Raw genomic sequence first — 56825 nt, forward strand, 5'->3', positions numbered from 1 at the left:
CCGGAAGCGACCCTCGCCTCAGCTCAGGCCTTCCTCTACGCCGCCGCCATCATGATCCTCGTCCGAAGGCTGGGCCGAGCGTCATGACTTATCGGACGGACTCTTAGACGCTTCCTGCCTGAAAGCCCGCCAAGGGCGCCGCGAGGCGGCACACCAGACCGGCGGGTTCGTAGTCGAGGCTGACGGTTCCGCCGACGGCCCCCACGAGACCACGCTCGATCAGCCGCGAACCGAACCCTTTTCGCGATGGTACCACCACCCGCGGGCCGCCGGACTCGCGCCAGGTCATCCGCACCGTGGGCTCCCCCGCCTCGAGGGCGACGTCCCACGCCACGGTCACCCGCCCGGCGGGGACCGACAGGGCGCCGTACTTCACCGCGTTGGTGGCCAGCTCATGCAGCGTCAGGGCGAGCGACAAGGCCGCCTTGGCACCGAGCTCGATGGCCGGGCCGGAGATGCGGAAACGGTCGGGCTGACGATCGTCGTGGATGGCCAGCGCACTCGCGAGGACCGCTTCGAAATCCGCTCCCTCGCTCTCTCCGGAGAGCAGGATGTCGTGGGCCTTGCCGAGGGCGATCAGCCGCGCCGCCAGGGCCTCCTTGGCCGCCTCGACGTCGGTGACGTTGCGCAGGGTCTGCGACGCGATGGCCTGGACCACCGCGAGGGTGTTCTTGAGACGGTGGCTGAGTTCGCGGTTGAGGATGCGCTGCTGCTCGTCGGCCTCGATCCGGGTCAGGCCACCCCAGGCGCGCTCGGCGACCTCCCGGGCGAAGGCGATCTCCTCCGGCGTCCAGTCGTGGGGAACCGCGTCGAGGACGTAGAGGATGCCGACGAGGCGCCCGCGCTGGAGAATCGGCACCTTGACCACGGCCCGCATGCCGATGCGGGCATAGCCGGCCGCATCGTCGACGCGTTCGGGGGTCGCGGCGATGTCGGCCACTGCCAGGGCTTCGCCGCGCCGCAGGCGGGCGACGCTCGCCGCCACGGTCGCCAGGGTCTGCGCCCCGGCCTCGGCTCCGAGACCGGCGGCGATCCAGTCCGGCGCAACGGAGGAGAGGCCGCCGGCGGGATCGACGAGGGCGTAGCCGGCCCGGGCCACGCCCAGGGTCCGCCCAAGGCTCGCGGCCGTGGCCTCCACCACGGCCGCGTTGGTCTGCAGGTCACGCAGGCGGTCGCCCAGCGCGATGAGAGCCTCGCGCCGGGCATCGGCGCGCTTCTCCTCGGTGATGTCCTCGATCATCGCCGTGGCGTGGACGCTGTCGCCCAACGTCTGCGACACGAGGTTGACGCGGGCCCAGATGATGCGGCCGTCGAGGCGGCGGTAGCGCTTCTCGAGGCGCTCCTGCATGGTCTCGCCCTTGGCGAGACGGCGGTGCAGTTCGGCCCGCTCGGCATCGTCCTCCGGCGGCGTCCAGCGCGCCAGGGAATGGCCGAGGATCTCGGATTCCGGCGCGCCCCAGATCTCGCAGAGCTTGGCGTTCACGGCGAGCGCCCGGACGCTGCGCGGATCGAACTGGACGATGCCGATATTGGCGCCCTGGAACACCGCGCGGAATTGGGCGCCGGTGCGGTTGCGCTCGGTCACGTCGAGCATGGCGCCGATCATCCGCTGGGGCGTGCCGTCGGCGGCTCGGACCATGTAGCCGCGGTCGAACACTTCGGCGTAGGTGCCGTCGGCGCGCAGGAAGCGGTACTCGTGGCCCCACTCGTCGGCTCCGCCGGCGATCACCGCACCGATATCGGCCTCAACGGCGGCCCGGTCGTCCGGATGGACATGCGCGATCCACCACGCCCCGTCCGGCACGACGCGGTCGGGCGTCCAGCCGTAGGCGGTGGCCAGGGCCTCGTTCCACAGGACGGTGTCGGTGGTGAGGTCCCAATCCCAGATGGCATCGTTGGTGGCGCGTGCGACGAGGCGGTAGCGCTCCTCAGTTGCCCGAAGGGCGATCTCGGCTAGTTTGGCCGCGGTGACGTCGCGCACGGTGCCGACCATCCGAACCGGGCGGCCCTCGCTGACGATGAGCTGGCCCCGTGCCGCGATCCAGCGCGGGACGCCGCCATCCGCCGGGACGACACGGTATTCACTGTCGAACTGACCGGTCCCGGCTGGATCGAGGGCGGCCTGCAAGGCGGCATCGACCCGCTCGCGATCTTCCGGGTGCAGGCCTTGCAGGAAGGTCTCCGCATAGGTGACGGGCACGTCCGGGGCCACGCCGAACAGGCTGCGGGTGCGGGCGTCCCAGCGCAGGATCGTGGTGGCGAGGTCGTAGTCGAAGATGCCGATGCCCGTAGCCTCGACGGCCAGCCGCAGGAGCACGGCGCTCTCGGCCGGGTCCACCACGTCGGGCGCCGCGCCGTCCGGGACCGGCGCCCTCGAGACAGACGTTTCGGCCACGGGCGTTTCGGCGGAGCCGGTCCGAGGTCCGGTCGCGCGCGGCACGGGAGGGGCGGCGTGGTTCGTCATCGGCGGGGTGGCGGCGTCCGGCTCGGATCGGGTGTTGTGGCGGGGATTCTATCCTGGGCGGGAAACCGCGGGATCTCAGGCCGTCTCCCGCTGGGCGTAGGGCCGCTCGGTGGGAACCGTTTCGTCGGGAGGCTCGACGCGGACGAGTCGGCCGAGACGATCGTAGCCCGCGCCGAGCACCGTCTCGTAATGATGCCGGACCACACCGTGGCACTCGCAGGCCGCGGCCTCGACCTTAGCGCGGTCCCGGACCGTGATGCGGCCACGGCCGACCTCGATCAATCCCTGCTGCTGCAGGGTACGCAAGATCCGGGTCAGGTAGGTGCGCTGAACGCCGAGCATCGCCGCGAGCAGCTCCTGGGTGACCGGCAAAGTGTCGCTGGCGATCCGGTCCTGCAGCGTCATCAACCAACGCAGGCAGCGTGCCTCGATGGGATGCAGGGCGTTGCAGGCAACCGATTGCAGCACCTGGGCAAGGAGGCAATCCCCGTAACGGGCGAAGAGGTTGCGCAGGCTTTCCGAACGGCGCTTGGCTTCCTGGAAGCGCACCGCGTCCATGCGCAGGACCGGGCCGCCGATCTGGATCACGGCGTGCGTGGAGGCGGGAAGATAGCCCTGGCTGACTACACCGCCGACGGCGCCCTCGCGGCCGATGGTGGCGGTCTCGGCGCTGCGCCCATCCCGCATGGCGATGATCAGGGTCGCCACCGTCTGGCCACACGGAAACGCGATGGTGGTCACCTCGGCGCCGGCTGCGAACAAGATTTCTCCGCGCTGATGCACCGACCACTCGAGATGCGGCGCCAGCAAGGCGCGATCCTCGGTCCTCAGGACCTTCAGAAGCAGATTGCCCTGGAAGAGTGGATCGGCGGCCGAAGGCATGGCGTGCGCTGCGTTCACGGTCTGTCTTCCCGCCACTAGCGCACGAAGCTCTGGCACGTCTGTCTAATAGTATACAGAAGCCGAACGATTTTGTCGTTTTGATGGGATGCGGCGGAACTTCTCATCACTTGGCAGCTGAAACTCGTCCGCATGAACGAATCGGTGATGCCGGACCCGTGCCGCAAGCTCCCCCATCGGAGTTCGGCAGAATCAGACAAATTCGATCAGGCTTGGGGTGAATTCGATCAGGCTTGGCCGGCTTCGTCGCCTTCGCCGACGCAGTCGAGGGCGCGCTCCACTGCCGTCACGGCATCGAGGAGGTTCCGCACGGTGCTGTCGACTTCGCGCCGGGGGCGGTTCATGGCCGCCGCGCGGGCGCCCACGGCCTGGAGATGCTCGAGGACCGCGAAGAGGTCGTCGGCGACGGCCACCACGTCGTGCACCGCCGGAGCGGGCGGGGAGGGGCGGCGACGGAAGGAAATGACGTTACTCATGACCACGATGTTTCGCGTGGTTCGGGGCCGGGCGCCAGGAGGCCGGGGGGTGATTTCGTGCGATCGGAGGGGTTGTCCGGGTCTCAAAGCGCGGCGTGGTGAGCGCTTCCGTGGCGATGCCCCATCACTCTGCGACGTGGCGGCGACGGTTCGTTATCCTTTCCCGGTTTGCCCCGGCGGCGCTTGACGCGGGACGCCCGGCGGGCCCACCTCCGCCGATCCATCTTGCAGGACAGACCCCCAGGACAGCCCCGATGCGCCTTCTTCCTCTCGCCCTCTCCACCCTCGCAATGGCTGGCCTGTGCGCCTGCAACAGCGCCGAGGGCCCGAATTCCCGCAGTGGGATCGCCGAGACCTTCGACACCAGCAACTACCGTCGCTCGTCCGACACCAACGGAACCCAGACCCGCCGCGACGTGAACCGCCTCTACACCCAGCCCTCGCTGCCCTCGATCTCCAGCCGCGGCAACTGACCTCGAACCTCATGGATCCCGCTCCGGTCGGGTTCCATGAGGTCAGGGAACCCTCAGGCGTAGGTCGCCTCGGGCTCCTCGACGCCCTCGTCCGAATCGAGCCCGTCGTCGAAACGTCCGTCGCCCGGCGGGGCGACCGGCACCAGGAAGGCGGCATGCAGGTGTCCGTCGATCAGGCCATCGTGGTTCAAGTCCACGCGTGCCCAGTCCCCATTCGGGCCGTCGAATGATTGAACCGTCAGTTCGCTCCCAGGGCCGATCGTCCGCAGCCGATCGAAGGTCAGCCCCGGCCCTGCCCGCAGGCGTAGACCGTCCCGGGCCGCCACCATGAAGCGGCCCACGGTCCCGGCCAGCGGCAGGGCGTCCGCCAGCCTGCGGCCCGACGCCACCGGATTGGCCCAACCCTTTTGCGCGGCATTCTGAAGCCATATCGGTGCATTCGCGACGTGCCCGCCTGCGCCCCAAACCAACTCGGACCGATCCCGCGGGGATGTGCCGAATCCAATGTGAAGCGTCGTCTTGCCCATGTAGTCGACGCCCGCCCCGATCCCGTTGGCGCCGAGGGCCGCGGCGGCGGTGACGAAAGCCTCGACGATGGGCAGATCATCGGGATCGGTGAAATCGAGGGCGCAACTGCCGTCGACGAGGAGTTGTAGGTCGGCGGCTCGGCCGTGATCATGACGCGTCGAGCCGGTGCGCTTGCCACCGGACCCTTTGGGCGCCTGCCCCCCGGAGGTGACCCGCACCAGGGCGACGCCCGCCACATCGGCCGCCCGGCTGAGGAGCTGCTTCAGCTCCGCCGAAATGGCCCGACACCGAATCTGCATTCGAGTGTCCTCACGAACCGTCGCCATGATCCAAGCCTCCTGATTCCACGAGAAATGTCGCGAAATCCCGGCAATAAATCAACCTCAGGTTTACTTCAGTTCTTGGCGAGGGCGTCCGCGAAGGCGGTCATGCGGTTGCGTGCGTAGGTGGGCAGGCCGGCGCTGATGGAGGTGCCGGTGTTGAACGACGAGTTGCCCATGAGCACCTGGGCCGGCAGCAGGTTCTTGAGCACGGGCACGCGGGCGTATTCCTGCTTGCGGTCGAGGACGTCGGCCTTGATGGCCAACGCCATATAGGTGGTGACCACGGTCTTTGCGGGATCGCCCGGCATCGGCTGAAACACGGCGAGGAACTTGCCGAAGCGCAGGATCTGGTTGACCCAGAAGATGGTCTGTTCGAGCCCCCCCGTCACCGGCGCGTCGATCTTGGTGAGCCCGGCGAGCGGCGCGGTCTCGGCGGGGGGAAGGGTGCGCAGCTCGCTCTGAAACGAGACGAACTCGGCGACCTTCTTCGACGCCCCGTCCTCGAGCTTGTTGGCGAGCTTCACGCCCAGCGGCAGCTTGCCCTCGAGGTCGTAGCGCGATTCGATGCAGACGGTGCCGAGATCGCACCACGGCCGGTCGGGGCGCTTGGCGAAGGCGGCGGCCGGGTCCTTGGTCGGCGTCACGTCGGCGGGGTTCAGGGTCTTGTGCTTGATGACCGGGTCCATCTTCGCCACGAAGCCGAGGGTGGCGTAGGAGGCGAGATCGATGGAGTCGGCGGGCCTCGGCACCACGAAGCGCCCCTGCGCCACGTAGACCTTGAGGGTCTCGTGCCGGCGTTTCGACACGCCGTTGAGGGTCTGCAGATAATCGGGCTCGGCGTAGCCCGGGTAGGGCGCCAGCGCCGCCCGCTCGGCCGGCCGGACCTGGCCCCAGTCGAGGTAGGGCACGAGGCCGTTCTCGGGCTTGGCCGGGGCGTCGCGATGGTCCGTGAACAGGATGGTGCCGGGCTTGAGGCCGGAAAGACCCACCGCCTCGATGGATGGCACATCCTTCACCCGGTCGGAGGCTGCGGGCTGTTGTTTCATGCCCTCCTGCGCGTGCGCGGGGAGGGACAGGGCCAACAGGGCGGCGAGACGGAGAAACGCGGAAGAGTGCATCGGCACGTCGAAGCCTTTGGTCGTTCGGGATAGGGGAGGTGGGGGTTGCCGGCCCGCGCTCGGCGCAGGCCGACGCCCCCTGGTCCCTCTCCACGGGGGAGGGAGACCCGCTCGTCGCCGGTCGGGCGAAGCGGGTCGGAATGACGGGTCAGTAGCGCGGGTCGTCCCCGAACAGGTAGTCGGGATCGCGGCGGCGCGGACGGGCATAGACCTCCTCGTCGCCGAAAGGCGAGCGCTGGGTGCCGGGCCAGACCGGATCGGGGTCGCGCTGCGCCCGGCGGCTCGGGGTCCGGCTCCGGGATTCGCCGAACGGGTCGAGGACATCGGGCTCCGCGCGCCGGCCCGGCAGGGAGCCGAAGAGGTCGCCGGCCACATCCGCCCCGTCCTCCGCTCCGCCGAGGTCGCCATCCTCCGCGTCGGGCCGCATGGCGGTCCGGGTCTCGCGCGGCAGGAGCTTGTACTGGGTGTCGGCCATGCGCCCGTTGGCGAGGCGGAAATGCTCGAGGAAGCCGCCGCCCGACACCTGTTCGCCGCTGCGGGCGTCGATGGGCAGGTCGGCCAGATACGGCCGGGCCTCGGCCGAGGGCGGCGCGAGGTTGGTGCGCGGCACGCCGTTGGCCCAGGCCGCCTGAAGGATCGACCCGGCGATGGGCACGGCGAGATGCCCACCGGTCTGACCACGCCCGAGGGTTTTTCGCGTGCCGTCGGCGTTGTCGTAGCCGACCCAGACCACGATGGTGATCTCGTTGGTGAAGCCGGCGAACCACGCGTCGTTCTCGTTCTCCGAGGTGCCGGTCTTGCCGGCGATGGCGGACGAGAACCGGCTCAGCGCCGCGGCCGTGCCGTGCTGGGTCACGCCCTGGAGCATGGTCTTCAGCTGGTAGAACGCCACCCGGTCGGCCGAGGCGATGCGCACGGGCTCGCGGGGGCTGCGGGTGTAGAGAACCCTGCCGTCCCGCTCCACGGATTCGAGGGCGTAGGGGGCCGGGCGCGCGCCCTCGTTGGCGATGGCCGCGTAGAAGGCCGCGAGATCCACCATCCGCACGGGCTGGGAGCCGAGCACGAAGGGGTAGTAGCGCTCGCACTCGGCGTAGAGCTGGGCTTCGAGGGCGAGGTCGCAGACCTTCTGCAGGCTCGCCGGCGCCTTGTCGGCGATGCCGCCCTGCAGCAGGCGCGCGGTGACGAGGTTCTTCGAGAATTCGAGGCCGCGCCGCAGGGTCGTGGCCCCGGCTCCACCCCCGTCGTAGTTCTTCGGCGACCAGGAATCGCCCACCCCGCCGATGGGCGGGAGCGTCACGGCGGCATCCATCACCAGGGTGTTGGGCTGCAGGCCGGCATTGAGGGCGGCGAGATAGGTCACGGGCTTCAGGGTCGAGCCCGGCTGGCGCACGGTCTGGGTCACCCGGTTAAGCTGGCTCACGGGGTAGGAGAAGCCGCCCGCCATGGCGAGGATGCGCCCCGTGCGGTTCTCCAGCACCAGGGCGGCGCCCTGGACGCTCGGGCGCACCCGCAGGTCGGCGCGCGGGGTCTTGGCTGAGGGATCGCGCAGCTTCACCCGCACCACGTCGTAGGGGGCGAGCCGACCGCGCGCCGGACCGGGCTCCAGGCTGATCGTGCGCCCGTCGGCCAGACCCGCCTTCGCCGGACCGCCGCGGCCGGGATCGAGCACCACGGCCAGCGGCCAATGCACATCGTAGAGGACGGGCCGCGCGTTCTCCAGGGCGCGCTGCCAGGTGGGCTTGGGACCAGCCGGCTTCGGGGACGTCACCTTGGCGGCGGCCGCAGCCGCGGCCCGTGCCGCCTTGCGCTCGGCCTTCGTGCCCGTGGGCACGGATTTGGAGGCCTCGGAGGGTTTGGTCTCGCCGCCGACGAGGAGCGGCACGGAGAGCGTCGAGCCCTCGGGGGCGGGGGCGGCCCCGTCGAGCTTGCGCACCGCCTCGGCGAGGTTGAGTTCCGGCCCCTCGTAGCGCTGGCGCCCGGTGGCGCGCTCGTAGCTGGCGAGTCCGTCCTGGAGGGCGGTCTCGGTGGCGGTCTGGAGGCCGGCGTTGAGGGTGGAGCGCACGGTGTGCGAAGCCGAAGTCAGGGAGTCGATCCCCGCGAAGGTCCGGGTCTCCCGGGTGAGGTGATCGACGAAGTAGAAACCGGAATCGCGCCGTGCCGCCTCCATGGAGGCGAGGCCGAGGGGCGCATTGGCGGCCTGGACGAGCTGGGCCTCGGTGATGACGCCCTCCTCTTTCATCCGGGCCAGCACGTAGGCGCGGCGCTCCCGGGCGCGATCGGGGTACTTGTCGGGATTGTAGAAGTTCGGCCCCTTGGGCATGCCGGCCAGAAGGGCGGCCTCCGGCACCGTGAGCTGGCCAACCGATTTGCCGAAATAGCTGCGCGCGGCCATCTCGATGCCGTAGGCGCCGCGCCCGAGATAGATGCCGTTGAGGTAGAGTTCGAGGATGCCGGCTTTCGGCAAGATGCGCTCGAGCCGGGATGCCACGATCATCTCGCGGATCTTGCGCTCGTAGGTGACGTCGTCGCCCACCGACAGGTTCTTCACCACCTGCTGGGTGATGGTCGAGCCGCCGGCCGGCCGGCCCGGGGAGGCGAGGTTGCCGATGAAGGCGCGGATCACCCCGCGCTCGTCGATGCCGTGGTGGGTCTCGAAGCGCTTGTCCTCCGCCGCCACGAAGGCCTTTTGCACCATCGCCGGCACCTCCGCGATGGGCACGCTGAGGCGCCGTCCGTTGGCCTCGAAGGCCTCGGCGTAGCGCTTACCCGCCCCGTCGAGGATGAGGCTGGCGCCCGGCAGCTTGCGCTCCTTCAGGGCCTCGGCCGAGGGCAGGTCGAGGACGGCCTTGTTGTAGAAGGCGATGACCTCGCCCGCATCGAAGGGGGAATCCTTGGGGTTCTCGCCCTTGCAGAACTGGCGGTAGCTGACGTTGAGCTCACCGATGTCGAGGCCGTGCAGGAGCTTCGGCGCGCTCGCGCCCGCGATAGCGGTCGGATCTTCCATCGCCGTGGAGATGAGCTCGTCGAGGTTGATGTCCTCGATGTCGAAGGCCTTGCGCATGTGGGCGCAGCCGTCGCGCAGGATCTGCACGACCTGCCCCTTGTCGGCCACCGGATCGAACTGGGTCTTCACCGCATCTGGCCGCGTCGTGACCTGACTCAGCGTCAGGGCCGTCGCAAACAGCTTGATCAGAATGATGTTCATGAAAGCCGAGCAGGGGATCTTCGGGGCGCGGCGGGTCGGCGCGCGACTGCGGCCAAGACTGCGCCGCACAACGCGGCTGATTTAAGGTGGCGCTTGGGCCGACCCGGCCTCCGGGAAATCCAGTTCGGTTCAGCGGTTTTCGCCTACTTGTTGCGCCCGAGCAGCACCAGCCAACCGATCCCGATCACGCACACCATCGCCCCCACGGTGACGAAGGCCGGGGTGCCGAGATCCATGAACCGGGGCGCCAGCTGCGTCGCGAAGGCCGCGACGATGAGGGCGACGGCTATGCGGGCGGCGGCGCGCTCGATGCCGCGGGTGAGCTTCTCGATGCCCTTCAGCTCGATCTCGACGGTGACGCGGCCCTGCTTCAGGCGCACCAGCATGAGGTGAATCAGGGTCGGCAGTTCGGAGGCCGCGCCGAACAGGCCGGCACCCACCGCCTCCACCTTGCGGGTCAGGCCCTTGATGGAGAACTGCGAGGCGAGTTTGCGCTTCACCGTGGGGCCGGCGGCCGAGAACAGGTCAAAATTCGGGTCGAGCTGGCGCATCACCCCGTCGGCGGTCACCAGCCCCTTGAACAGAATGGCGAGGTCGGTGGGCATGGCGAGGTCGTTCTCGCGAGCCATGGTCATGAAGTCGGTGAGCAGGGCGCCGAAATCGAGGGATGCCCCGGTGTGGCGGGCGATGAAGGCCTGCGACGAGGCTTCGAGCTTGGTCAGATCCGGGTTGCTCGATCCGGTCCAGTCGAGGAGCACGGCCATAAGCCCGTCGGCATCCTCCTTCAGCATCGAGCCGATGAGCATGAGGAGCTGGGTGCGGCGGCGCTCCGACAGGCGGCCGATGATGCCGAAATCAATGAAGCCGATCCGGTCGCCGGTCATGATCAGCATGTTGCCCGGATGCGGATCGGCGTGGAACACGCCCTCGATCAGGGCCATCTGCAGGAAGGCGTCGGTGCCCTTCTGGGCGAGCACCACCTTGTCGATGCCAGCGGCGTCGAGGCGGGCGTGGTCGTTGGGCGGAATGCCGTGGATGAACTCCTGGACGAGGACGCGCTCGGAGGTCCATTCCCAGTGGATCTTCGGCACCACGATGTCCTCGCGGTCGGCAAAGATCGCCGCGATGGTCTCGCAGTTGCGTGCCTCGTTGATGAGATCGAGCTCACCGTAGAGGCCGCTGGCCAGGTGCCGCATCTGCTCCTGGGGCTGGTAGCGCCCGAATTCCGGCCACTCGGTGACGACGACGCGGGTGGCATGGGCCAGGAGCCGCAGGTCGGCCTCGATGATCTTGCGCAAGCCCGGGCGCAGAACCTTCACCACCACCTCCTCGCCGGTGTGGAGCCGTGCCCGGTAGACCTGAGCGATGGAGGCGGCGGCAAGCGGCACCTTATCGAACTCGGCGAAGACCTCGTCGGCCGGCGCCCCGAGGTCCTCCTCCAGCTGCGGCTGGATTCGCTCCCACGGGATCGGCGCGACCTGGCTGTGGAGCTTCTCTAGTTCCTCGGTCCATTCCGGGGTCAGGAGGTCGGGGCGGCTCGCGAGGATCTGCCCGAGCTTGACGAAGGTGGGCCCGAGGGCCTCGATGGCCCGGCGCACGCGCTGCGGCTGCGACAGGCGGGCGATATCGACACGGGGCGTGCGGCGCTTGGCGAAACGCGCCACGTGGGCGATGCCGAGGCGCTCGACCACCTTGGTAACCCCGTAGCCGATGAGCACGGAGGCAATCTCGCCGAGGCGTTGCCGGTCGCGCGCGGCGACGAAGGCTGTTTTCAGCATGTGCGCTTGGGACTCGACTGGGGAGGAGGCGGCGCCCTGACAACGAGCCTGGGCGTGGTACGGTTCGGCTAGGCCCTTGGCGAGGCCGAAGTTTGACGGCGATGATCACGCGGCAGATTCGCCCAACCCGTCATCTCGCGCTAGACAGGCCGCCATCTGCGCCCTTCCGGCGCAGGTGGAAGTTTTCCGCGCCTCTCGGGGCGCATGTGCAGTTTCCGCGCCCTCGAGGCGCATGTGCGAGAGACGCGATGCCAGGCACGCCCCGCGCCGGAATCATCCCGGTGACGCCCTTCCAGCAGAACTGCACCCTGATCTGGTCCGACGAGACCAAGATCGGCGCCGTGGTCGATCCAGGCGGCGACCTCGACCGGATCGAGGCGGCGATCCAGGCCCAGGGCATCACCATCGAGAAGATCCTGCTCACCCATGGCCACATCGACCACGCCGGCGGCGCGGACGAACTGCGCGAGCGCCTCGGGGTGCCGATCGAAGGTCCGCACGAAGCCGACCGCTACCTGCTCGACAGCCTACCGGAGACGGGCGCCAATTACGGGATCGACGGGGCGCGGGCCGTGACGCCCGACCGCTGGCTGGTGGAGGGGGACGCCGTCACGGTGGGGGGCCTCGCCTTCGACATCCTCCACGCGCCGGGCCATTCGCCGGGCAGCGTGGTGTTCGTGAGCCGGGACGCGCGCTTCGCGCTAGTGGGCGACGTTGTGTTCAAGGGGTCGGTCGGCCGCACGGACCTGCCGGGCGGGAGCCACGACCAGCTCATCCGCGCCATCAAGGAGAAGGTCCTGCCACTCGGCGACGACATCGCCTTCATCCCCGGCCACGGCCCGACGAGCACGCTCGGCGAGGAGCGTCTCACGAACCCGTTCCTGCAGGATTGACCCGACGCTACGACACCGTGGACGGGGCACCCGTCAGCCCCCGCCACGCACAGCGAAAGCAATGCTTTTTCAAGGCGGAAGGCTTATAAAGGCCGTTGACGCATTGCAGGCGTGTCCGGGGCTCGCGCCGGGGCACGAAGGATCACGCCCGGACCCGCCTGCCCGAGGAACTTCATGTCCGACACGACTCACAACAGCTCAGACGCCACCCACAACAGCGCGGCCGCGGCCTACGGCGCGGAATCCATCCGGGTCCTCAAGGGCCTCGATGCCGTGCGCAAGCGACCGGGCATGTATATCGGCAACACCGACGACGGCTCGGGCCTGCACCACATGGTCTACGAGGTGGTGGACAACGCCATCGACGAGGCGCTCGCGGGCCACGCGGACCTCGTCTCCGTCACGCTCAACGCCGACGGCTCGGTGACCGTCTCGGATAACGGCCGCGGCATCCCCACCGACATCCACAAGGAGGAGGGGATCTCGGCGGCCGAGGTCATCATGACCCAGCTCCATGCGGGCGGTAAGTTCGACCAGAACTCCTACAAGGTCTCCGGCGGCCTTCACGGCGTCGGCGTCTCCGTGGTCAACGCCCTGTCGCAATGGCTGCGCCTGCGCATCTGGCGCAATGGCAAGGAACACGCCATGGAGTTCCGCCACGGCGACGCGGTGTCGCCGCTGGTGGTGGTCGGCGACGGCAACGGGCGGCGCGGCACCGAGGTGTCGTTCCTCGCATCCACCGAGACCTTCACGAGCATCGAGTTCGACTACGCCACCCTGGAGAAGCGCCTGCGCGAGCTCGCCTTCCTCAATTCCGGCGTGCGGATCGTCCTCACCGACGCGCGCCATGCCGAGCACAAGCGCGAGGAGCTGTACTACGAGGGCGGCGTCGAGGCGTTCGTGCGCTACCTCGACCGCTCGCGCAAACCCATCGACGGGATGGCCAAGCCCATCATGGTGCGGTCCGAACGCGACGGCATCCGCGTCGAGGTGGCGTTCTGGTGGAACGACTCGTTCAACGAGACCGTGCTGCCGTTCACCAACAACATCCCCCAGCGCGAGGGCGGCACCCACATGGCGGGCTTCCGCGCCGCGCTGACCCGCCAGGTGACGGGCTACGCGGAATCGTCGGGCATCGCCAAGCGCGAGAAGGTGACGCTCACGGGCGAGGATTGCCGCGAGGGCCTCACGGCCGTGATCTCCGTGCAGGTGCCGGAACCGAGTTTCTCCTCGCAGACGAAGGACAAGCTCGTCACGGCAGCCGTACGGCCAGCGGTGGAGAACGTCCTCAACGAGGGCCTGTCGAACTGGCTCGAGGAGAACCCCGCCCAGGCGAAATCCGTCATGGGCAAGGTGATCCTGGCGGCCTCGGCCCGCGAGGCGGCGCGCAAGGCCCGCGAGACGGTGACGCGCAAAGGCGTCCTCGACATCGCCTCCCTGCCGGGCAAGCTCGCCGATTGCCAGGAGCGCGACCCATCGAAGTGCGAGATCCTCCTGGTGGAGGGCGATTCCGCCGGCGGTTCGGCCAAGCAGGGTCGCGACCGCACCTTCCAGGCGGTTCTCCCCTTGCGCGGAAAGATCCTCAACGTCGAGCGGGTGCGCGCCGACCGGATGCTGTCGTCGGATCAGATCGGCACGTTGATCACGGCGCTCGGCGCCGGCATCGGCCGCTCGTCCACGGACCGCGAGGGCTTCAACCCGGAGAAGCTGCGCTACCACCGCATCATCATCATGACCGACGCGGATGTCGACGGCTCGCACATCCGCACCCTGCTGCTGACGTTCTTCTACCGGCAGATGCCGGAGGTGATCGAGCGCGGGCACCTCTACATCGCCCAGCCGCCCCTCTACAAAGCCTCGAAGGGCAAGCGGGAAATCTACCTCAAGGACGAGCGCGCGCTCGAGGACTACCTCATCGACGCGGGCGTCGACGGGGCGGTGCTGCGCCTGGCCTCCGGCACCGAGTTCGGCGGCCAGCAACTGAAGGCCCTCGTCGAGGAGGCGCGCCAGTTCCGCGGCCTGATGCAGGCGCTCCACACCCGCTACGACCGCGCCGTGGTCGAGCAGGCGATGATCGCCGGCGCCTTCCGGGTCAATGTCGACGAGAACGCGGCGGAGGCCGAGGTTCTGGCCGACCGGGTGGCCCGACGCCTCGACCGGATCGCCGACGACATCGAGCAGGGCTGGGAAGGCTCCGTCAGCGAGGGCGGCTACGTCATGAGCCGGACCTTGCGCGGGGTGCGTCAGGTCGCGACCCTTGATGCCGGGCTCATCGCCTCGCAGGAAGCGACGCGGCTCGCCGACCGGGCCGAGGCCCTGCGCGAGATCTATCACGAGCCCGTCACCTACGCCCGCAAGGGCGACGAGACGACCCTGCACGGCCCCGTCGGCCTGTTCGAGGCGGTGATGGCGTTCGGCCGCAAGGGTCTCCAGCTCCAGCGCTACAAGGGTCTGGGCGAGATGACCGCCCAGCAGCTCTGGGAGACCACCCTCGACCGCGACGTGCGCTCGCTCCTCCAGGTGAAGGTCAAGGACACCCAGGACGCCGACGACCTGTTCGTGAAGCTCATGGGCGACGTGGTCGAGCCCCGCCGCGAGTTCATCCAGGACAACGCGCTCAGCGTCGCCAACCTCGACGTGTGAGGCGCGTCATCGAGACGGCGCGGGGCGGCGCAGACGCCGCCAGCCGAGCACGATCCCCGTGAGAGCGATGCCGGCGCCGAGCCCGTTCAGGGTCCACAGGACGAGGTCCCAGGCCGGGCGGTGGCGCGTCAGGATCGCGAAATCGAAGCGGTGGGGGGCGGAGAACAGCCAGCGGTTGGCCCGGCCGCTTCGGTCGAGACGCATCAGGATCTCGCCCGTTTCCGGGTCGAGATAGGCCGAGGTCTCCGCCGGATCGTCGAACCGGACGCGCAACACCGGCAGCACCCGTGTCTCGTGGTGCGGGTACCAATAGGCGTCGTAGGCCGTCAGGGTCTCGGCCGCGACGACCTGCGCGCCCGGCAGGATGCGCGCCGCCGCCGTGCTCAAGGATTGCGGCGCCACAGGCGGTTCGACATGGCGTCGCCCGTCCGCATCGGTGGCGACCGCGTGGACCTGTCCGGCGATGCCGGTGAACCGAATCTCGACGGGACCGGACACGGCGACGGTGCGCAGGGCGTCGAGGCCGGGGAGGGGCGCTTCTCCCATGACGGCGCTCCGCATGGCGGGTGTTGGGCTCGGCCCGGAAAACCAGCGGTTCGGGTTCATCGACAGCCAACCGCTCGCGACCCAGCCGAGGAGCGCCACGCCGCCGACGATCCCGAACAGGTGGTGCCAACGCATAACGCCGCGATAGGGCGAGACTCCCATAGCGTAGGGCCGGCGCAGGCGCAGGCGCCAGACCCCGAGGACGAGGCCGCTCAGGACACCGGCCACGGCGATGCCGGAGATCCACAGCACCACGTCGCGCCACAGCTCGGCCCGGGCGCGCAAGGGCGTGAGGTAGATCCAGTGCGGGATCGACCCGAGCCAGTTCCAGCCGCGCACGAACCGCGTCGTCTCTAAAACGACGGCGCCGGTGACCTGCGAGACGTAGCGCTCGGTGCCGGCGGAATCGTCGTGGGCGACGACGTGGAACGGGCGGAACGGATCGTAGCGCGCCGTCACGGTCCACTGGTCGCGCTGGATCGTCGTCACGCTGGGGTTCGGACCGGTCCCGCCCCGGGCCCGAACCAGGGCCAGAGCTTCCGCCCCCGACAGGGGTCCCAGCACCGCGCCGGTCTCGGCCGAGACCGTCCCGAGTTCGCCCGTCGGGAGGATGGTCCGGTAGACCGGCGCATCGCCGCGCATGCCGAGCGACAGGGCGAGGGGCAGGCGCGTCAGGCCGAGGGGCTTCAGCGCCGCGTCGGGGCCGAGCCGCACCCGATCCCAGGCGATGGGGGGCAGGCCGGCGAGCCGCGCCGCCTCCGTCAGGTTGGGGAAGGGGACGTACATCATCACCAGGCCCGATAGGACCCAGGTGGCGAGGAACATCCCCGTGGCGATGCCGAGCCAGCGGTGGCCGAGGATCAGCCACCGCTTCATTGGTTTCAGGAGGCGGCGCACGGCGCGTCAGAAGCTGACGCTGTAGGCGACCTCGAACGAGCGCGGCCGGCCGAGGAGCCAGTTTGTGCCAACCCCGTTCACGGCGTTGCCGCTGATGGCGTAGACCGTGTCGGCGAGGTTGTAGGCCCGCACCGACAGGCGCGAGGCCGGCCCGACCTGATAGTCGAGCCCGGCATTGAGCAGGGCGTAGTCCGGGCGCCGGGCCATGTTGCCGAAATCGCTGAAGGTCTCGCCGACATACTGCACGCCGATGCGCGCCTCCCAGGCCGGGGCGAAGGCCCAGTTCACCCAGAGGTTGGCGACGCGCTCCGGCACGTCGATGGGCTGACGACCGGCATAGGACACCACCGCACCAGCCACCGCCTGATTGAAATCGTCGTACTGGGCGTGGAGGAGGGCGACGTTGGCATCCACCCGCCAGGCATCGAAAAGGTGAAGGGACACGGCCGCCTCGACGCCCTGCGAGGATTGCCGGCCGACCTGGGTCGAGACGGTGGGCTGGCCCGGCACGGTGGAGACGAGGTTGTCCTTGACGATGCGGTAGCCGGCGAGCGTCCACTCGGCCAGCCCCCCGAAGGCGATGCCCTTGGCGCCGACCTCGACCTGCTGGCCGGTGGAGAGGCGGAAGTTCGCCAGACTCTGCGACAGGGTGATGAGGCTCCCCACCGGATCGGTGGCGGTGGCGTATTGGGCGTAGAGGGAGAGGTCGGGCGTCGGGGCGTAGACGGCACCGAAGCGGTAGCTCAGGGCCTGGAAGTCGCGCTGGAAGGTGGCGCCGGAGACGAGGTTCCGGCGGTTCAGGGTCGGGGCGTCGAAGCGCACGCCCGTCAGCAGCGAGAGCTGATCCGACAGGATCAGGCGGTTCTCGGCGAAGACCGAGGCCTGGTTGGTCGACGTGGCATAGGCGGGCGAGGCGCGGCCGTTGGCCGGGAACAGGCCGGGATCGTAGGCGAACGGATCGACGCTCGTGGTGAGGCCGCCGCCCTCGGACTGGAAGTTGTTAGTGTGCCGGAAGGCGATGTGATTGACGTCGAACCCGGCCAGAAATTCGTTGCGGAACCCGAACAGGGTGCCCCGGACCGTCGCGTCGAGGCGATTCCCGACCTGTTCCTGCTGGTGGTAGATCTCAAGGTAGTCCGAGCGGTCGATGCGGCCGGTGCCTCGGTTGAAGGCGTATTGCTCGACGTCGAGCCACTGGCGCCGGCTCTGGAGCCGGTAGGCGGTGTTGCGCACGGTGATGTCGGCGCTCGGGCTCCACTCGGTCCTGAGCTGGGTCCAGTTGTCCGTCCAAAAAATCTTGGCGTCGCGGACGTTGTAGTTGTTGAACCGGATGGAATCGAGGATCCGCCCGTTGACCAGCGGCGTACCCCAGTAGCGGGCGGGCTCCTGGTAGCCGAAGTCGTGGCTGAGTGTGAAGGCGAGGTCGGGGGCCGCCTGCAAGGTCAGCGCGCCGGAGACCGCGAGGTTGCGAAAATCTCCGTCGGGCTGCATCCAGCCGCCGGACCGGTTGCCGCTGATGTTGAAGCGGTAGGCCAGGGCCTCGCCGATGGGGCCGCCGGAATCGAGGGCGAGTCGGGCGAGACCGTCCGAGCCCAGGGCCGCGCGGGCCTCGTTGATGGGCGTGAACACCGGCTTCTTCGTCACCACGTTGACGACGCCGCCGATGGCCCCGTCGCCGTAGAGTACCGAGGCCGGGCCGCGCAGGACCTCGATGCGCTCGACGTTCCAGGTGTCGAACGGGAAGGTGACGGTGCCGGCGCCCACGTAGAGGCGCGTGCCGTCGTAGAGCTGCTGGATCGAGTTCGGGCCGGCGAATCCGCGCGCCGTGAAGGCCCCATTGCCGTTGCCGGGGGCCGCCACGGTGGTGATGCCGGTGGCGTTCTCTGTCACGGCCTCCGCGACGGTGTTCTGGCCACGCCGGCGCGCGGTCTCGCCCGCGATCACGTCGACGCTGGCCGGCGTCTCCAGGGGCGTCAGACCGAGGCGGCTGGCGCCGCGATCCACCGTGCGCAGGTTGAGCCCGGCGGGCGCGACGCCGGAACCGGCCACCGACAGGGTGTCGAGGGTGACGGCCGGCTCCTGCGCCGAGGCCGCGATGGGAGCGAGGACAAGGAGAAGACATCCTCCGACGATCCCGGGACCGGGGCCGGGATGATGCGCGAGGCAGGAACGTGGAAACAGCATGGCGATGCGAATTGTCCGAGGGCGCGCGACGTACGCGACGACGCTTCCACTACGCCTAAAACGAATGTTATAACGTTACAATCGTTCAGTCCTGGCCAAGCCTTTTCGTGCGACGACGCATGAGCTCGACGGCCGCACGGGTGCGGTACGCGATCACGATCGATAGGCAATGAAGGCAGTGGTTCGGGCGGGCGCATGCGGAAACGGCGGGCGCGCACGGGGCGCGGTGTGGCACGTCACCGCGAACGAGGCCGATCCGTTCGCGGCATGCGAACGCCCCGACACCCATCAGGACACCCCGCCCGATGCGTTTCGCGTGTGACCACGACTGACGGCAGGTCTCCTGGCTCGCGGGTCACCGCCCTCTCATCGTCTTCCCAGGCCGGGATCTTGGCAGATCCGGAAGACCCAGTGACGTGTTGATGATGGGCTCGCCGCTTACAGTTGCGGGGGCAGCCGCGGCATCGAGCCGAAGCCCTCACCGCGTTCCCTTTTGATCCTCCGGAGAGGAACCGTCACGGTCACGCTAGGGCTTCGCCGAGCACCCCGTCAAGCCGAAGCGCGGATCGTGACGGTCGATCCAGCGGCAAAGCGGAATTCCAGGCACACCAACGGACCGACGACGACCAAGCGCCGAAAACCACGTTGACGCCTGATTGGAGTTATTCTAATTAAGAACGGCGCGGGCGGAGCGACTGCCCATCCGACCGAGAGAGACACAATGACCAGCAACCACAGCATCGCCTGCGAGAGCTGCCGCTTCTTCGACGATCACAAGCTCAACGGCGGCGCGGCAGCCGGCGATGCGGGCCTGTGCCGCTTCAATCCGCCCGTGAGCCAGCCGGAGCCGAAGTCCCCGGGCCTTTGGCCGGTGGTGGCGTCCAAGGATTGGTGCGGTCACTTCACGGCCGAGATGACCGCTGCCGAATAAGCGCACCCCCATCACGAAGCTCTACGAGCCGGCGCGAAAGCCCCGGCTTTTTGCGTTCGGGTCCGGACCGACGACCTGCGAACCGGATTCCAGCGACGGCGGGGCGTCGTGGTCATGATCCGGTCACCTTCGCGTCCGAAGGCGGGGCATCACCGCACGGGGCGACGACCGCGTGTGGCCCGGTGACGGTCGTCCGGCGCGGCTCCGGCGGGCCGACACGACACGGCTGATGGCGCCGCCCGGCAGGTTTTCGAAGTTTGAGGATGTCCAACCCATGATCGACCGATCGACCCTCGCCGCTCTGGCCGGCCTGACCCTGGCCGCGCTGCCCGGGTCCGCCCTGGCCGCCACGCCCAACGACGCGACCGGGACCTACCTCACCGAGGATGGCCGCGCGCGAATCCGCGTCGAGAAATGCGGTCCGCAGAACACCAACCTGTGCGGCTACGTCGTCTGGCTGAAGGTGCCGTTGAACGACAAGGGCCAGCCCCGCGTCGACTTCAAGAATCCCGACACCAAGAAGCAGGCGCGCCCGTCGCTGGGGCACCAGCTCATCATGGGTCTGAAGCCGGATGCCGACGCCCGTTACGCCGGGAAGATCTACAACGCCGACGAGGGCAAGTTCTACGACGTGACCATGTGGGCCGATCAGCCCACCGAATTGTCCGTGCGGGGCTGCATGCTCGGGTTCCTGTGCGGATCGCAGACCTGGAGCAAGGTCAACGACGTGGTTCCGGGCCAGCTCACCGCGGCGACGAACCAGCCCGGCGGCCCGCGTTCCGACGCCGAATGGGCGCCCAAGCCCGCGGCCCCGAAGCCCGGCGCGAAGCCGGCCGCTCCCGGAACCGCACCCGCCGCCCCCGCGGCGGAGTAGGATCGCGGGTCGCCCGCATCGAGCCGCTCGACTCATCGGGAAAATTTCGAGCCGGCTTCGCCCAGCGGAGCCGGCTTTTTGTAGCTCTGGATCAGTCCACCAGGGCGGCGTAGGTCAGCACCCGCAACTCCCGGCGGATCGGCAGGGCCGAGGACGGGATGAGCTGGGCGAGGAGCACCACCGCGAGATCCTCGGCCGGGTCGACCCAGAAGGCGGTGCTGGCGAGCCCGCCCCAGGCGGCCTCGCCGGGCGTTCCGACGATCTGCGCACGGGCCGGATCGAGCATCACCGAGAAGCCGAGCCCGAAACCGATGCCCGTATAGGCCGTCTCGGAGAAGCGCGGCTGGCCCATGGCGGCCAGATCGCCGTCGAGGTGGTTCGTGAGCATGAGATCGACGGTCTTGCGCCCCAGCAGCCGCACGCCGTCGAGTTCTCCGCGCGCCAGGAGGAAGCGGCAGAAGCGCATGTAGTCCCCCGCCGTGGAGACGAGGCCGCCGCCGCCGGAGGCCACCACCGGCGGACGCGCGAACCGGCTCCCGACGCAATCGTCGTAGACCTTCAGGCTGCGCTCGCGAAACAGACTGTAATTCGCCGCGAACCGCTCGACCTTGTCGGGTGGAACGAAGAAATCCGTGTCGAGCATGCCGAGCGGCGCCAGGACGCGCTCCCGCATGAACTCCGCGAAGTCCTTGCCGGACACGACCGCGACGAGGTAACCGAGGACGTCCGTGGCGACGCTGTAGTTCCACTCGGCCCCGGGCTGGGCCAGCAGGGGCTGGCGGGCAAGGCGCTCCACCACGGTGGCGAGGCTGTCGGTCTGCGCCTCGCCGAAATCGACGCCGTTCTGGCGGTAGAGGCCATCGACGAGGGTGGCCTCCATGAAGCCGTAGGTCAGGCCGGAGGTATGGGTGAGGAGGTCGCGGATGGTGATGGCGCGCTGCGCCGGCTCGCTGTCGAACTTCACCCGGTTGCCGCCGGTGAGCACCCGCATGTCGGAGAATTCCGGCAGGAAACGGGTGATGGGATCGTCGAGCTGGAAGCGCCCCTCTTCGTAGAGCATCATCACCGCCACCGAGGTGAGCGGCTTCGTCATCGAATAGATGCGCGCGATGGTGTCGGGGGCGAACGGCTTCTCCCGGGCGATGTCGGCGAGACCGTGGGTGCGGAAATACGCGGTCTTGCCCGCCCGCGCCACCATCACCGAGAGGCCGGCGAGCTTCCCGTCGGCCACCAGCCGCTCCATCCAGCCGTCGATTCGCCCCAGGCGATCCGGGCACAGCCCCACCGCCCGCGCCTCGACGTCGATCTCACCGTGCATGCCATCGCTCCATCACACCGTGACGGCATGTAGCCGGGCCTGACGGGGACGCAACCCCGGCGCCATGGTCCTACCAACCCATGGAGCCGGGACCACCCTTGAACGGGCCGACGAGGCCCGGCGTGATCCAACCGCCGTAGAACCCGCCGGGCTGCGGCGTGGCGCGGACGTCGCCGACGAAGCAGCCGTCCATCGGTCCGGCATAGAAGGCGAGGTATCCGGCGATGGCGCGAAAATCCGGCGTGGGATCGGGATAGGCCCAGGCCGCCCCCTCGGCGCGGCGCCCGCCGGCCGAGACGTCGTGGAGCACGGCGCGGCCCTTCCACTCGCAGAGGCCGGCCCGGCGCGGCGGGCCGAGCACGCCCGGGGCCACGTCGGCGGGCGGGATGTAGTAGGTCGGCGGATGGCTGGTCTCGAGGACGCGCCAGCCCGCCACCGTGCTGGCGATGGTCTCGCCCGAGAACACCACCCGCAGGCGCCGGGCGACGCGCTCCAGGCGGGGCGGCCGCGGGTAATCCCAGACGCTCTCCTCGTCGGGACCGGGGTGAATCGGTGTCGGCCACATGCGCAGCGGGCTCCTGGCGTCGGGATACGGATGCGTGAGTTAGGGCACGGCGTGGGCCGCGCCCCGTTTTCCACTGGCGCGCGTCATGCTAGCGCAGGCCGGTCTTGGATGGAGGGACGCGAAGCGTGACCGAGAGCGTGACCGAGCCGACCGACTTCGCCCTCTACCTCGACTTCGACGGGACCCTCGTGGAAATCGCCCCCCGGCCCGATCTGGTCCGGGTCGATCCGGCCCTGCCGGGCGCCCTGGAGCGGCTGCGCACCCGCCTCGGCGGCGCGCTCGCCGTCGTCACCGGTCGGCCCATCGGGGTGATCGACGATTTCCTGGCGCCGGCCCGGTTCGATATCGCCGGCCTGCATGGGGTCGAGCGGCGGGTCGACGGCGTCGTGAGCGGGGGAGGCGCCGAGAACCATCCGGAACTGCGTGCCCGCATGGCCGGCCTGACCGCGGCCGTCGCCGGGCTCGATGCCGTTCTGATCGAAGACAAGGGCGCGTCGGTGGCGGTGCATTGGCGCCTCGCCAGTCCGGCCGACGCGGCGCTCGCGGAAGCGGCGGTCAAGATCACCGCCGATGCCCTGGGTGCCGCCTACCGGCTCCAGCTCGGCAAGGCGGTGGGCGAGATCGTGCCCGCCTCGGCCACCAAGGGCCAGGCCATCCGGGTGTTCGCGCAAGCCCCGCCCTATGCCGGCCGCCGGGCGATCTTCCTCGGCGACGACCTCACCGACGAGAAGGCCTTCGCGGTGGTCAACGCGAGCGGGGGCGTCAGCGTCCGCATCGGCGCGGCCGAAACCATCGCCACACGGCGCCTCGCCACCCCGGAGGACGTGCGCCGGCTGCTCTACGCCTGGGCCGACGGGGCCCCCATCGATCCCGACGCCCTGCCGCCGGCCTGACCCGGCCGCGCCCAGAACGGCCACACCCGCGTCAGCCACACCTGAGAACCCGGCCTTTTTCGAAAAGGAGCGCGCATGTTCGAATTTCCGGTCCTCGTCGGCGATATCGGCGGCACCAACGCCCGCTTCGCCGTGGTGCCGAAGTCCGGTGCACAGCCGCGCCTTCTCGCCCATGTCGAGACGGCCGGCCATCCAGACCCGAGCGCCGCGATCCGGGCGGCGCTCGCCGAAGGTGGCGGTCCGCCGCCGCGCTCGGCCATCCTGGCCGTCGCCGCGCGCGTCGATGGCCCGGCGGTACAGCTTACCAACGCCCATTGGGTGATCGAGGGCGCGCGGATCGGCCGGGATTTCGGCCTGTCGCGGGCGGTGATCGTCAACGACTACGTGCCGGTGGCGGCGGGCGCGGCCGAGATCAGTCCCGGCGAATTGACCCCGGTGGGTCCCCATCGCGAGGGTGGGATCAAGGGTGATCAGGGCGCCCGCCTCGTCCTCGGCCCCGGCACGGGTTTCGGCGCGGCGGCCCTGCTGCCCGTGGGGGATCGCCTCGCCATCGTCTCGACGGAGAGCGGGCACGTGGATTTCGGCCCGAGCGACACCGAGGAGCACGCCCTGTGGCCGCACCTGGAGCGGATCGAGGGACGGATCACCGTCGAGGCGTTGCTCTCCGGGCCAGGCCTGTCGCGCCTGCACGCCGGTCTGCATCGTCTGCGCACTGGAGAGGACGGCCCCAGGCTCGATCCCGCCGCGGTCACCGAGGCAGGACTCGGCGGCACGGACCCGGATGCGGCGGCCGCCCTCGCGCTCTTCGCCAAGCTGCTCGGCCGGGTCTGCGGCGACCTCGCCCTGACGTTCCTCGCCACCGGCGGGGTCTATATCGGCGGCGGCATCGCCCCTCGGATCATCGATGTGCTGCACCAGGGTGGCTTCCGCGCCGCCTTCGAGCACAAGCCGCCCTTCGTGGCGCAGATGGAGGCGATTCCAACCAGCGTGATCGCCCTCCACGACCCGGCCTTTTCGGGCCTCGCCGCCCTGGCGAGCCGGCCGGACGTGTTCGTGTATCACGGTCAGACCTGGACGGCGGACTGAGCGCGGGGATGCAGCTGCATCACCCCATCGTCGTACCCGATCTGGTCGAGGCCTGGATCCTCGACCGGCTGTCCGTGGCCCCGACAGGAGACGGCGACCGGCCGAGCCTGCGCTTCTTCCGGGATCGCACCGTGGCAGGCCTCGTCGCCCAGGCGATGCAGGACCGCCGGGACGACGGTGCGGCGGGGCTCACCGCCCGCGATGTTCGGCAGGGTGCCGTCCTGGCGTTCGACCGTACCACCCTGTCCTCCGCGACCCAGCTGATCTCCGTGCGGGAGGCCCGCGACGACCTGCGCGAGGACGAGGTCGAATTGCGCGCACGCACCGATCTGCTTCGCCTCCGCCAGCGAATCCGGACGATCCACCTCGGCGACGAGGAGATCGACTTCTGGATCGAGGCCTATGCCAGCGGGCATCCCGGCGACGACGGGACCGGACGCTGGACCAAGGCGGTCCTCGGGGCGCTCGACGACCTCTACGGCGACCCGCGTCGGATTCCCGGCGACCTGGCGCCACCCGAGCGGGAACACTGAGCGAAGAGTCCAAGGCGATTTTACACAGGCGTAAACGCTCGCCTAAGATGCGGGGCATGCGCACCGGACGGACACGATCACGGGCGAGCGGACGCCCCTTCAGCGCGGCGCTTCTCGGAGGCGTGTGCACCGTCTTGTGCGCAGCCGCCCTGGCCCAGGGTCCGTCACCCATCAACAACTGGATGGATCTTCGCACCGCTCTGGCCGCGTGCTGGTCGGTGCCGCCGGGGACGGAGGGATCGTTGATCGCGTTCCGCTTCGGCCTCGACAAGACGGGCGCCCTGCGAGGGCCGCCCCTCGTCACCGCCCGGCGGCTGAACGGCGACGGGGAAGCCCGCAAACGCTACGAGGACGCTGCCACTGACGCCCTGTCACGGTGCCTTCCGATCTCCGTCACACCGGCCTTCGGAGCGATCCTCGGCGAAAGTCCTATCCGCCTGCGGTTCGTCAACACGCCGCCCGCCCCCGCCTATCAACTCAACAGCAACATCACGGTGTTCGCGCCGCGCTGAGGCTCACGCGATCACCCGGGCCATTCGGGCAAATCCTAAAAAAGCGACCCTATCGGGGAACCGAATGGCAAACCCTGCGTTATCGCCTCCACTCAAATAATTAATGTAAACACAAAGTAAAGGACTGGTCTTTTCCATTGATGATGCGATCTAATCTCGGTGTTGCCGAAATACACTAGAAGCGTCGTGCCAAGCCTTGCTAAGCCCAGGTCACGCCGCACCGAGAGTGCGCCTCAGCTTTTCTGGCAGTCACACAATGTTCAAGACGCTCTTCCTCGCCAGCACCGCCGCCGCCCTCCTCGTGGGCGCTGCCTCGGCCGCTGACCTTCCGCGCCGTGCGGCTCCGCCGGTGTTCGTGCCGGTGCCGGTGTTCACCTGGACGGGCTTCTACGCCGGTTTCAACGCCGGTTACGGCTTCGATCTACAACAACGTGTTCCCGAACCTGGTCCGCGGCGGCGCCGCTGGTCTCGCCGGCGCCGGTGGCCCCTCGCAGGTCGCCTACTCCGACCGTTCGAACGAAGGTTTCACCGGCGGTGGTCAGATCGGCTACAACTACCAGTTCACCCCGGGCTCGGGCGTGGTCGTCGGTATCGAAGCCGACGCCCAGTACGTCGACTTCGGCCGTAGCCGGAACAACTTCGTCCTGACCCCCGGCTTCGCTCCCGTCGCCGGCGTCACCTTCGTCGATCCCCGCGGCACCGCCAGCCTCGACTACTTCGGCACCGTCCGCGGCCGCCTCGGCTACGCCTTCGACCGCACCCTCGTGTACGGCACCGGCGGCTTCGCCTACGGCGCCGGCAGCGAGGAGCGCTCCTTCGGCGGCTTCCGCGGCAACGACAGCTTCCGCACCGGCTGGGCCGCCGGCGGTGGCATCGAGTACGCCCTCCCCACCGACTCGTTCTTCAACTTCTTCAAGTCCTCGGCCGTGACGTTCAAGGTCGAAGGCCTGTACGTCAACCTCGACCAGAACAACCGCAACGCCGGCGTCTACGCCGTCGACACCAACAACGTCGTCTACCGTCAGCCCGGCTTCGCCGGCCGCAACTCCGGCACCGAGTTCGCCGTCGTCCGCGCCGGCCTGAACTACAAGTTCGGCTCGTACTAGGACCTGCGGGACCTTCAGGTTCGGCCTGAGCGTCCCCAGCCCCGATCATCTGGCCGCTTTCGTCGAGGCGACACCCCGAGGAGAAATCCTCGGGGTGTCGCTGTTTGGGGGTCGCGAAACGCGTTATTCGTTCACGGCGGGCGCCCCGTCGGCCATCGCGTAAACATGGTCGGCGATGGCACCGGCGGTGGTGAGCCAGACCGCGTCCCGGTGCGCCGCGATGTGCTCCAGGGCCGCACGCAAGGGCTTCAGGCGGTGTGGTTGGCCGACGATGTAGGGATGCAATGCGATCCCCATGACCAGGGGGGCATCCCGAGACTGGACCAGCATCTCGTCGAAGCCATCGACGAGGGCTTCCGCGAACTGACGGCCGGTGTCCTTACGGGCGACGATGGCCGGGATATCGTTCAGTTCCTGCGGATAAGGCACCGAGAGGATGCGCCGCCCTCCGCGCGTCGCGAACCACACCGGCTGATCGTCATGCGCCCAGTCGAGAAGGTAGCGGTACCCGGCCTCGGCCAGGAGATCCGGCGTCACCCGCGATTGCGAGATCCAGGGGCCGAGCCAACCAGCCGGCGGCTCGCCCTCGTGCCGGGCGAGGATCTCCGTCGCCTCGGCGATGAGGCGCCGCTCGGCGGCCTCGTCTAGGGTGCCCTGACGCTCGGCATTGGTGCGGCCGTGGCCGACGATCTCGTCGCCACGGGCCCGGAACGCTTCGATGAGTCCCGGGCAATCCGCATAGAGCCGACTGTTGACGAGCACGCTCGCCGGCAGGGCGAGACTGTCGAGCATCGCCTTCATCCGCCACGCGCCGACGCGGTTGCCCCAATCGCGCCAAGCGTAGTTCAGCACGTCCGGTTGGGGGCCTCCGGGCGCGAGCTCGGCGCCGAGCCCAGATCCGAAATCGAAGGTTTCGAGGTTGAGGGCGACGTACACGGCCAAGCGCTTGCCCCCCGGCCAGTCGTAGACCGGCCGATCGGGCAGCGCGCTGTAGCCGTATCGGCCATGGCCTGCCGATGTATCCATGCTGATGCCTTTGCGCTCGAGGTCGGGGCTCCGTGCCTCCCGAGATAGGTCACCGCCGAGCCTTTGGCCTCCCCGGCCCGAATCGGATGGCTACGCTCCGCGAGGCGAATGCCAGAGCATCGCCCCGAAATGCTGAGACCGGCCTTCGGCGAAAGTCGCGACAACGACGGGAATTTGGAGCGTTGCCCTCAAACGGACGAAGGACAGCGCTTCAGATCCCCCCGCCGGCGACCTCGCGGGCCACGGCGCGGCGGCCGATGTCCCGGCGGCAGAACCCTTCCGGCCAGTCGATCCGGGCGATGGCCGTGTAAGCGCGGGCCTGGGCTTCCATCATACTGGCCCCCAGGGCCGTCACGGTGAGCACGCGTCCGCCATCGGCGAGCAGCTGCCCGTTCTCGATGCGGGTGCCGGCCTGGAACACGATGACGTCGTCGCTCGCATCCGCCGCGTCGACCCCCCGGATCACCGAGCCGCGCATCACCGCGCCGGGATAACCGGCCGCCGCCATCACCACGGTCAGCGCCGCGCGACTTTCGTCGAACGGGAGATCGACGCCGGACACGTTGCCGTCGCAGGCCGCGATCAGGGCCGGGAGGAGGTCTCCGGCGAGGCGCGGCATCAGCACCTGCGCCTCGGGATCGCCGAAGCGGGTGTTGTACTCGATGAGTTTCGGCCCATCGACCGTGAGCATGAGGCCGGCATAGAGGATGCCGGTGAACGGCGTTCCACGGGCGCGCATGCCGGCGAGGGTCGGCGCGATGATGGTCTCCATCACCGTCCGTTCCAGGGCGGGGGTGAGGATGGTGGCGGGCGAGTACGCGCCCATGCCGCCGGTGTTGGGACCGCGATCCCCGTCGAACACCCGCTTGTGGTCCTGGGCCGTACCGATGGGGACGGCGCGCGTTCCGTCGCACAGGGCGAAGAAGCTTGCCTCCTCGCCGAACAGGCACTCCTCGATGACGATTTCGGCGCCGGGCTCGGTCAGCATGGCCCGCACGGCGGCCTCGGCCTGATCGAGGGTCTCGGCCACCACGACGCCCTTGCCGGCGGCGAGGCCATCGGCCTTCACCACGATGGGCGCACCGCGCTCGGCAAGGTAGGCGAGGGCGGCATCACGATTCGTGAAGCGCGCGAAGGCAGCGGTGGGAATGCCGTACGCGGCGCACAGATCCTTGGTGAAGCCCTTCGAGCCCTCGAGTTGGGCGGCAGCCTTCGTCGGACCGAACGCGCGGATGCCGGCCGCGGCGAGGTCGTCCACGAGGCCGGCCACGAGGGGCACCTCGGGTCCGATCACCACGAGGCCGATGGTGTTCTGCGCGCAGAACGCCTGGACGGCGGAGTGGTCGGCGACGTCGAGGTCCGGTCGATTCTGACCGAACGCCGCGGTTCCGGGATTGCCCGGCGCGGAAAACAGACGCTCGCAGAGCGGGCTCTTGGTCAGCGCGTAGGCGAGGGCATGCTCGCGCCCCCCGGAGCCGATGAGGAGGATGTTCATGGGCCAAGCTCTTCCCCAAAAGAGCGCCCTTGAAAAGGCGGATTCGGACAGTCCGCGCGGCTTTGCACGGGATGGAGCCCCAACGCACGCCCAACCCGATCTTCTCGACAGGACATCGGGAACCCGGTGCCCGTTCCCGAGTTCTAGATGGATCATGCCAGGATGTCGCAAATCCGTCTCTTATTCGATGGCTTCGCCCAGATCCCAGGGCGTCAATGCCGCGCGGTATGTGATCAGCGGGCGGATGCCGATGCGGGCGTGTAACGACAATCGCCGCTCACACAGCGCACCGAGCTGGTACTGGGCCTTGGCCGTCGGCGCTTTCCCCACCGCCTGCGTCGCCCTGCTTCTCTCCATCTTACTATAGTCGACCTCAGAGCGGCCTGACGCTAGAACGCCCTCAGGGTGCCGCCCTTTACCTGCACGGCGCCCCACACTAGCGTTCGCCGCCATGGCTGTTCCTCCCCCGCCTTCCGCCGTTCCGAGATCCGGCGTGCCCGTCTCGAACGTCCCCGAATGGTCTGTCGGCGACCTTGCCTCGGCCCTGAAGCGGACCTTGGAAGACGCCTTCGGCCATGTCCGCCTACGAGGTGAGATATCGGGCTTTCGCGGCCAGCACGGCTCGGGCCACGCCTATTTCTCGCTGAAGGATGGCACCGCCCGCATCGATGCGGTGGTGTGGAAGGGCACGTTCGCCCGCCTTCGCCAGAAGCCGCAGGAGGGGTTGGAGGTCGTCGCCACGGGCCGGATCACGACGTTTCCGGGCAAATCCTCGTACCAGATCGTCATCGAGACCCTGGAGCCCGCGGGCATCGGCGCCTGGATGGCGTTGCTGGAGGAGCGCAAGCGCGTGCTCGCCGCCGAGGGTCTGTTCGCGGCCGAGCGCAAACGGCCGATTCCCTACCTGCCGCGCGTCGTCGGCGTGGTGACTTCGCCCACGGGGGCGGTCATCCGCGATATCCTCCACCGCCTCGCCGACCGCTTCCCCCGTCCAGTCCTCGTCTGGCCCGTGCGGGTGCAGGGGGAGGGGGCGGCCGACGAGATCGCCACCGCAATCCGGGGCTTCAACGCGCTGCTCCCCGGTGGGGCGATCCCACGCCCCGACGTGCTCATCGTGGCACGCGGCGGCGGCTCCATCGAGGATCTGTGGGCCTTCAACGAGGAAGTGGTGGTGCGTGCCGCCGCGGACTCGACCATTCCGCTGATCTCCGCGGTGGGCCACGAGACCGACACCACCCTCATCGACTTCGTCTCCGACCGGCGGGCGCCGACTCCCACGGGAGCCGCCGAGATGGCGGTGCCGGTGCGCGCGGACCTCATGGCCGAGGTGACCGACCTCGCTCGGCGACAGCGCGAGGCCGTCGAGCGCAAGCTCGACCGGGATGGCAGCGATCTGCGCGCCCTCGTCCGGGCGATGCCTGGGGTCGACACCTTCCTGGCGGGCAAGCGCCAGCGCCTCGACCTCGCCGAGGCCCGTCTGGGGCCGGCGCTGGCCGGCAATGCCCGCGTGCATCGTTTGAGAGTGTCACGCCTCGTCGAGCGCTTCGTACGGCATCCGCCGACCCTCGCGCTCGCCACCGCACGGGGACGTCTGGCCCGCATCGGTGACCGGCCGGGCGCGGCGCTCCGCCATGGCACCCGCCACAGGGGCGAAGCCCTGGCCTATCTCGGCCGCCGTCTCGTCGTGGCGCGCGACGCCACTTTAGCCCGAGCCGATGCCGAGGGCGCGCGGCGCCGCGACCGGCTCGATGCCCTCCAGGGCCGCCTCGACCGGGCCGGCGGCCGACTCACGGAGCGCCGCCGCGACCGCCTCGGGACCCTGGCGAGCCTCCTCGCTTCTCTGAGCTACCGCGCCGTCCTGGCGCGCGGCTTCGCCCTGGTTCGCGACGGGTCGGGCGCGGCCCTGCGCAGCACCGTGGCCGCGTCGGCGGCCGAGCGCTTCACCCTGGAATTCGCCGATGGCACCCTGGCGGCGCGGGCCGAGACCGCCGCCGCATCGAGCGGGGAGGGCGTTCCGGCACCGGCACGTCCCAAGCGCGCCCCACGGAAAGCGGCGGCCAAGGCCCTCGTCCAGGGCTCCCTGTTCGAAGGCTGAAAGCTCGGCCTCGCGAACGGCCCCGGCTGTGCCGCGCACGCCTGCCCACCCGTGGGTTGACGAACGGGGCCGCGTTTGCGAACCGCGGCACAGCGCATGCCTGAGCCAGCCCCCAAGGCAGGCCGCACGATACGAAGGAGCCGCGATGACAACCACGATCGACAGCGCCCAGAAACTGCACCTGGTCTTCGGTGGGCAACTGGAAAGCCTCGACGGCGTGAACTTTCGCGACGTGAAGGACCTCGATATCGTCGGCATCTATCCCGACTATGCGTCCGCCCAGAGCGCCTGGAAGGCCAAGGCGCAATCCACGGTCGACAGCGCCGAGACGCGCTACTTCATCGTGCACCTGCACCGGCTGCTCGAGCCCTGATCTGTGCAGGGCGCAGGGGCAGAGTGCGTGAAGGCATTGTGACGCCCCCCCGTCGGCTGGTATGGACCGGCCCGACAAACCGCTCCGGGTTTCTACGATTTGGTTCGTGACCCTGGTTGGACGGCTCGGCGGGCGAAGGATCGCGAGATGAAGACCCCGGCATGACGTCATCGATCAAGATCATCGCCGGCAATGCCAGCCGCCCGCTCGCCGAGGCCATCGCGGCCTACCTCGAGCTGCCGCTGGCGAAATGCATGGTCCGGCGCTTCGCCGACATGGAAATCTTCGTCGAACTGCAGGAGAACGTCCGCGGCGAGGATGTCTTCATCGTCCAGTCCACGTCGTTTCCGGCCAACGATCATCTGATGGAACTGCTCATCATGATCGATGCGGCCCGGCGCTCCTCGGCCCGGCGCATCACGGCGGTGATCCCGTATTTCGGCTATGCCCGCCAGGACCGGCGCACCTCGGGCAGGACCCCGATCTCGGCCAAGCTCGTCGCCAACCTCATCACCGAGGCCGGTGCCGACCGCGTCATGACCCTCGATCTGCATGCCGGCCAGATCCAGGGCTTCTTCGACATCCCCACCGACAATCTGTTCGCCGCCCCCGTGAAGGTGCGCGACATCAAGGAGCGGCTCGACCCCAAGGACTGGATGGTGGTCTCGCCCGACGTCGGCGGCGTGGTGCGCGCCCGCGCCATCGCCAAGCGCATCGACGCGACGCTCGCCATCGTCGACAAGCGCCGCGAGCGCCCCGGCGAATCTGAGGTGATGAACATCATCGGTGAGGTCGAGGGTCGATCCTGCATCCTCGTCGACGACATCGTCGATTCCGGCGGCACCCTGGTGAACGCCGCCGAGGCCCTGCTCAACGCCGGTGCCAAGGACGTCTCGGCCTACATCACCCACGGGGTGCTCTCGGGCGGCGCGGTCTCGCGCATCGCCGCCTCGCGGATGAAGGAGCTGGTCATCACCGATTCGATCCAACCGACGCAGGCGGTCAAGCTCGCGCGCAACATCCGGGTCGCCACCATCGCGCCGCTGCTGGGCGAGGCCATCGGCCGGACCGCGACGGAATCGAGCGTGTCCAGCCTGTTCACCTGATACCGTGCTGAGCGGGACGGGATGCGCGCGATCGCAATTGCGCATCCCCCTCCGCAACCTGTATAGACGCAACTCCCCTATTGCAGCGTTGAGACGGGATGCTGCCGGCCAGTCCCAGGCCGGAGCGAGCGGCGCCACGTCGGCGGCGCCCCGACGCCCGTCCCGCCCCAACCGTTGGAGTTGCCCGATGACCCAAGGCCCGTTGATGCCGAAGGCCACAGCCGTGTGGCTGGTGGAGAACACCTCCCTGGCCTTCGAGCAGATCGCTGAATTCTGCAAGCTGCACCCCCTCGAGGTGAAGGGCATCGCCGACGGCGAGGTCGCGGCCGGCATCAAGGGTCTCGACCCGATCACCACGGGCCAGCTCACCCGCGACGAGATCGAGCGCGCCCAGCGGGTGCCGAACTACAAGCTCAAGGTCGCCGTCTCGAAGGTGAAGCTGCCCGAGGTCAAGCGCACCACCAAGGGTCCGCGCTACACCCCGCTCTCGCGCCGCCAGGACCGCCCCAACGCCATCCTCTGGCTCCTGCGCAACCACCCCGAGCTCAAGGACGCGCAGGTCATCCGACTCGTCGGTACCACCAAGTCGACGATCCAGCAGATCCGCGAGCGCACGCACTGGAACTCTGCCTCGCTCCAGCCCATGGACCCGGTGACCCTAGGCCTGTGCACGCAGATCGACCTCGACTTCGAAGTCCAGCGTTCGGCCAAGGATCGGCCCGCCGTGCTGCCGACGGACGGTGGCGCCACGCTGCTGCCGACGGAAGTCTCGACGGCGACGGACTACACCGAGACCGACGAGCATCACCGCTCCGTGCGCGACGAGAAGCTCAACGCCGATTCCGTGTTCGCCAAGCTCAAGGGCATGCGCAACACCGACACGGATGACGACGAGGACTGATTCTCGCCGTCAGATATGGACGAACCCGATCCGCACCGGAGTTCCGGTGCGGATTTTTTCGTCCGGGCTTCGGTGTTGCCCTCAGGATGGCATCGAACGGCACGATAACGAGACATGGCGACTGATCCCAGGTCGCCAAATCCAAGAAAATGCGCAATATTGCCGACCCTCGCTGGCTGAGGCAGCATTTTCCGGGGATCACGATGATCGCGTTGGGTACCGGACATGAGATGGGAACGGTCGCCGATCCAGTGGGCCTGACGGACTTGCCCCTGTCGTCTGGCCAGACCTCATCGGTGCCCGACCTCTGGGCTTCCCAACCCGTGACCCTCGCAGAATCTCTCATGGCCGAAGCCGGGTGGAGCCCGGCGAATTTTGGCGATGCCGGCCCGAACCCGCCCTATCTGCGCATCGGGGGCAAGCTCTGGGTGACGCTGACCGAATTCGAGCCATGCTTCTCGTCGTTCCACCGCGACCGGGTGCTGTTCCGTTCCAAAGTCTCCATGGCGGATCACCTGTCACGCTACGACCAGATCATGGTGGATCCGCTTGCATTCGAGGAGTGCTTCGGCCCGCTGGAAGGGACCGATGCCACCTTTCCGTTCGGCGTCTGGCTCGCCATTCGCGAAGTCCGTTTCACCGGCATCGAATTGCTGGGCAAGCGACACGGACCGGTGGTGCTGCCCCTCGAACCCCTGGCCGTTGCCTCGGCGGTCTGGCTGCGCAACACGCGCCGCCCTGGCCGGCCTCCGGCGTGATGGCCGCACCGAACCTCATCGCGCGTCATATTGCCGAAAGCGGCGTGATCCGGTATGGAACCGCCGTTCTCCGATTGGAATCGACGAGGCGTGGGCGTGTTTCGCGTCGCTCCGTCCCGTTGGAGAATGGCCCTCGACCATCGTTTCAGAATGCGTCGGCCCTCCTTCCGGGGGGTGAGCCCGTCCGGTCCCCCGGGGATCGCGGGCGGCGATCGCCGAGGGTGCCCCGTCACACGAACCGCCGACGCCGGCCTCCGATGAGGCCTGTCAGGAGACAGAATGACCGCTGGTAACGCCCTGCAGCGTAACCCGAGCCGCGACGATTTTGCGGCTCTCCTCGAGGAGAGCTTCCTCGAGCACGAGATCACAGAAGGGTCCGTCGTCAAGGGTCGCGTCGTCGCGATCGAGAAGGACGTGGCCGTCATCGACATCGGCGCCAAGACGGAAGGCCGTGTCGCCCTCAAGGAATTCAACGGCCCCGGCCGCGAAGGCGATCTTGCCGTCGGCGACGAGGTCGAGGTCTATGTCGACCGTATCGAGAACGCGCTGGGCGAGGCCGTCATCTCGCGCGACAAGGCGCGCCGCGAGGAGAGCTGGGTCAAGCTCGAGAAGGCCTTCGAGGCCAACGAGCGCGTCACCGGCGCGATCTTCAACCAGGTCAAGGGCGGCTACACCGTCGACCTCGACGGCGCCGTGGCGTTCCTGCCGCGCTCCCAGGTCGACATCCGCCCCGTGCGCGACGTCACGCCCCTGCTCGGCACGCCCCAGCCGTTCCAGATCCTTAAGATGGATCGCCGCCGCGGCAATATTGTCGTGTCGCGCCGCACCGTCCTTGAGGAGAGCCGCGCCGAGCAGCGCTCCGAGCTCGTGGCCAACCTCGAAGAGGGTCAGGTCATCGACGGCGTCGTCAAGAACATCACCGAGTATGGTGCGTTCGTGGATCTGGGCGGCATCGACGGCCTGCTTCACGTCACCGACATGGCGTGGCGCCGCGTGAACCATCCGTCCGAGGTCGTGACCATCGGCCAGACGGTCAAGGTCAAGATCATCAAGATCAACCACGAGACCCACCGCATCTCGCTCGGCATCAAGCAGCTGCTCGCCGATCCGTGGGAGGGCATCGCCCAGCGCTACCCCGTCGACGCCAAGCTCAAGGGCCGTGTCACCAACATCACCGATTACGGCGCCTTCGTGGAGCTGGAGCCGGGCATCGAGGGCCTGATCCACGTCTCCGAGATGTCCTGGACGAAGAAGAACGTCCACCCGGGCAAGATCGTCTCCACCTCCCAGGAAGTGGAAGTGCAGATCCTCGAGGTCGATCCGGTCAAGCGTCGCATCTCGCTCGGCCTCAAGCAGACCCTCCAGAACCCCTGGGAGGCCTTCGCCGAGCAGCATCCGGTCGGCTCCGAGGTCGAGGGCGAGGTCAAGAACAAGACCGAGTTCGGCCTGTTCATCGGCCTCGACGGCGATGTCGACGGCATGGTCCACCTGTCGGATCTCGACTGGAACCGTCCCGGCGAGCAGGTCATCGAGGAGTTCAAGAAGGGCGACATGCTGCGCGCCCAGGTTCTCGACGTCGATGTCGAGAAGGAGCGCATCTCGCTGGGCGTGAAGCAGCTCGGCGGCGACCCCTTCACGGAGGCCGGTGAGCTCAAGAAGGGTCAGATCGTGACCTGCGAAGTGACGGAAGTGAAGGATTCGGGCGTCGACGTGAAGATCGTCGACACCGACCTCACCACCTTCATCCGCCGGGCCGAGCTCGCCCGCGACCGCGGCGACCAGCGCCCCGAGCGCTTCGCCGCCGGCGAGAAGTTCGACGCCCGCGTGATCCAGTTCGACCGCAAGGCGCGCCGGGTCCAGCTCTCCATCAAGGCCCTCGAAATGGCCGAGGAGAAGGAGGCGATGGCGCAGTTCGGCTCCGCCGATTCCGGCGCCTCGCTGGGCGAGATCCTGGGCGCGGCCTTCAAGAAGGCCCGCACCAGCGACGACAAGGACGACGCCCAGGATTAATCGTCCCGGCGCGACACCCCGGGATCCACGATGGCTCCCGGGGCCCTGAACTGAAGACGCCCGTGCGGGGATCAAACCTCGCGCGGGCGTTTTTGCGTCTGGCGGCGCGATATCCGTGCGAGAACTGGCATCCCGCACCGCGAAGACTTGCCGGAGATGACTTGTCCGGGCTGCGAGGACTTGCGAATTCCGCCCGCTTCCGCCGCCCGCCCCCTCTTGCCGGTCCGTGGCGGGCAAGGCTAGAACACCCACGCCGAGGATGCGAGGCGGGGCAAGGGCTTGAGTCCATCCGGCGACGGATGGCACAGGGTCCTGGGCACTGCCGCGAACCGCGGCGAAGCCGGGCGGCGCGAAGCTCGGACAACCCATCACGGCCGGGAACGGTCGGTGCGCGAGGGAGCGAACCATCGCATGGCCGCTGACGCCGAACTCCTGATCGATCGCAGGCGCCTGCGCCGTAAGCTTTCCCTATGGCGGGTGGTGGGGATCGGCGGTCTCGTTCTCGCCGTCGGCGCGGTGGGTCTGCGCATCCGCAGCGGCACCGAACCCCTCGGCTTCGGAGCGGTCAAACCCCAGATCGCGCGCATCTCCATCGGCGGCTTCATCGCCGGCGCCGAGGCCACCACCAAGCTCATCGAGCGCGTGCGCGACGCTGGTGCGGTCCAGGGCGTGGTGGTTTCGATCTCCTCGCCCGGCGGCACCACCACCGGCTCGGAGGAACTCTACCGCAACCTGCGCGCGCTCGCCGAGAAGAAGCCCATGGTGGCCTTCGTCGACGGCACTGCCGCATCCGGCGCCTACATCGCCGCCATCGCGGCCGACCACATCGTCGCGCGGGAGACGGCGCTCGTCGGCTCCATCGGCGTCCTGTTCCAGTATCCGGACCTGTCCGGCCTCCTCGACAAGGTCGGGGTGAAGGTCGAATCGGTGAAATCCTCGCCCCTCAAGGCCGAGCCGTCGGGCTTCACTCCGACTTCGCCGGAGGCGCGCGCGGCCCTCGCTGCCGTGGTCGGCGACACCTACGCCTGGTTCAAGGGACTCGTGTCCGAGCGCCGCAAGATGAACGACCGCGAACTCGCCACCGTCTCCGACGGGCGGGTGTTCAGCGGGCGCCAGAGCGTCCCCCTGAAGCTCGTCGATGGGATCGGCGGCGAGCGCCAGGCCATCGCCTGGCTCGAATCCGAGCGGGGCGTCGCCAAGAACCTGCCAGTGCTGGATTGGAAGCCGAAGGCCAAGAGCGACTTCCAGATTTGGTCGGCGCTCGGCCTCGGCGCCGATCTCGTGGGCCTAGACGGGCTCGCCGCACATCTCCGCCTGATCGGTGACGAGACGGCGGGCGCGGCGCAGGGCGGGCTCCTGGCCGTTTGGCGGCCCAGCCCCGCCGAAGCCGCCCGCTGAAACCGTTCATGACGTCGTGAAGGCCGCAGCATGATCAAATCGGAGCTCGTGCTCAGGATCGCCGAGCAGAACCCCCACCTCTACCAGCGCGACGTCGAGACCCTGGTCAACGCGATCCTCGACACCATCGCGGATGCCCTCGCCCGGGGCGACCGGGTCGAGTTGCGCGGCTTCGGGGCGTTCTCGGTGAAGCGACGGGATGCACGGCGCGGGCGCAACCCGCGCACGGGTGCGGCCGTTGCCGTCTCCGAGAAGGCCATCCCGGTGTTCAAGACCGGCAAGGAGATGCGCCTGCGCCTCAACGAGGCCGGCATCGGCGAGGAGGCGGCCACCGCCGCCGCCTCGTGAACCGCCGGACTACAGATTCGATCGGAGTGCTTCGATGATCCGCTTCTTCAAGGGTTTGGTCCTGCTCCCGGTGGCGGTCGTCGTCGTCGCCCTGGCGGTGGCGAACAGGGACGCCGTGCGCCTGTCGTTCGATCCGTTCTCGCCGGACATGCCGGTCTTCAGCGTGACCCTGCCGCTGTACGTGATCCTGTTCATCGCCGTCGGGCTCGGCGTGCTCCTCGGCGGCTGCGGCGCCTGGCTCGGCCAGTCGGGCACCCGGCGCACCAGCGCCGAGCGCCGCCGCGAGATCCGCCGCCTCGAAGGCGAGACGGCACGCCTGCGCACCGCCGCGCCGAATCCGGTCGGGGAGGGGCTCCACGGCCTGTCGCGCGGCCCCTCCGACCGCGTCGCCCTGCCGGCCCCGCGCTGAGAACCCGATGTCCGCTATCGCCATCAAGATCTGCGGACTGAGCACCGGGCCGACCCTCGGGGCAGCCCTCGACGCCGGCGCCGACCTCGTCGGCTTCGTCCATTTCCGGAGGAGCCCGCGCCACGTCGACCTCGCTGTGGCCAGTGACTTGTCGGAGCGGGCCCGGGGCCGGGCGCAGCGCGTGGTCCTCCTCGTCGATCCCGACGATGCGCTCCTCGCCGCCGTGGTCGCCGCCACCGATCCCGACTGGGTTCAGCTCCACGGGCGCGAGACGCCGGAGCGCGTCGCCGCCATCCGCCACCTATCCGGACGCCCGGTGATGAAGGCGCTCGGCATCGCGACGCGGGCCGACCTCTCGGCAGTCCAGACTTACGCGGACGTGGCCGACCGCCTTCTCCTCGACGCCAAGGCGCCCCTCGGCGCGGCCCTGCCGGGCGGCAACGGCCACGCCTTCGATTGGGACCTCCTTTCCGGCGCTCTCCTGCCGGAAGGCACCATGCTGTCGGGCGGCCTCACCCCCGAGACCGTCGGCGCTGCCCTCGCCCGCACGGGTCTTCGCGCCGTCGATGTCTCGTCCGGTGTCGAGAACCGCCCCGGAGAGAAGGATCCGGGTCGAATCGCCGCCTTCATCGCCGCTGCGCGCGCTCGCTGCACGGTGGCGGCGGCCTGACATCCAGCGTCCGAATTCGGGAAACGGCGGGTTGGCCGCATTGTCGCCCCCCCTATGCAGGTCTAGATCAGGCGCTTGTCTCGCCGCAGGCGAACGGCATGGCCGAGACCGCTCCATGGAGTGGACCATCCGTTCCGTCGTCGCATCTGCCCTGGCCGCCCAACCCCAGGCCGCACGCAAAGTCATCCAAGGACGCCGCCCGTGACCCTCGCTCCCCCTCCGAACTCGTTCCGCAACGGCCCGGACGAGCGTGGCCGCTTCGGCATCTTCGGCGGACGCTTCGTGGCCGAGACGCTGATGCCGCTGATCCTCGATCTGGAGGCGGCCTACGAAGCGGCCAAGGCCGATCCGGCGTTCCAGGCCGAGATGGACAGCCATCTGACCCATTACGTCGGCCGCCCGAGCCCCCTCTACGAGGCCGAGCGCCTGACCGAACACCTGCGCGCGAAAGCGCCCTCCGGCCATGGCGCCCGGGTGTTCTTCAAGCGCGAGGAACTGAACCACACCGGCTCGCACAAGGTGAACAACGTGCTCGGCCAGATCATGCTGGCGCGCCGCATGGGCAAGCCACGCATCATCGCCGAGACGGGGGCGGGCCAGCACGGCGTCGCGACTGCGACGCTCTGCGCCCGCTTCGGCCTCAAGTGCGTGGTCTACATGGGTGCCGTCGATGTGGCGCGTCAGGCCCCCAACGTCTTCCGCATGAAGATGCTCGGCGCCGAGGTGATCCCGGTCCAGTCCGGCACCAGGACCCTCAAGGACGCCATGAACGAGGCCCTGCGCGACTGGGTCACCAACGTCGCCGATACGTTCTATTGCATCGGCACCGTCGCCGGCCCGCATCCGTATCCCGCCATGGTGCGCGACTTCCAGTCGATCATCGGCCGCGAGACGAAAGAGCAGATGCTGGAGATGGAAGGGCGCCTGCCCGATTCGCTCATCGCCTGCATCGGTGGCGGCTCCAACGCCATGGGCCTGTTCCACCCGTTCCTCGACGATTCGAGCGTCGAGATCTACGGCGTCGAAGCCGCCGGCCATGGCATCGCCTCGGGCCTCCATGCGGCCTCACTGTCGGGCGGCAAGCCCGGCGTGCTGCACGGCAACCGGACCTATCTGCTCCAGGACGGGGACGGTCAGATCGCCGACGCGCACTCGATCTCGGCCGGTCTCGACTATCCGGGCATCGGCCCAGAGCACGCTTGGCTGCACGAGGCCAAGCGCGTCACCTATCTCTCGGCCACGGACGAGGAGACCCTGGAGGCGTTCAAGCTGTGCTCGCTGCTGGAAGGTATCATTCCGGCCCTGGAACCGGCCCACGCCCTCTCCAAGGTGTTCGAGATCGCGCCGACGAAGCCGGCCGACCACCTCATGGTCCTCAATCTCTCGGGCCGCGGCGACAAGGACATTCCGCAGGTCGCCGAAATCCTCGGCACCCAGCTCTGACCACCGGGTTCCGGCGGTTTGCCCGTCGAAACCCCGTTGACACCGCAAGGCGGATTTCCTATTCCGCCGATCTCGCCGCCGCAGCGGAATTCCCGCAGTGGCGGTGACTTGGCGGGGTAGCTCAGTTGGTTAGAGCAGAGGAATCATAATCCTTGTGTCGGGAGTTCAAATCTCTCCCTCGCTACCAAAGTTTTAGCCTGCTAGGTCAATGACTTAGCAGGCTTTTTCTTGCGCTCTTTGAGCCCCGGAAAAACGGCTTTATGTGCTAGCTCAGTGCTAGCGCAGCTTCCAAAAAGCTCTTTGTTCTTAACGCTTTGGTGGGTGGTGCGGCAGCACGCTAGCGCAGTTCTAGCGCAGCCCCGTGCAGCAAAAACACCAGACAGGGCACGCCATGAGCCCCCCAAAAGACGCCCCCGCCGAGCGCTACCAGCTGTTCCAACGTGAGGGCAGCACGCGTTGGCAGATGCGGTTCAGCCTGCGCGGGCACGGTCAGATCAAACGATCCCTCAACACGGATGACCACGCCGAGGCCGTGCGCCGGGCGGATGAGATTTTTTACGAGGCCGCGTACCGAGCCAAGCAGGGCATGAGCGCGAAGGTGCACACCTTCGAGGCCGTGGCCGAGGAGTTCATCCAGCTGATTCTTCGCGAGGTGGAGCGGGGCGAACGCCGAGCCGACCAGGGAAAAAGCGAGCCTTCGCTGATTCGCCGGTTTTTTGTGGGGTACTTCGGCCAGAAGCCCATCGACACGATCACCGACACCGATCTGGAGCGCTACGTGGAGTGGCGGCGCACCTATTGGACCGAGGGCCCTGGCAAGCTCATCACGCACATTGAGTACGAGCGTGGGGGCCACAAGCTTCGCCGGCCTCCCAAGCGTACAGCGCCCGCTCTGAGCCGTCAGAGGGGCGAGGCCGTGGTACTCCGCGCCCTGCTGCGGCAGGCGGTGAAATGGGGGTACGTGAAGACACCGCCAACGGTGTCAATTCGCACGAGGAAAGCGCCCGACAATCGGCGACCCAGCTTCGAGCCTCATGAGTTCGAGAAGCTCACCCAGACCAGCCTGGGCCGGCTCACCGACCCCATTATGGACGGCACAGGGGCGGAGGTGCGCGCCAGCGACCGGCGTACCTGGCGCATCAAACGGCTGGACGACCACACTCGGCGTGATCGCGCTGTCCTGCACGCGTACGTGATGATCGCCGCGTTCTCGGGCCTACGCCCCACGGAGATGTACAATCTCACCTGGGGAGACGTGGTGGGCTACCGAGAGGGCAGGGGCAAAGGCATCGATCAGCGAGACATTCGGCTCAAAGCCCGGGGCAAGGGCATGAGCGGCACGGCCATTCCGCATAAGGCAGCCATCCCTTGGTTCGACACCCTATGGATGATGTTCGAGCGCGGCATGCAGCGTGAGCCCCTGGACACCGATCCGGTGTTCGCGAACGAGCAGGGCAAGCGCATCGGCTCGATCGCCAATGGCTTCACCGAGCTGCTCAAGGCAGCTGGCTTGGAGCGAGACAACCGGGGCATCAAACGCACTCCATACTCGCTGCGGCATTTTCACATCAGCGAGCAGTTAGCGAACGGCGCGGAGGTCATTGACGTGGCTCGCAACTGCCGCACCTCACTCGCTATGATCGACAAGCATTATGGGCAGGTGCGGCTGGAACGCGTGGCGGATCGGCTGCGCCCGGAGTGGACGCGCGCCTAATCCCCGTCTGGAGGTGACCCTTCTCGGACCTTGGGGACGTCCGCTCTCAGACCGCCTGATCTCCAGCGAGCCAGAGTTTTGGTTGCATTAAAAAAATATGATCAAGTATACGCAATTTTCGGCCATCAATCGTGCGATTGCCCCTGAATGTGCGATTGCTGACTAGGGGCGTTGGATAAAAAAAGCCATTGGCACTTGAGACATATGATGTTCTGAGTTTGACATCAGGAGCAGCCGATTAATCGTGTGATCTTGGATGCCTCCCCCGGGAAAGACGCACTTTACTCGTCCGAGAGTGGCCGGTACTTCGCTTCCTCGTAACAAACGCTGGGCGTTTGATTGCGCCCGTCCCAACTGCGCGGCAAGACGCCGTTCCACGTTGGGTCTCGTCCCACGCTCAGGAAGCGTCGCGAGGTATTTGAAGGATTCACTCATGGTAGCGGGAAAGCCATCGAAGCCCCCCTCCGCGGCCAGTTGCGCTACAAAAAGACTTTCCTGCGGGAACAAGAAAACCGAACGTTCGATCTCGTCCGATAAGGTCGTCAGGGCGGCAGCGGCATGGCCGGCGCGCCTGCGTATGGCTCCTTTGATCTCTTGGTAGCGGAAAGGACTATCAGTGACGATGGAAGCCCCAATTGCCTGAGCCAGATACATCGTCATTTCGAAGTTGGGCGCCAGCTTCATTAAGCTAAATTGCCCACCTTTCTCGCCGATCACATCGTTGGTGTGCAGGACTGCAAGCGGATCGTTCTCCTTCAAGACCTCCACTTCGCGCAGCATCTCCTCCAGCTTGTCGCCGTTGAGCTCAGGTGAGATTTTGGCGAGCTGCCTCCGAAGATATTCCTTCGGCAATGCCATTAAATTTCGCCGGAGATCATCGGACATCAGCTTCTCAAGGCATGTATCCTGCCCCTTTCTCACCATGATCTCCGCAGCCCGCATTTCTGCCATTTGCATTACCTGCCGGCGGAGATGTGGATCAAAGTTTCCGGGATCCGGAACTAGATTGATGAGCCTGCGCTCCACAAGGGGCATAAGCTTCAGGAAAAGGCTGACGGACTTGAGAAATTCGCCGCGATATCTGAGCGGATTTTCAATGGGGCTGAACTCCTTTCTAACTGTCCCAGCGTGCAGGAATGGATGTTCTATGAGGAGCTCGCCGAAGTAGAGCGGCGCCGCAAGGGCGAACTCTGCGATCATGGAGGGGTGGATCGCGCCGGTGTAGACAGCGCGCGGCGTCCCGTCCGGCTTGGGCAAGAGCCGAAGCAGGTCCGTTTCAAGGGGCCAGAGTGCCTCGAAGAGGGAATAGATCTTTGAGATCTTCTCGTCGGTCAGTGCCCGCCGGACCTCTACCCAGTCCGGCTCTTCGCGGAGGTTCAGGACCTTAACGATGCCGTTGAGTAGCATGACATTGCGTTCACGGATGCTTTTCTCAGTCCACTCCGGGCGCAGCGAGATGGCCTTCGGTTGGCAGCATGCCTTGAATGAAAGCCAGGACCCACATGGGCAAGCATCGCGGGGTCGAAGCGTAGTCGGTGGAACCTTCTGTAAAAAATCGCGCTTTTTTTCGGTGCGGCCAAACTCGTCTTGGTAGTGAACGTGTCCGCTATCGAACTTGGCGAACATCTCCCCGCCGAAGTGCCACAGCCCCGCGTTAGGTGGCAGTAAGGTTTTTCGAATATCTGTCCAGGATACAGTCGCCGTCCTCTCGGGATACAACCATTCTTTGCGTCCGGCAGCGATGTAGCGACACGCGCGGGTCTTAAGCACAAAGTTCACTTGTGCGACCTCACTGCCGGTCAACTTGCGCGTGCGGATAAACGCATCCGTCTTTACCATTGAATTTCTAAAATTCCGTGCAAAAGTGCGCTTCTCCAGCGCATTGACTGCGGGATCACGTGCATACTCAAGATTGGTTAGAATCAAGCAGAAATCTTTGTTTAGCGGAAAGATTGTCTGCGAGCCCTTTAATGTTATGCCTGGATCGATCTTGCCCGCTTCCGGCGGCACGGCATGATTATAAACCGTGACAGGATGATCACTGACGATGAACTTCACGTCAGCGTCCTCGGCAGAGACGATCTCGCGCACCCCCTCGGTCCAGATCGTGCAGTGCATCATGCGAATGCCCTGCATTTCGAACATCAACTCGTTTTGGGAGAGTTCGGGATATTGCATCCTTAGCCAGTTTAAACCTTTCGGAGTCCTGATTTTTTGGATGTCGATATATTCAAAGAAGTGCTTGAAATGCCGCATCCATCCACTGACATCAGCTTCGACGAAGGCGCGCACCGCTTTTGAACCCGTCGTGTCAATTTGCCCGAAGAGACCGCGTTCAATCTCGTCGTTGACTGATGTTCCGAAGAAGGTCGAGTATAGATCGCGCTCAACGAAGGCCCGAGATGTTGGTGCGTCAAATAAAGCTCTCTGCGAAATGAGGCGTCCGTCATCGAGCTTTTTCTGAGGAGGCTTTAAATCAAGATATGCAAGTTTGTTACGAGAATTCTCGAAAAAACCTTCTTGATACCATTGTGGTATATAATGATTATTTCTGGTGATAGACATTTTTGCCTTAAAACAGAGCAACAGATCTCATTCTTAACAGCGTATCATGCGGCTGTTCAGTTGCCGCACCACAATATCAATTGATGGTAATTCAGCCACTTTATGAATTTTCTTGTAATTATAATCGTCCAAGCTCAGCAATCGGTGTGCCTTTCGTGTCGAGTGATTTAGGTAATCACCATAATAAATCTTCTTCCTACTATCCCACGATTGTAATCTTCGCCTGGGAATGTCAGCTTTCCGGCGCTGATCCTAGGTCGGCTCCTGGCGCACAGCAACCACGAGGATGGCTGGCGCAGGCCCAGAAGGAGATGGTCCGATCGCAACTTAATGGCACAGAATACAGGGCGCTCACGTTGAACGCTTTAGAACGGGAGAAGCCGTCGAAAGCGTGCAATGTTTACGAGCGCCACGAGGGACGAGGCTACGTACGTGAGGGCGGCGGCGCGCAGTACGGTGCGGGCGCCGGGCATATCGCCTGCGTCGAGGTAGCGACCCGTCTCCAGGATGGGCAGGGCCCGGCGGAAGCTCGCATCGAATTCGACGGGCAGCGTTAGGAAGTGGAACAGGACGCGAACGCCGAGGAGCGCGATGCCGATCCCCACCTGCAGGGCGAGCAGTGCAGGCGAATGGACGAAGGCGAGCACCACGGGCGCGGTCATCATCAGCACGGCCGCGGCGAACTCGAAGCCCTGCACAACGGGGGCGAACCTCAACCGCGCCGCAAGGAGCCGGTCCCCCGCCGCGTGCTGGAGCGCATGAGCGACCTCGTGCGCCGCGACCGCGACCGCCGTGATCGAGCGGCCATCATGATTGCCCGGCGACAGCCGCACGACGTTCGCAACCGGGTCGTAGTGGTCGGTTGGCGCGATCTCGACGAGGACGTGCTCCAGCTGCGCCAAGTCGAGCAGATGGCGGGCGAGTTCGCCTCCGGTCCCGGGCAAGTCCGGCCTCTCGGTGGCATGTTGCTGCATCGCCCGGCGCACCCACCACTGGGGGCCGAACACCAGACCGAACAGGAGGGCGGCGCCAAGCGCTAGGAGGACGGGCACCGGGGATATTTAGGCATGCGGTCGTATCCGTGAAAGCGTGGCGCCTTACTTTAGATGTCCACCGTGCGACAATGGCCTGACAAGCGTCAAAGACCGGGTTGGGTGGATTTCCGCAGGTCCGCTTTTGAGCGGCTGCGGCATCAGAGCCGACGTCGAAATAGCGTTAGTCCAAGCCGCGATGCGGAGGCATCGCGGGCTGATGCAGAAAGCGTCCCGGCTCCGAGCCGGGACGCTTCGCTTGCCGGCTCAGTCGCTGAACCCGGCGAGGACGGCCTTGCCCCTCGCCTTCCCGCTCTCGATGAGCGCGTGGGCGCGTGCCAGGTTGGCGGCGTCGATTGGACCGAAGGTCTCGGTCAACGTCGTGCGCAGCCGTCCCGCATCGATCAGGCGGGCGATCTCGGTCAGGATAGCGTGCTGCCGTTCCATATCGGCGGTCTGGAACAGCGAGCGGGTGAACATCAGCTCCCAGTGCAGCGACAGGCTCTTGGGCTTTAGCGGCATCACGTCCAGGGTAGCGGGGTCGTCGATCGGGCCGAGGCGTCCCTGCGGGGCGAGGAGCTCGATGATCTGCGGGAGATGCGCACCGGTCTGCGTCGTCGCGAACACGAACCCGGGCGCCCCGGGAAGACCGAGCGCCGCCACCTCGGTGGCGAGGGGCTTCGCATGGTCGATCACGTGGTGGGCGCCGAGGTCCCGGCACCATTGCGCCGTCTCGGGGCGGGAGGCCGTGGCGATCACGGTGAGGTCCGTGAGCTGCCGGGCGAGCTGGATCGCGATCGAGCCGACGCCGCCGGCGCCGCCGACGATCAGGATCGCGGGGGCGGCACCCGGCACGGGCTTGGCGACGTCGAGCCGGTCGAACAGCATCTCCCAGGCGGTCAGCGCGGTGAGCGGCAGCGCCGCAGCGGCGGCGAAATCTAGGGTGGCCGGCTTGGCACCGACGAGGCGCTCGTCCACGCATTGGAACGTGGCGTTGCTGCCCGGCCGGTCGAGCGCACCGGCGTAGAACACCGCGTCGCCGGGCTTGAACAGGCGCGCCTCCGGACCGATCGAGACCACGGTTCCGGCCGCATCCCAGCCGAGAATCTTCGGCTCGCAGCCCTGCTTGTAGGCGCCCTGGCGCACCTTGGTGTCGATCGGATTCACCGAGACGGCCTGCACGCGTACGAGCAGATCGCGCCCGGCCGGCACGGGATCGGGGAAGGTCGTGTCCACGAGCGCTCCAGGCGCATCGATCGGTGAGCTTTCGGTGTAGGTGACGGCGCGCATGGGTATCTCCCGGGATGTCGCGACGGGCGGCCCCGGGCCGCCGTCCCAGACCGTCTAATAGCGTGCCGCTTCCTTTGGCGCAGCGACGTGACGCGCACATCACGCCCGTGCTGCTAAGACCGTGAGGCAGTGGCGGAATGTCGACCCGAACGAATTTCGAGATCGGCAATTTAGCGACCTCAAATCTAGACGTCGATATGCACCCTCGCCTTATCTGCAGCAGAGCTAAGCTGACATGAGGACAGGGCCTCCTGGACGGGCCACCCCGCGCGTCCGCGCCGAAGCCAGTGGGAGCGCAGGCGGTGAACCGCGCGTAAGCACTCCAAGTGGCCGACGAATTGCCGCTGAGCGGTTGTGCTGACGGCGGTTTGGACGACCGGGTTGGGTCGGGACCCGCCGGTCCGTTCAACGACCGGGTTGGGTGGATTTCTGTCTGTCCGCTTTCGGGTGGCAATAGCGTGGAGCGGACGTCCGGCAGCAGTGCTTGTCCTCGACCCACAGGCGGAGTTGTCCCACCTTGTCACTCACGCCAGGATGAGGCTGGACCTGGGTGAGGTTAGATGATGTGGCAGCTACATTGGCTTGAGGCGTCCGGTGATTTGGGTCCCTGGCGGAACATCGTCGCCGGGGAGGTCGAGATCGCCAGAAGGGCTGTGGCGCGCGTGCTGCCGGTGCCGCCGCTCGACATCCTCGTGCAACGCTTGCCCGGTGAAGTGATCCCGGAGACCGGCACGACGGGGCAAGCCATCCGCCCTGGCCTGTTCTCCCTCACTATCGATCCCGATAACCCCAACTTTGCGCCCGCGCTGAGAGATGGGGATCTGCGCCGGACCGTGGCGCACGAGGCCCACCACTGCATGCGCATGGCCGGTCCCGGCTACGGCTGGACGCTGGGCGAAGCCCTCGTCAGCGAGGGCCTCGCGGGGCAGTTCGTCAGCCACCTGTTCAACTCCCCGCCCGAGCCGTGGGAATGCGCCGTGACCGACGAGGTACTTGCGGCCAATCTGCCGGACAACGCCACGCTCGGGAGCAACGGGCACGACCATCGTGCATGGTTCTTCGGCTTCGGCGGCCGGTATCCGCGCTGGCTCGGCTACACCCTTGGCTACCGTATCGTGGGCGATTGGCTAGAAGCAGGGGCCGACCTTAGCGGTGCCGCATGGATCAATGTTCCCGCGCACGTGGTAATCGACGCTGCGCGCGAGCGCACATTGTTGAACATCTGATGCCACCCCCATTCGAGGTCGAGTTGGCCGAACACGACCCCCGCTGGTCAGAGGCTGCTGAGGCGCAAGCCGCGATCCTGCGCGTCGCGCTCAATCCAATCTTGCTTGCCGTCCACCATATCGGATCGACCGCTATCCCAGGTCTGACGGCAAAGCCCATCTTGGATCTTATGCCGGTCGTCGGCGACCTCTATGAGCTGGATCGCCGCAGAAGTGACCTCGAAGCAATCGGCTTCGCATGGTGGGGCGAGTTCGGACTGCCGGGGCGGCGCTACGCCACGAAAGACGAGTGCCATTCTGGGCGGCGGCTCGTACAACTGCATTGCTTCGCCACGGGATCTCCCGACATCGAGCGCCACCTCGTATTCCGCGACTACCTTCGGAAGAGACCAGAGCTCGTTACATCCTATGCGCATGAGAAAGTCAGGTGCCGAGCGCTCTACCCCGACAACTCTCACGCGTATGGCGCATGCAAGAGTGCATGGATCGACGCAGTCGAAGCTGCGGCCTTGGCTGATCGGCTTATTTCCTGAGTGATCAGCGGCCGCTTTGGAGAACCGCAAAAGGCGATCCAAATGCCCGGGTTGGGTCGAATGCGGAACGTCCGCTTCCGGGCTGGCATCCAACTTCCACTTACGGCGCCCAGCTGCGGTCTGTCCGGACCGCTGTCAGATTGTGATGCTGGTTACACCTCACTCAAAGCCCATTTCGCCACCACCCGCCGACCATGGACCCTTGGCTACCTCGTCGGCCCCAAGCTTCCTTCGAGCCCAGCACGTTTGGCGACACCGTCGCGCTCACGGTTGCCAGCCTCCGGATGAACGGGAGGACGAGGTGCCGCTGATCGGACACGACTATGCCGAGAGTCTCAGGATCACTGCGGACGACCCAACAATGTGGGCCAGGGTCACCAGGACGGAGCCGGTATGGAGGATGCCGAAGCGTGTGCGATTGCCCCTGTCGGTGGCCCCGTTGATGGCGGGCATGAGGATCTGGCGCGCCAAGATCGCTGTGACTGCGATCAGTCCCAGAATGATCGTCGATGCCAAATCGATCGTGGCTGTCAGAGCCGAGGCGACCAGGGCGCACACGATGACGAAGACGTAGAAATGCGGGAAGGCGCGGCGCAGGAGCGGGCCTGCCGCGTCGGCGGGCAGCGCGCTGAACAGGAACGATGCAAAGCCGAACGAGTACAGGACCATCCCGCCGAACAGGAGGGCCGTCAGGAGGATAGCCGCTTGCAGGAGCATCGTTCCAAGCCTCGGTGATCACCGCTCGCCCATCAGGGACGCCGTTCGGTTCGCTTTGCGGACAGGAAACTCAGGAACGTCCGAGCCTGACTCGTCTAGGAAGGCTTGAACCGCGCCGAACAGCGCGTGCCGGTTGCGTTCCAGGCAGATCATGTGCGTGCCCTCTCCAAGCTCGACGTAGCGCTTGTCCGGGGCATTCACGAGCAACGGAAACAGGGCCTGCCGCATGGCCGGCGGGGTGTCCCTGTCCCATTCGGCACCGATCAGCAGCGTCGGCACCGTGATCCCGGCCGGGTCGTAGACCGGCCGGCCCCGATCCCAGAACGCGCGGACGTCGGCCATCGTGCCGTTGGGCGCGCGCAACGCGGGCGGATTGCTCCGGCCTGCCTGCGGGTCGGTGGCCCAGGTGGCGCTCGCCCAGCGTTCGAACCAGCCCGGCGGGATTAGTTCAGCCTGGTGCGCGTCGGGCACGCCGTCGAGCCAATGCGTTTGGGCCTCCGCGGCTGTGACCCTGCGGTAGGACGGCAGAGGTTTCTGTTCGGTCGTTTGAGGTTCCGCGCCAATCCCTTGGCCCGGGCGTAGCCAGCGCGGTCCGTACAGCGCGAGCCGCACAACCTTGGCTGGGTGTGCCACAGTGTAGCGTGCCACGATGCTCGTGCCCCATGACCAGCCCAGCAGGCTCAGACGCTCGATGCCCCGCCGTGCCCGGATGGCGTCGACCGCGCTCGCGAGATCCCGGACCGCCGTCTCGGTCCGGACGATCGGCGGGTTCGCCTCTGGCGGCGCGTCCATCTCTGGCGGCCGGGTCGAACGGCCGTAACCGCGCAGCTCTACGAACCAGACATCCCAGCCGTGCAGGGCGATCTCGTCCATCCAGGATCGGCCGTCGAGCGGCAGGTCGAACGAAGTCTCGGCCGGATAAGTCGACCCGGAGACGAACAGCAGCGTGCGCTCGGACCGGGGCGTCGTCATCGCGCGTGGGCGTTTGCTGCGCAGGAACAGTTCGATGCCGGGATCGGCTGCGGGGATATGCAGATCCTCGACAATGAGCGAGGCGCTTGGGGGGGCAGCGCCGTCGGCAGCCAAGGGTACTGCACCTGGAGCGAGGATACCCGCCGCGATCGTCATCATGCTGGTGGCAAGGCGCACCCAGTCCATTGCCCTCTCCCGAACCACGATCCGACCCCAGCTAGACCCTCGGTACGGCTGTGCCGTGATGATCTGCCTTGGCAGTGACGTCGCTCTCGTCCGACCTGCCGTTCTGTAGCGTAGTGATGTCTTGCACGGCTTGTGGGCATGACGTCGCTGGGCCGGGCGACCGAAGCTAGTATCAAGCCGAACGTCCGTTTCCCGACCCGGCTCAGACATCCGCTGTTGGCGCGTAGTAAGAGATCCCGGCTCCAAACGATCCCATGGCGTCGCCCCGGGCATCCATTCGGGCCGAAACCGCGCCTAAGCGGGGATCTTCGAACCATCCCAAGCGAAGACGCCGCCGGTTTCGTCCGTACCTAGGCCGTTCAGCACGCGTAGGAGATGAGCCGCACTCTCTTCGGGCTGGAAAACCCCCTCGGCATTCGGGTCCGGTCGGAAGGGCCGCGACAAGGCGGAGGCGACCGTGCCCGGATGCAACCCCACGACGATCGCCTCGGGTCGACTGCGGGCGACCTCGATCGAAAGCGTTTGCAGGATCTGGTTCAACGCCGACTTCGAAGCGCGGTAGGTGTACCACCCGCCAAGCCGATTATCGCCGATTGATCCGACCCGCGCCGACAGAGCCGCAAACACGCATCGCCCCCGTCGCGCCAGCAGGGGCACGAAATGCTTGGCAACGAGCGCAGGGCCGATCGTGTTCACCGCGAAGACAGAGGCCATCGCGGCGGGATCCAGCGCCTTCAACGTCTTTTCGGGTGAGACGCTTGCCTGATGAAGGATGCCGGTGGCGACGATGACCATGCCAACAGGTCCAGCCTCACCGACCTTGGCCGCAGCTGCAGCAATTGTCGCTTCGTCACTCAAATCGATGGGCTGGGATCGGACGCCTTGCACGCAGCATGGCTCCGAGCGGGAGAGCGCGAAGATCGGCGCGTAGACTTCGCTCGCGGCGAGCGCGGAGACCAAGGCCGCGCCGATGCCGCCGGACGCACCGATGACGACCGCGCTGGTCAAGCGCGACGCGGTCAAGGATAGGCCTCGCTGCCGGTCGCCGAGTTCGGGCATGCCTTATGAAAAATCAAGCTGAGGTTGTTAGCTGGCATCGCGACGCGCTCCGCCAGATGCAGCTGGTGCACTCTCCCGGCGGCCACGACCGCCTCGATATCGCGGACACCCCAGGAGGCATTTCCCGCTCGAAGGCTGTGGTCGAAAGCAGCGTTGCTCGGCGCAATGTGTGCACCCTGCTCCCGGAAAGGACCGTAGAGGTAGAGGATACCCCCATCCGCAAGTGTTGCTCCCGCGCCAACCATCAACCCGGTGGTCGCGCCCCAGGGGGCGATGTGGATCATGTTGATCGCGACAACCGCGTCCGCCCCCGTTACCGGCCATGGCTGATGGGTCGCATCGAGTGCCAGCGGCGAGCGGATGTTCGCTAGGCCAGCCGCGCGGGTATGGGCAACGATGCTGTGGCGGGCCGCTTCATCCGGATCGCTGGGCTGCCAAACGAGAGCAGGCAGCGCGCGAGCGAAATGGACGACGTGCTCGCCCGATCCGCTCGCGATCTCGAGGACAAGGCCACTGCGCGGGAGAACGCGTCGGAGGACTTCAGTGATCGGTGTGGCGTTACGAGCCGCGGCCGGCGAGAACAGAGCATCGGGCATGGGACGTTTTTACTCGCAGCCGATCCCGACCGTATGCCCTGCCGTAACCGCACGTGGGCTTACGGGCAATGACGTGGCTTCCAATTATTGCGAAGTGGGGCCCCCGGGGAAACGTTAGCCATCCTCGACGGACGGATCACGCGTGATCTTCCGGTCGAACTCGTTTGCGGTGTCACCATTCTCCGGCGCTTCCGCCGCCATCTGCAATGGTGGGGATCCGTCATCTGCGGGTTCGCCCTCAGAATCTGCAACTGGCCCCTCAAAAACTGAGGCGACCGACCGAGATCCAGCGCCACGCGGCCTGCCCAAACCAAGATCCCGGGCGAGCTGCGAACGTTGAGCTGAGTAGGCAGAAGCGGTCATGGGGTAGTCGACAGGGAGGCCCCACTTGGCTCTGTAGGCCTCCGGCGTGAGGCCGAGCCGGGCGAGGTGCCGACGCAGCGTCTTGTACGCCTTGCCATCCTCGAAGCTGATCAGACCGTCACGCTGGATCGAGCGCCGGATCTCAGCTGGCGTCAGCACGCGCTGTTTCTCAGCGGCTTTGGCGTTCACAGAAGTCAGCCCCCGAAGGCTCGCATGCACGCCCCTTATCAAACCGGGCAGCTCCGCCACTGGAAGATGATTTCCTGCGGCATAGGCGGTGACGATCTGCGTGGTGATTTCCACTAGATCGTGCTGTTCGCCAGCTTCGATGGCCATCCGTGCTCCTGCGACCTGAACTTCACCAGCTCAGGTAGCACGGAAGCTAGAGCTATCAACTCACCAAAGGGCTCGCGGAAGCCGACGCTTCCAGCGCTCCCCGGGCCGCAAGGTGGCGACCTCCTGCGCGCGCCGTGCGGAACGGACCCGCGCAGCAGCGGGCTGCGGATTTACGGTGGCATCGACCTCAGCGATAGCGACAGCAGCCGAAGGGGTAGCCTGCCTCTGAGTCTGTACCTCATCAGCAGCCGGCTTCGCGTCAGCAGCTACAACCGAGGCCTTCGTACGGTTGGCCGGGGGCTTCACACGACGCACCCGTGGCATCCGCTCCTCTGCAGGTGCTTCACGCACTTCGGGGACTACGGGCTCAACAGGCATATCGAACATCGGCACGAGGCTCGGCAGCACCCGCCGAGCTGGCGTGTGAGGTCGTGAAGGCTCGGAGTGAACCAGGGGCGAAAGCTGCATCTCGGCAGGCTTCTCAGCATTGGTCACCGTTAGGTTCCCCCACAGGTCCTGACCTTTACGGGAACGTGCTGTGGCTTCGGTGAGCGACGCGCGGGATGTACGGGTATGCTTGATCTCGACCGTGAACGGTCGCGCGCTGCGGCGCTTCATGTATGGAAAAATCCTGAAAACATCTGGCTCAGCGATGCAAATCACGCCGACTGCCGATGCACATCATATGGGATTGCTCTGTTCTTTGTCTAGCCCGCGTTCGGTTGGACAATTTTCGTCATCACAAGCTCTTCGACACAATGCCAAGGGCCAGAACAACGTAAGCACCGACGAAAAACCAAGTCCTGAATTTCACCACGGTGGGTCCGATCGTAGGAATGCGCAGGTACAGACTTGCGACAGCAAGGCCAATCAGCACGAGCGATACGAGGAACGTGATGGCGCGTGGCGGCGATAGATTCAGCATTGCCCCATCCTGGCGCCGCATGGTTGAAGAGTGGTGAAGCCAACGGATTGGTGCGCAGCCCGACTGTTGAGGGCCGCTGGTCCTGATGGGATTGCCCATCAGCATTAACGTTCCGCTTACCCAGACCCGCGAGGTTGCCGCTCTGCATTCGCTGAGGAGACAGCATGTCCGACACCATCGACACCGTTGGGATTGCCGGCGACCGTATCCGCTCGATCATCGAGCGCGTGGAGAAGGTTGAGGAGGAGATCAAGGATCTGATGGAGGCCAAGAAGGAGATCTTTCTTGAGGCCAAGGGTGAGGGCCTGGACGTGAAGATCCTCAGGGAGATCCTCAAGCTGCGTAAGCTGGATCAGGACGAGCGGGACGAACACGAAACGCTGCTCGACGTCTATATGAGGGCGATGGATGCACCGAGCCCGGCTCCAATGGCTGAGGCTGCCTAAGCGGCAGTCGAGAACATTACCGGGCGATAAGCTGCCGTGAGGGTCAGAGGATCTCCACGGCAGCGCGCATCATCTCATCATTGACGTCGATGTAGCGCTGCGTGGTCGAGAGATGGCGGTGCCCGGCGAGCATCATAATGGCCTTGGGCGAGATCCCAGCGTGAGCGAGTCGGGTGATGAACCAACGCCGGCCGCTGTGGCTCGAGCCGCCATCCAGCCCGGCTAGGTCGTACCACCCCCGCATCAGCTGACACAGGGTGTTCGCGCTGAACGCCCCGCGCTTCTGAGTGACCAGCACCGGATGAAGCGGGGTAGGGGGCTGAGCGAGGCTACTGCGGTACTGCTCCACCTCCTTGCGAAGCCGAGCGTTCAGGAAAACCACGCGGGCATGCCCGCCCTTGGTAACCACTGCGCTGAGTCGCAGCTGTTCGCAAGCCTTGCCTTCGCCATTGACGAGGTCGCCCCACCTGAGGGACGCGATCTCTCCCACACGCAACCCCGCGAGGTAGCTCAGCATGAGGGCCATCCGATTGCGCGGACCGAACTTGCCCTGGCTGACAACCGCCGCCAGCCGCTTGAATTCCCCCTCGGTGGGCACGCGCGCCTGCTTCAATCGAACCTCACATTTTGTGCGTATCAGCAACAAATCATGTTGTTTCCAAATCAACCACAGGGCGAGCGATGATCGAAGCTCAATAATATCAACAACATAGCCATGAACATCACTTAAACTAAGTTTTGTGATGTTTTGATTTTGCCCCTTCGTCGGCGGTTCAAGTTCGCCCTTTGAGCACGGAGGCTGCACGGCTTTCCCAGCGTACTAGGTAACCCCAAGGTTGCCTTTGATCGACAACGCTTCGCGCTAACGGCTCCGGGTCATCGGCCGCGATAGGAACCGGGACCACTCCCCGGTAATCAAGCTGTTGAACGAGTAGGCGCTCAGGTGTTGCTGCTCCCGGAAGTCGCCGACGACGGCTACGCCCTGTTCGGGCTGTATGAGCTTGGCGAGGGCTGCCCCGGGGTGGGCAGCGTGTCTCTGACTGAACTGCAGGAGATCAGTGCCAGCCTGCCCGCTGGTTTGGAGCGGGACGGCAGCTTCTGGCCCGCTTATCCCCTCTTGGCCTGTGCGAGGACGGCCAACCGGGGGTCGGATTACCGAGAAGCGCAGCGTACAGAGCGTGGCCGCACGCGGCTGACGAGGTCATATGAGAAAGGCCCGGCGATGCCGGGCCTTCTCCTGCTGCTCCATTTCCGTTTAACGGAAATCGTCGCCTCCCCCTCGCAGCATGGCCATAAGATAATGCTGCAACAGCGACTTCCGATGGTTCAAGTGGAGGAGGTCGCCAGTCCGGAAGAAGTGATGGATTGCGCGTGCACCTTCTTGGATGTGCCAAGGCACTAGCGATCCCACCTCTTGGTTCATGTCGTGAAGCATGTTGGCTTGCTCAATTGCGGCCAGCTCCATGAACGTTTCGTGGTGACTGAGAAGATTAGAGCCTAGGGAATCGAACGCAGGATCGGCCCGCGTATCGCCAGGCATGAAGTCGCCTACCGTGCACAACCGGCCCAACGGGCTGAGGAAGGGAAAGGGTTTGCCGCGATCCACCTGCGCTCCGTGCTGAGCGAACGTGAAAGAACGAAAGTCAAAGGCATCCGATAAGCCGCTGTTGTTTCGCGTGCCAAGCTTCAAACCGGTGGTAACCTGCCCGTACGCCTGAGTGATGCGATAGGCCCGACTGCTGTCGAAAGTAACCTCGATGTCGTCGCGCTTCAGGTACTCGCGGAGAGCGCGCTTGAGCGCCGTGAGTAGCACAGCCACCCCTGGCTCGGTGGTGCCCAGCACGTGGATGTGGCGGATGTGATCGAAAAACCCATTATCTATGTTGTACTTTATGGCTTGCGCCCAAAACCAGAAGTCTAGCCGCATGTGACCGCCTAGCGCGATACCCCACATGCGTCGGTGCTTCATCTCTTCAACCCACGCCCTTGCTTCCTGTGCATTGCGACCTTGGTATACGGCCAGCAGCCGTGTCCCTGCTTGGGCATTGGCGTTCGCCCAGTCCGTGTTGTCTAGGGTGACCTCCAAGCACTTGCGGAAGGTCCAAGTGTTGGGTTGCGCATCGGCGGCACGGGTGGGCACGTCCACGATCAGGCCCACATCAGTGTCGCGCTCGATCCAACGGAGCGAGTGCTCTCGGAACGTGTGCATGGGCGTTTTAACGGCACCGCTGATAAGGGAGAAGCCGCCACTGTCACCAAGTACGAACGAAGTGCTGCGATTGCGATCGCTCACCATGGTGGGGTGTTTGTCCTTGACACCCTCAGCCGCCGTGTAGAGGGCCCAGGGGTAGTGGTACAGACCAGCTGGATCGAGGAAGTCCAACTGCTGTGAGGCAAGCCCAGCGGGCAGCTGGCGTTGGTTCAACCCCCTGCTACTCCGGGTGAATCGAGCAAAATTGCCGTTTACGGCAGGCAGAAAGCGCGCGTAGGTACGCCTTCGGTGAAGGCCGCGTTCGTGGTCCCGGCGGGGTGTCAGGCGGCGATCTGCCGGCGCTGAGGCTGGGTCCAGTTCCACGGCAGCAGATCGT

The 56825-nt window shown here is 66.8% G+C and carries 48 protein-coding genes, 1 tRNA gene, 2 pseudogenes and 1 riboswitch; of the genes and pseudogenes, 27 read left to right on the forward strand and 24 right to left on the reverse strand.

The window, feature by feature from the left end:
* Window positions 1-87 (forward strand): annotated as a pseudogene (locus ASF22_RS23745) (IS5/IS1182 family transposase); the annotation flags it as partial.
* Between the two features lie 16 nt (window positions 88-103).
* On the opposite strand, the gene ASF22_RS09890 reads toward ASF22_RS23745, so the two are convergent.
* From ASF22_RS09890 to ASF22_RS09900, 3 genes are all read right to left on the reverse strand, one after another.
* The gene (locus ASF22_RS09890; protein ID WP_056263814.1) at window positions 104-2395 is read right to left on the reverse strand and encodes a PAS domain-containing protein; all 2292 of its coding nucleotides are present in this window, start codon (window positions 2393-2395) and stop codon (window positions 104-106) included.
* A gap of 144 nt (window positions 2396-2539) precedes the next feature.
* Window positions 2540-3346 carry a Crp/Fnr family transcriptional regulator gene (locus tag ASF22_RS09895; RefSeq protein WP_056263747.1) on the reverse strand — a complete coding sequence of 269 codons (807 nt, stop codon included), beginning with the start codon at window positions 3344-3346 and terminating at the stop codon, window positions 2540-2542.
* A gap of 245 nt (window positions 3347-3591) precedes the next feature.
* Entirely contained in the window at window positions 3592-3840 is a 249-nt protein-coding gene (locus tag ASF22_RS09900) for a hypothetical protein (RefSeq protein ID WP_082478859.1), read from the reverse strand.
* Between the two features lie 254 nt (window positions 3841-4094).
* Here ASF22_RS09900 and ASF22_RS09905 point away from each other — a divergent pair, with 254 nt between their 5' ends.
* Window positions 4095-4313: a hypothetical protein gene (locus ASF22_RS09905; RefSeq protein WP_056169178.1), complete on the forward strand. Its 219-nt coding sequence runs from the start codon at window positions 4095-4097 to the stop codon at window positions 4311-4313.
* A gap of 53 nt (window positions 4314-4366) precedes the next feature.
* On the opposite strand, the gene ASF22_RS09910 is transcribed toward ASF22_RS09905, so the two are convergent.
* The 4 genes from ASF22_RS09910 to ASF22_RS09925 all read right to left on the reverse strand — a co-directional run bounded on the left by ASF22_RS09910 (window position 4367) and on the right by ASF22_RS09925 (window position 11265).
* On the reverse strand, window positions 4367-5140 hold the full coding sequence (locus tag ASF22_RS09910) for an SH3 domain-containing protein (RefSeq protein WP_244474244.1): 774 nt from the start codon (window positions 5138-5140) through the stop codon (window positions 4367-4369).
* A 95-nt stretch (window positions 5141-5235) separates the two neighbouring features.
* Window positions 5236-6210, reverse strand: coding sequence for a hypothetical protein (locus tag ASF22_RS09915; protein ID WP_244474245.1), 975 nt, complete (start codon window positions 6208-6210; stop codon window positions 5236-5238).
* A 220-nt stretch (window positions 6211-6430) separates the two neighbouring features.
* On the reverse strand, window positions 6431-9487 hold the full coding sequence (locus ASF22_RS09920) for a transglycosylase domain-containing protein (protein ID WP_056263752.1): 3057 nt from the start codon (window positions 9485-9487) through the stop codon (window positions 6431-6433).
* A gap of 143 nt (window positions 9488-9630) precedes the next feature.
* A complete protein-coding gene (locus ASF22_RS09925) occupies window positions 9631-11265 on the reverse strand; it encodes an AarF/ABC1/UbiB kinase family protein (RefSeq protein ID WP_056169167.1) in 1635 nt (544 codons plus the stop codon).
* 248 nt (window positions 11266-11513) lie between these two features.
* On the opposite strand from ASF22_RS09925, the gene ASF22_RS09930 reads away from it, so the two are divergent.
* Together ASF22_RS09930 and gyrB are read left to right on the forward strand one after the other, a co-directional pair.
* Window positions 11514-12158 carry an MBL fold metallo-hydrolase gene (locus tag ASF22_RS09930; RefSeq protein ID WP_056263755.1) on the forward strand — a complete coding sequence of 215 codons (645 nt, stop codon included), beginning with the start codon at window positions 11514-11516 and terminating at the stop codon, window positions 12156-12158.
* A gap of 174 nt (window positions 12159-12332) precedes the next feature.
* Window positions 12333-14801, forward strand: coding sequence for a DNA topoisomerase (ATP-hydrolyzing) subunit B (gene gyrB, locus ASF22_RS09935; RefSeq protein ID WP_056169161.1), 2469 nt, complete (start codon window positions 12333-12335; stop codon window positions 14799-14801).
* Between the two features lie 6 nt (window positions 14802-14807).
* Here gyrB and ASF22_RS09940 read toward each other — a convergent pair whose 3' ends face one another.
* Together ASF22_RS09940 and ASF22_RS09945 are read right to left on the reverse strand one after the other, a co-directional pair.
* A complete protein-coding gene (locus ASF22_RS09940) occupies window positions 14808-16223 on the reverse strand; it encodes a peptidase (protein WP_056263758.1) in 1416 nt (471 codons plus the stop codon).
* Between the two features lie 27 nt (window positions 16224-16250).
* The gene (locus tag ASF22_RS09945; RefSeq protein ID WP_056263760.1) at window positions 16251-18428 is read right to left on the reverse strand and encodes a TonB-dependent siderophore receptor; all 2178 of its coding nucleotides are present in this window, start codon (window positions 18426-18428) and stop codon (window positions 16251-16253) included.
* 315 nt (window positions 18429-18743) lie between these two features.
* A riboswitch (cobalamin riboswitch) is annotated at window positions 18744-18960 on the reverse strand.
* 189 nt (window positions 18961-19149) lie between these two features.
* Between ASF22_RS09945 and ASF22_RS09950 the strand changes: the two genes are divergently transcribed.
* Both ASF22_RS09950 and ASF22_RS09955 read left to right on the forward strand, forming a co-directional pair.
* Window positions 19150-19359, forward strand: coding sequence for a hypothetical protein (locus ASF22_RS09950; protein ID WP_056263763.1), 210 nt, complete (start codon window positions 19150-19152; stop codon window positions 19357-19359).
* 274 nt (window positions 19360-19633) lie between these two features.
* Window positions 19634-20233 (forward strand): DUF2147 domain-containing protein, encoded by a 600-nt coding sequence (locus tag ASF22_RS09955; RefSeq protein ID WP_056263765.1) that lies wholly within the window; start codon window positions 19634-19636, stop codon window positions 20231-20233.
* Window positions 20234-20324: 91 nt separating this feature from the next.
* Here the strand turns inward: ASF22_RS09955 and ASF22_RS09960 are convergent, their stop codons facing one another.
* Both ASF22_RS09960 and ASF22_RS09965 read right to left on the reverse strand, forming a co-directional pair.
* Window positions 20325-21551, reverse strand: coding sequence for a serine hydrolase domain-containing protein (locus ASF22_RS09960; RefSeq protein WP_056263767.1), 1227 nt, complete (start codon window positions 21549-21551; stop codon window positions 20325-20327).
* Between the two features lie 70 nt (window positions 21552-21621).
* Window positions 21622-22116: a DUF427 domain-containing protein gene (locus ASF22_RS09965; RefSeq protein WP_056169143.1), complete on the reverse strand. Its 495-nt coding sequence runs from the start codon at window positions 22114-22116 to the stop codon at window positions 21622-21624.
* A 137-nt stretch (window positions 22117-22253) separates the two neighbouring features.
* On the opposite strand from ASF22_RS09965, the gene otsB reads away from it, so the two are divergent.
* The 5 genes and pseudogenes from otsB to ASF22_RS09990 all read left to right on the forward strand — a co-directional run bounded on the left by otsB (window position 22254) and on the right by ASF22_RS09990 (window position 26246).
* Window positions 22254-23009 (forward strand): trehalose-phosphatase, encoded by a 756-nt coding sequence (gene otsB / locus ASF22_RS09970; protein WP_056263815.1) that lies wholly within the window; start codon window positions 22254-22256, stop codon window positions 23007-23009.
* A gap of 75 nt (window positions 23010-23084) precedes the next feature.
* Window positions 23085-24095, forward strand: coding sequence for a glucokinase (locus ASF22_RS09975; RefSeq protein ID WP_056263769.1), 1011 nt, complete (start codon window positions 23085-23087; stop codon window positions 24093-24095).
* A gap of 8 nt (window positions 24096-24103) precedes the next feature.
* Window positions 24104-24628, forward strand: a complete 525-nt coding sequence (locus ASF22_RS09980; RefSeq protein ID WP_056263771.1) for a hypothetical protein — start codon at window positions 24104-24106, stop codon at window positions 24626-24628.
* A gap of 242 nt (window positions 24629-24870) precedes the next feature.
* Window positions 24871-25140 carry a hypothetical protein gene (locus ASF22_RS09985; RefSeq protein ID WP_244474246.1) on the forward strand — a complete coding sequence of 90 codons (270 nt, stop codon included), beginning with the start codon at window positions 24871-24873 and terminating at the stop codon, window positions 25138-25140.
* Between the two features lie 256 nt (window positions 25141-25396).
* Window positions 25397-26246: pseudogene (locus tag ASF22_RS09990) on the forward strand (porin family protein).
* 123 nt (window positions 26247-26369) lie between these two features.
* Here the strand turns inward: ASF22_RS09990 and ASF22_RS09995 are convergent.
* Both ASF22_RS09995 and purD read right to left on the reverse strand, forming a co-directional pair.
* Window positions 26370-27272, reverse strand: a complete 903-nt coding sequence (locus ASF22_RS09995; protein WP_056263773.1) for a polysaccharide deacetylase family protein — start codon at window positions 27270-27272, stop codon at window positions 26370-26372.
* A gap of 211 nt (window positions 27273-27483) precedes the next feature.
* Window positions 27484-28767, reverse strand: coding sequence for a phosphoribosylamine--glycine ligase (gene purD / locus ASF22_RS10000; protein ID WP_056263775.1), 1284 nt, complete (start codon window positions 28765-28767; stop codon window positions 27484-27486).
* 451 nt (window positions 28768-29218) lie between these two features.
* On the opposite strand from purD, the gene xseA reads away from it, so the two are divergent.
* The 13 genes from xseA (at window position 29219) to ASF22_RS10065 (ending at window position 41992) form a co-directional block, all read left to right on the forward strand.
* Entirely contained in the window at window positions 29219-30862 is a 1644-nt protein-coding gene (xseA, locus tag ASF22_RS10005; protein ID WP_056263777.1) for an exodeoxyribonuclease VII large subunit, read from the forward strand.
* Window positions 30863-31007: 145 nt separating this feature from the next.
* Window positions 31008-31235 carry a DUF4170 domain-containing protein gene (locus ASF22_RS10010; protein WP_056169122.1) on the forward strand — a complete coding sequence of 76 codons (228 nt, stop codon included), beginning with the start codon at window positions 31008-31010 and terminating at the stop codon, window positions 31233-31235.
* Window positions 31236-31396: 161 nt separating this feature from the next.
* Window positions 31397-32341 (forward strand): ribose-phosphate pyrophosphokinase, encoded by a 945-nt coding sequence (locus ASF22_RS10015; RefSeq protein ID WP_056169120.1) that lies wholly within the window; start codon window positions 31397-31399, stop codon window positions 32339-32341.
* A gap of 187 nt (window positions 32342-32528) precedes the next feature.
* Complete coding sequence (locus ASF22_RS10020) at window positions 32529-33242, forward strand: DUF1013 domain-containing protein (RefSeq protein WP_056169117.1); 714 nt, start codon at window positions 32529-32531, stop codon at window positions 33240-33242.
* Window positions 33243-33391: 149 nt separating this feature from the next.
* The gene (locus ASF22_RS10025; protein WP_244474247.1) at window positions 33392-34000 is read left to right on the forward strand and encodes a hypothetical protein; all 609 of its coding nucleotides are present in this window, start codon (window positions 33392-33394) and stop codon (window positions 33998-34000) included.
* Between the two features lie 279 nt (window positions 34001-34279).
* Window positions 34280-36010, forward strand: a complete 1731-nt coding sequence (rpsA, locus tag ASF22_RS10030) for a 30S ribosomal protein S1 (protein WP_056169113.1) — start codon at window positions 34280-34282, stop codon at window positions 36008-36010.
* Window positions 36011-36421: 411 nt separating this feature from the next.
* The gene (gene sppA, locus ASF22_RS10035; RefSeq protein WP_056169111.1) at window positions 36422-37408 is read left to right on the forward strand and encodes a signal peptide peptidase SppA; all 987 of its coding nucleotides are present in this window, start codon (window positions 36422-36424) and stop codon (window positions 37406-37408) included.
* 30 nt (window positions 37409-37438) lie between these two features.
* Window positions 37439-37756 (forward strand): integration host factor subunit beta, encoded by a 318-nt coding sequence (gene ihfB, locus ASF22_RS10040; protein WP_056169109.1) that lies wholly within the window; start codon window positions 37439-37441, stop codon window positions 37754-37756.
* Between the two features lie 34 nt (window positions 37757-37790).
* Window positions 37791-38165: a lipopolysaccharide assembly protein LapA domain-containing protein gene (locus tag ASF22_RS10045; RefSeq protein ID WP_056263781.1), complete on the forward strand. Its 375-nt coding sequence runs from the start codon at window positions 37791-37793 to the stop codon at window positions 38163-38165.
* A gap of 7 nt (window positions 38166-38172) precedes the next feature.
* On the forward strand, window positions 38173-38835 hold the full coding sequence (locus ASF22_RS10050; RefSeq protein WP_056263782.1) for a phosphoribosylanthranilate isomerase: 663 nt from the start codon (window positions 38173-38175) through the stop codon (window positions 38833-38835).
* Between the two features lie 201 nt (window positions 38836-39036).
* On the forward strand, window positions 39037-40278 hold the full coding sequence (gene trpB / locus ASF22_RS10055; protein WP_056263784.1) for a tryptophan synthase subunit beta: 1242 nt from the start codon (window positions 39037-39039) through the stop codon (window positions 40276-40278).
* Window positions 40279-40388: 110 nt separating this feature from the next.
* A tRNA-Met gene (locus ASF22_RS10060) sits at window positions 40389-40465 on the forward strand.
* Between the two features lie 204 nt (window positions 40466-40669).
* Entirely contained in the window at window positions 40670-41992 is a 1323-nt protein-coding gene (locus tag ASF22_RS10065; protein ID WP_056263786.1) for a site-specific integrase, read from the forward strand.
* A 162-nt stretch (window positions 41993-42154) separates the two neighbouring features.
* On the opposite strand, the gene ASF22_RS10070 is transcribed toward ASF22_RS10065, so the two are convergent.
* From ASF22_RS10070 to ASF22_RS10080, 3 genes are all read right to left on the reverse strand, one after another.
* Window positions 42155-44557, reverse strand: coding sequence for a DUF4238 domain-containing protein (locus ASF22_RS10070; RefSeq protein ID WP_056263788.1), 2403 nt, complete (start codon window positions 44555-44557; stop codon window positions 42155-42157).
* Between the two features lie 365 nt (window positions 44558-44922).
* Complete coding sequence (locus tag ASF22_RS10075) at window positions 44923-45609, reverse strand: zinc metallopeptidase (protein ID WP_056263790.1); 687 nt, start codon at window positions 45607-45609, stop codon at window positions 44923-44925.
* Window positions 45610-45855: 246 nt separating this feature from the next.
* A complete protein-coding gene (locus ASF22_RS10080; RefSeq protein ID WP_056263792.1) occupies window positions 45856-46878 on the reverse strand; it encodes a zinc-binding alcohol dehydrogenase family protein in 1023 nt (340 codons plus the stop codon).
* 560 nt (window positions 46879-47438) lie between these two features.
* Between ASF22_RS10080 and ASF22_RS10085 the strand changes: the two genes are divergently transcribed.
* Window positions 47439-48104: a DUF2268 domain-containing putative Zn-dependent protease gene (locus tag ASF22_RS10085; RefSeq protein ID WP_056263795.1), complete on the forward strand. Its 666-nt coding sequence runs from the start codon at window positions 47439-47441 to the stop codon at window positions 48102-48104.
* A 23-nt stretch (window positions 48105-48127) separates the two neighbouring features.
* Window positions 48128-48637: a GrpB family protein gene (locus ASF22_RS22925; RefSeq protein WP_244474248.1), complete on the forward strand. Its 510-nt coding sequence runs from the start codon at window positions 48128-48130 to the stop codon at window positions 48635-48637.
* A 321-nt stretch (window positions 48638-48958) separates the two neighbouring features.
* Here ASF22_RS22925 and ASF22_RS10095 read toward each other — a convergent pair whose 3' ends face one another.
* From ASF22_RS10095 to ASF22_RS10115, 6 genes are all read right to left on the reverse strand, one after another.
* Window positions 48959-49354: a DUF4149 domain-containing protein gene (locus tag ASF22_RS10095; RefSeq protein WP_056263799.1), complete on the reverse strand. Its 396-nt coding sequence runs from the start codon at window positions 49352-49354 to the stop codon at window positions 48959-48961.
* 18 nt (window positions 49355-49372) lie between these two features.
* Window positions 49373-50512, reverse strand: coding sequence for an alpha/beta fold hydrolase (locus ASF22_RS10100; RefSeq protein WP_244474249.1), 1140 nt, complete (start codon window positions 50510-50512; stop codon window positions 49373-49375).
* Window positions 50513-50806: 294 nt separating this feature from the next.
* Window positions 50807-51535 (reverse strand): SDR family NAD(P)-dependent oxidoreductase, encoded by a 729-nt coding sequence (locus ASF22_RS10105; RefSeq protein ID WP_082483620.1) that lies wholly within the window; start codon window positions 51533-51535, stop codon window positions 50807-50809.
* On the reverse strand, window positions 51532-52167 hold the full coding sequence (locus ASF22_RS10110; RefSeq protein WP_056263803.1) for a DUF938 domain-containing protein: 636 nt from the start codon (window positions 52165-52167) through the stop codon (window positions 51532-51534). Before ASF22_RS10110 ends, ASF22_RS10105 begins: the two co-directional genes overlap by 4 nt.
* Window positions 52168-52281: 114 nt before the next feature.
* A complete protein-coding gene (locus ASF22_RS22930) occupies window positions 52282-52866 on the reverse strand; it encodes a MucR family transcriptional regulator (RefSeq protein ID WP_082483616.1) in 585 nt (194 codons plus the stop codon).
* Between the two features lie 739 nt (window positions 52867-53605).
* Window positions 53606-53791: a hypothetical protein gene (locus tag ASF22_RS10115; RefSeq protein WP_056263805.1), complete on the reverse strand. Its 186-nt coding sequence runs from the start codon at window positions 53789-53791 to the stop codon at window positions 53606-53608.
* Window positions 53792-53955: 164 nt separating this feature from the next.
* Here ASF22_RS10115 and ASF22_RS10120 point away from each other — a divergent pair, with 164 nt between their 5' ends.
* The gene (locus ASF22_RS10120; RefSeq protein WP_056263807.1) at window positions 53956-54237 is read left to right on the forward strand and encodes a DUF2312 domain-containing protein; all 282 of its coding nucleotides are present in this window, start codon (window positions 53956-53958) and stop codon (window positions 54235-54237) included.
* A 43-nt stretch (window positions 54238-54280) separates the two neighbouring features.
* On the opposite strand, the gene ASF22_RS10125 is transcribed toward ASF22_RS10120, so the two are convergent.
* Window positions 54281-55042 (reverse strand): site-specific integrase, encoded by a 762-nt coding sequence (locus tag ASF22_RS10125; RefSeq protein WP_244474250.1) that lies wholly within the window; start codon window positions 55040-55042, stop codon window positions 54281-54283.
* Window positions 55043-55492: 450 nt separating this feature from the next.
* Window positions 55493-56825: hypothetical protein (locus ASF22_RS24840; protein WP_244474251.1), on the reverse strand; the 1333-nt coding region annotated here is incomplete at its 5' end.

The organism is Methylobacterium sp. Leaf87 (assembly GCF_001422775.1).
Taxonomy (GTDB): Bacteria; Pseudomonadota; Alphaproteobacteria; order Rhizobiales; family Beijerinckiaceae; genus Methylobacterium.

Bases quoted from the DNA above. Each gene is read 5' to 3' on its own strand.
- ASF22_RS09895 (WP_056263747.1), bottom strand. From the start codon at position 3,346: ATGCCTTCGGCCGCCGATCCACTCTTCCAGGGCAATCTGCTTCTGAAG.
- ASF22_RS09900 (WP_082478859.1), bottom strand. From the start codon at position 3,840: ATGAGTAACGTCATTTCCTTCCGTCGCCGCCCCTCCCCGCCCGCTCCG.
- ASF22_RS09905 (WP_056169178.1), top strand. From the start codon at position 4,095: ATGCGCCTTCTTCCTCTCGCCCTCTCCACCCTCGCAATGGCTGGCCTG.
- ASF22_RS09910 (WP_244474244.1), bottom strand. From the start codon at position 5,140: ATGCAGATTCGGTGTCGGGCCATTTCGGCGGAGCTGAAGCAGCTCCTC.
- ASF22_RS09915 (WP_244474245.1), bottom strand. From the start codon at position 6,210: ATGAAACAACAGCCCGCAGCCTCCGACCGGGTGAAGGATGTGCCATCC.
- ASF22_RS09920 (WP_056263752.1), bottom strand. From the start codon at position 9,487: ATGAACATCATTCTGATCAAGCTGTTTGCGACGGCCCTGACGCTGAGT.
- ASF22_RS09925 (WP_056169167.1), bottom strand. From the start codon at position 11,265: ATGCTGAAAACAGCCTTCGTCGCCGCGCGCGACCGGCAACGCCTCGGC.
- ASF22_RS09930 (WP_056263755.1), top strand. From the start codon at position 11,514: ATGCCAGGCACGCCCCGCGCCGGAATCATCCCGGTGACGCCCTTCCAG.
- gyrB (WP_056169161.1), top strand. From the start codon at position 12,333: ATGTCCGACACGACTCACAACAGCTCAGACGCCACCCACAACAGCGCG.
- ASF22_RS09940 (WP_056263758.1), bottom strand. From the start codon at position 16,223: ATGAAGCGGTGGCTGATCCTCGGCCACCGCTGGCTCGGCATCGCCACG.
- ASF22_RS09945 (WP_056263760.1), bottom strand. From the start codon at position 18,428: ATGCTGTTTCCACGTTCCTGCCTCGCGCATCATCCCGGCCCCGGTCCC.
- ASF22_RS09950 (WP_056263763.1), top strand. From the start codon at position 19,150: ATGACCAGCAACCACAGCATCGCCTGCGAGAGCTGCCGCTTCTTCGAC.
- ASF22_RS09955 (WP_056263765.1), top strand. From the start codon at position 19,634: ATGATCGACCGATCGACCCTCGCCGCTCTGGCCGGCCTGACCCTGGCC.
- ASF22_RS09960 (WP_056263767.1), bottom strand. From the start codon at position 21,551: ATGCACGGTGAGATCGACGTCGAGGCGCGGGCGGTGGGGCTGTGCCCG.
- ASF22_RS09965 (WP_056169143.1), bottom strand. From the start codon at position 22,116: ATGTGGCCGACACCGATTCACCCCGGTCCCGACGAGGAGAGCGTCTGG.
- ASF22_RS09975 (WP_056263769.1), top strand. From the start codon at position 23,085: ATGTTCGAATTTCCGGTCCTCGTCGGCGATATCGGCGGCACCAACGCC.
- ASF22_RS09980 (WP_056263771.1), top strand. From the start codon at position 24,104: ATGCAGCTGCATCACCCCATCGTCGTACCCGATCTGGTCGAGGCCTGG.
- ASF22_RS09995 (WP_056263773.1), bottom strand. From the start codon at position 27,272: ATGGATACATCGGCAGGCCATGGCCGATACGGCTACAGCGCGCTGCCC.
- purD (WP_056263775.1), bottom strand. From the start codon at position 28,767: ATGAACATCCTCCTCATCGGCTCCGGGGGGCGCGAGCATGCCCTCGCC.
- xseA (WP_056263777.1), top strand. From the start codon at position 29,219: ATGGCTGTTCCTCCCCCGCCTTCCGCCGTTCCGAGATCCGGCGTGCCC.
- ASF22_RS10010 (WP_056169122.1), top strand. From the start codon at position 31,008: ATGACAACCACGATCGACAGCGCCCAGAAACTGCACCTGGTCTTCGGT.
- ASF22_RS10015 (WP_056169120.1), top strand. From the start codon at position 31,397: ATGACGTCATCGATCAAGATCATCGCCGGCAATGCCAGCCGCCCGCTC.
- ASF22_RS10020 (WP_056169117.1), top strand. From the start codon at position 32,529: ATGACCCAAGGCCCGTTGATGCCGAAGGCCACAGCCGTGTGGCTGGTG.
- ASF22_RS10025 (WP_244474247.1), top strand. From the start codon at position 33,392: ATGCGCAATATTGCCGACCCTCGCTGGCTGAGGCAGCATTTTCCGGGG.
- rpsA (WP_056169113.1), top strand. From the start codon at position 34,280: ATGACCGCTGGTAACGCCCTGCAGCGTAACCCGAGCCGCGACGATTTT.
- sppA (WP_056169111.1), top strand. From the start codon at position 36,422: ATGGCCGCTGACGCCGAACTCCTGATCGATCGCAGGCGCCTGCGCCGT.
- ihfB (WP_056169109.1), top strand. From the start codon at position 37,439: ATGATCAAATCGGAGCTCGTGCTCAGGATCGCCGAGCAGAACCCCCAC.
- ASF22_RS10045 (WP_056263781.1), top strand. From the start codon at position 37,791: ATGATCCGCTTCTTCAAGGGTTTGGTCCTGCTCCCGGTGGCGGTCGTC.
- ASF22_RS10050 (WP_056263782.1), top strand. From the start codon at position 38,173: ATGTCCGCTATCGCCATCAAGATCTGCGGACTGAGCACCGGGCCGACC.
- ASF22_RS10065 (WP_056263786.1), top strand. From the start codon at position 40,670: ATGAGCCCCCCAAAAGACGCCCCCGCCGAGCGCTACCAGCTGTTCCAA.
- ASF22_RS10070 (WP_056263788.1), bottom strand. From the start codon at position 44,557: ATGTCTATCACCAGAAATAATCATTATATACCACAATGGTATCAAGAA.
- ASF22_RS10080 (WP_056263792.1), bottom strand. From the start codon at position 46,878: ATGCGCGCCGTCACCTACACCGAAAGCTCACCGATCGATGCGCCTGGA.
- ASF22_RS10085 (WP_056263795.1), top strand. From the start codon at position 47,439: ATGATGTGGCAGCTACATTGGCTTGAGGCGTCCGGTGATTTGGGTCCC.
- ASF22_RS10095 (WP_056263799.1), bottom strand. From the start codon at position 49,354: ATGCTCCTGCAAGCGGCTATCCTCCTGACGGCCCTCCTGTTCGGCGGG.
- ASF22_RS10100 (WP_244474249.1), bottom strand. From the start codon at position 50,512: ATGGACTGGGTGCGCCTTGCCACCAGCATGATGACGATCGCGGCGGGT.
- ASF22_RS10110 (WP_056263803.1), bottom strand. From the start codon at position 52,167: ATGCCCGATGCTCTGTTCTCGCCGGCCGCGGCTCGTAACGCCACACCG.
- ASF22_RS22930 (WP_082483616.1), bottom strand. From the start codon at position 52,866: ATGGCCATCGAAGCTGGCGAACAGCACGATCTAGTGGAAATCACCACG.
- ASF22_RS10115 (WP_056263805.1), bottom strand. From the start codon at position 53,791: ATGCTGAATCTATCGCCGCCACGCGCCATCACGTTCCTCGTATCGCTC.
- ASF22_RS10120 (WP_056263807.1), top strand. From the start codon at position 53,956: ATGTCCGACACCATCGACACCGTTGGGATTGCCGGCGACCGTATCCGC.